Annotated in this window: 48 protein-coding genes; 29 read left to right on the top strand and 19 right to left on the bottom strand. The window is 49.5% G+C overall.

The annotated features are described in order from the left end of the window. Positions 1–82: 82 nt before the first annotated feature. From BZG82_RS09495 to nagB, 4 genes are all read right to left on the bottom strand, one after another. Positions 83–1,669, bottom strand: a complete 1,587-nt coding sequence (locus tag BZG82_RS09495; protein WP_077479117.1) for a cation:proton antiporter family protein — start codon at positions 1,667–1,669, stop codon at positions 83–85. A gap of 360 nt (positions 1,670–2,029) precedes the next feature. Beyond that, positions 2,030–3,244, bottom strand: a complete 1,215-nt coding sequence (gene nagC, locus BZG82_RS09490) for a DNA-binding transcriptional regulator NagC (protein WP_077765710.1) — start codon at positions 3,242–3,244, stop codon at positions 2,030–2,032. A 7-nt stretch (positions 3,245–3,251) separates the two neighbouring features. Next, positions 3,252–4,388 (bottom strand): N-acetylglucosamine-6-phosphate deacetylase, encoded by a 1,137-nt coding sequence (nagA, locus tag BZG82_RS09485; protein ID WP_077765709.1) that lies wholly within the window; start codon positions 4,386–4,388, stop codon positions 3,252–3,254. An 11-nt stretch (positions 4,389–4,399) separates the two neighbouring features. Beyond that, positions 4,400–5,200 (bottom strand): glucosamine-6-phosphate deaminase, encoded by an 801-nt coding sequence (gene nagB / locus BZG82_RS09480; protein ID WP_077765708.1) that lies wholly within the window; start codon positions 5,198–5,200, stop codon positions 4,400–4,402. 301 nt (positions 5,201–5,501) lie between these two features. On the opposite strand from nagB, the gene nagE reads away from it, so the two are divergent. Beyond that, positions 5,502–7,019: an N-acetylglucosamine-specific PTS transporter subunit IIBC gene (gene nagE / locus BZG82_RS09475; RefSeq protein ID WP_077479113.1), complete on the top strand. Its 1,518-nt coding sequence runs from the start codon at positions 5,502–5,504 to the stop codon at positions 7,017–7,019. A gap of 210 nt (positions 7,020–7,229) precedes the next feature. Continuing rightward, positions 7,230–8,897 (top strand): glutamine--tRNA ligase, encoded by a 1,668-nt coding sequence (glnS, locus tag BZG82_RS09470; RefSeq protein ID WP_077765707.1) that lies wholly within the window; start codon positions 7,230–7,232, stop codon positions 8,895–8,897. 133 nt (positions 8,898–9,030) lie between these two features. Here the strand turns inward: glnS and fcrX are convergent, their stop codons facing one another. Then, positions 9,031–9,477, bottom strand: coding sequence for a ferric iron uptake transcriptional regulator FcrX (gene fcrX, locus BZG82_RS09465; RefSeq protein WP_069588691.1), 447 nt, complete (start codon positions 9,475–9,477; stop codon positions 9,031–9,033). A gap of 196 nt (positions 9,478–9,673) precedes the next feature. On the opposite strand from fcrX, the gene BZG82_RS09460 reads away from it, so the two are divergent. Then, positions 9,674–10,159 (top strand): DUF4442 domain-containing protein, encoded by a 486-nt coding sequence (locus tag BZG82_RS09460; RefSeq protein WP_077765706.1) that lies wholly within the window; start codon positions 9,674–9,676, stop codon positions 10,157–10,159. 46 nt (positions 10,160–10,205) lie between these two features. Here the strand turns inward: BZG82_RS09460 and fldA are convergent, their stop codons facing one another. The 3 genes from fldA to BZG82_RS09445 all read right to left on the bottom strand — a co-directional run bounded on the left by fldA (position 10,206) and on the right by BZG82_RS09445 (position 11,914). Continuing rightward, positions 10,206–10,733 carry a flavodoxin FldA gene (fldA, locus tag BZG82_RS09455; RefSeq protein ID WP_077455221.1) on the bottom strand — a complete coding sequence of 176 codons (528 nt, stop codon included), beginning with the start codon at positions 10,731–10,733 and terminating at the stop codon, positions 10,206–10,208. 125 nt (positions 10,734–10,858) lie between these two features. Further along, positions 10,859–11,080, bottom strand: coding sequence for a DUF2788 domain-containing protein (locus tag BZG82_RS09450; RefSeq protein ID WP_077479111.1), 222 nt, complete (start codon positions 11,078–11,080; stop codon positions 10,859–10,861). A gap of 60 nt (positions 11,081–11,140) precedes the next feature. Next, entirely contained in the window at positions 11,141–11,914 is a 774-nt protein-coding gene (locus BZG82_RS09445) for an alpha/beta fold hydrolase (RefSeq protein ID WP_077765705.1), read from the bottom strand. A gap of 99 nt (positions 11,915–12,013) precedes the next feature. Here BZG82_RS09445 and seqA point away from each other — a divergent pair, with 99 nt between their 5' ends. Further along, positions 12,014–12,556 carry a replication initiation negative regulator SeqA gene (gene seqA / locus BZG82_RS09440; protein ID WP_077455219.1) on the top strand — a complete coding sequence of 181 codons (543 nt, stop codon included), beginning with the start codon at positions 12,014–12,016 and terminating at the stop codon, positions 12,554–12,556. Positions 12,557–12,584: 28 nt separating this feature from the next. After that, the gene (gene pgm, locus BZG82_RS09435) at positions 12,585–14,231 is read left to right on the top strand and encodes a phosphoglucomutase (alpha-D-glucose-1,6-bisphosphate-dependent) (protein WP_077765704.1); all 1,647 of its coding nucleotides are present in this window, start codon (positions 12,585–12,587) and stop codon (positions 14,229–14,231) included. Positions 14,232–14,307: 76 nt separating this feature from the next. Here pgm and BZG82_RS09430 read toward each other — a convergent pair whose 3' ends face one another. Then, the gene (locus BZG82_RS09430; RefSeq protein WP_077661746.1) at positions 14,308–15,105 is read right to left on the bottom strand and encodes a DUF1853 family protein; all 798 of its coding nucleotides are present in this window, start codon (positions 15,103–15,105) and stop codon (positions 14,308–14,310) included. Positions 15,106–15,232: 127 nt separating this feature from the next. On the opposite strand from BZG82_RS09430, the gene BZG82_RS09425 reads away from it, so the two are divergent. Both BZG82_RS09425 and BZG82_RS09420 read left to right on the top strand, forming a co-directional pair. Continuing rightward, positions 15,233–15,430, top strand: coding sequence for a DUF2517 family protein (locus BZG82_RS09425; RefSeq protein WP_069588700.1), 198 nt, complete (start codon positions 15,233–15,235; stop codon positions 15,428–15,430). A gap of 109 nt (positions 15,431–15,539) precedes the next feature. Further along, entirely contained in the window at positions 15,540–16,298 is a 759-nt protein-coding gene (locus BZG82_RS09420) for a Nif3-like dinuclear metal center hexameric protein (protein WP_077661744.1), read from the top strand. A gap of 60 nt (positions 16,299–16,358) precedes the next feature. Here BZG82_RS09420 and BZG82_RS09415 read toward each other — a convergent pair whose 3' ends face one another. Then, positions 16,359–17,648: a citrate synthase gene (locus BZG82_RS09415; protein ID WP_069588389.1), complete on the bottom strand. Its 1,290-nt coding sequence runs from the start codon at positions 17,646–17,648 to the stop codon at positions 16,359–16,361. A 400-nt stretch (positions 17,649–18,048) separates the two neighbouring features. On the opposite strand from BZG82_RS09415, the gene sdhC reads away from it, so the two are divergent. The 8 genes from sdhC (at position 18,049) to sucD (ending at position 27,589) form a co-directional block, all read left to right on the top strand. After that, complete coding sequence (gene sdhC / locus BZG82_RS09410) at positions 18,049–18,441, top strand: succinate dehydrogenase cytochrome b556 subunit (RefSeq protein WP_077479105.1); 393 nt, start codon at positions 18,049–18,051, stop codon at positions 18,439–18,441. Then, positions 18,435–18,785, top strand: coding sequence for a succinate dehydrogenase, hydrophobic membrane anchor protein (sdhD, locus tag BZG82_RS09405; RefSeq protein ID WP_077455214.1), 351 nt, complete (start codon positions 18,435–18,437; stop codon positions 18,783–18,785). Before sdhC ends, sdhD begins: the two co-directional genes overlap by 7 nt. Continuing rightward, positions 18,786–20,552, top strand: a complete 1,767-nt coding sequence (gene sdhA, locus BZG82_RS09400; protein ID WP_077675334.1) for a succinate dehydrogenase flavoprotein subunit — start codon at positions 18,786–18,788, stop codon at positions 20,550–20,552. Between the two features lie 14 nt (positions 20,553–20,566). Continuing rightward, a complete protein-coding gene (locus tag BZG82_RS09395; RefSeq protein WP_069588383.1) occupies positions 20,567–21,277 on the top strand; it encodes a succinate dehydrogenase iron-sulfur subunit in 711 nt (236 codons plus the stop codon). A gap of 116 nt (positions 21,278–21,393) precedes the next feature. After that, on the top strand, positions 21,394–24,204 hold the full coding sequence (gene sucA, locus BZG82_RS09390) for a 2-oxoglutarate dehydrogenase E1 component (RefSeq protein ID WP_077661743.1): 2,811 nt from the start codon (positions 21,394–21,396) through the stop codon (positions 24,202–24,204). 28 nt (positions 24,205–24,232) lie between these two features. Further along, positions 24,233–25,441: a 2-oxoglutarate dehydrogenase complex dihydrolipoyllysine-residue succinyltransferase gene (odhB, locus tag BZG82_RS09385; protein ID WP_077661742.1), complete on the top strand. Its 1,209-nt coding sequence runs from the start codon at positions 24,233–24,235 to the stop codon at positions 25,439–25,441. Between the two features lie 106 nt (positions 25,442–25,547). Beyond that, positions 25,548–26,714, top strand: coding sequence for an ADP-forming succinate--CoA ligase subunit beta (gene sucC, locus BZG82_RS09380; RefSeq protein WP_069588378.1), 1,167 nt, complete (start codon positions 25,548–25,550; stop codon positions 26,712–26,714). A gap of 2 nt (positions 26,715–26,716) precedes the next feature. Then, positions 26,717–27,589, top strand: coding sequence for a succinate--CoA ligase subunit alpha (sucD, locus tag BZG82_RS09375; protein WP_077455210.1), 873 nt, complete (start codon positions 26,717–26,719; stop codon positions 27,587–27,589). Positions 27,590–27,682: 93 nt separating this feature from the next. Here sucD and znuB read toward each other — a convergent pair whose 3' ends face one another. Next, the gene (znuB, locus tag BZG82_RS09370) at positions 27,683–28,471 is read right to left on the bottom strand and encodes a zinc ABC transporter permease subunit ZnuB (RefSeq protein ID WP_077640809.1); all 789 of its coding nucleotides are present in this window, start codon (positions 28,469–28,471) and stop codon (positions 27,683–27,685) included. Beyond that, positions 28,464–29,231 carry a zinc ABC transporter ATP-binding protein ZnuC gene (znuC, locus tag BZG82_RS09365; protein WP_077640810.1) on the bottom strand — a complete coding sequence of 256 codons (768 nt, stop codon included), beginning with the start codon at positions 29,229–29,231 and terminating at the stop codon, positions 28,464–28,466. Before znuC ends, znuB begins: the two co-directional genes overlap by 8 nt. Positions 29,232–29,312: 81 nt before the next feature. On the opposite strand from znuC, the gene znuA reads away from it, so the two are divergent. The 3 genes from znuA (at position 29,313) to BZG82_RS09350 (ending at position 34,358) form a co-directional block, all read left to right on the top strand. Further along, a complete protein-coding gene (gene znuA / locus BZG82_RS09360) occupies positions 29,313–30,212 on the top strand; it encodes a zinc ABC transporter substrate-binding protein ZnuA (RefSeq protein ID WP_077765703.1) in 900 nt (299 codons plus the stop codon). Then, on the top strand, positions 30,196–31,533 hold the full coding sequence (gene mepM, locus BZG82_RS09355; RefSeq protein WP_077661741.1) for a murein DD-endopeptidase MepM: 1,338 nt from the start codon (positions 30,196–30,198) through the stop codon (positions 31,531–31,533). Before znuA ends, mepM begins: the two co-directional genes overlap by 17 nt. Positions 31,534–31,649: 116 nt before the next feature. Further along, the gene (locus BZG82_RS09350) at positions 31,650–34,358 is read left to right on the top strand and encodes an AraC family transcriptional regulator (RefSeq protein WP_077765702.1); all 2,709 of its coding nucleotides are present in this window, start codon (positions 31,650–31,652) and stop codon (positions 34,356–34,358) included. A gap of 327 nt (positions 34,359–34,685) precedes the next feature. Here BZG82_RS09350 and BZG82_RS09345 read toward each other — a convergent pair whose 3' ends face one another. Further along, positions 34,686–35,117 (bottom strand): HIT domain-containing protein, encoded by a 432-nt coding sequence (locus tag BZG82_RS09345; RefSeq protein WP_077661739.1) that lies wholly within the window; start codon positions 35,115–35,117, stop codon positions 34,686–34,688. A gap of 180 nt (positions 35,118–35,297) precedes the next feature. Between BZG82_RS09345 and BZG82_RS09340 the strand changes: the two genes are divergently transcribed. Then, the gene (locus BZG82_RS09340; RefSeq protein WP_077481167.1) at positions 35,298–35,900 is read left to right on the top strand and encodes a DUF924 family protein; all 603 of its coding nucleotides are present in this window, start codon (positions 35,298–35,300) and stop codon (positions 35,898–35,900) included. A 63-nt stretch (positions 35,901–35,963) separates the two neighbouring features. Here BZG82_RS09340 and argS read toward each other — a convergent pair whose 3' ends face one another. Then, the gene (gene argS, locus BZG82_RS09335; RefSeq protein ID WP_077765701.1) at positions 35,964–37,694 is read right to left on the bottom strand and encodes an arginine--tRNA ligase; all 1,731 of its coding nucleotides are present in this window, start codon (positions 37,692–37,694) and stop codon (positions 35,964–35,966) included. A 281-nt stretch (positions 37,695–37,975) separates the two neighbouring features. Between argS and BZG82_RS09330 the strand changes: the two genes are divergently transcribed. Then, the gene (locus tag BZG82_RS09330; protein WP_158075995.1) at positions 37,976–38,551 is read left to right on the top strand and encodes a VOC family protein; all 576 of its coding nucleotides are present in this window, start codon (positions 37,976–37,978) and stop codon (positions 38,549–38,551) included. A 39-nt stretch (positions 38,552–38,590) separates the two neighbouring features. Here the strand turns inward: BZG82_RS09330 and purU are convergent, their stop codons facing one another. Continuing rightward, positions 38,591–39,424 (bottom strand): formyltetrahydrofolate deformylase, encoded by an 834-nt coding sequence (purU, locus tag BZG82_RS09325; protein WP_077765699.1) that lies wholly within the window; start codon positions 39,422–39,424, stop codon positions 38,591–38,593. 156 nt (positions 39,425–39,580) lie between these two features. Here purU and BZG82_RS09320 point away from each other — a divergent pair, with 156 nt between their 5' ends. The 7 genes from BZG82_RS09320 (at position 39,581) to rnd (ending at position 47,136) form a co-directional block, all read left to right on the top strand. After that, a complete protein-coding gene (locus BZG82_RS09320; RefSeq protein WP_077765698.1) occupies positions 39,581–41,545 on the top strand; it encodes an ATP-dependent DNA helicase in 1,965 nt (654 codons plus the stop codon). Beyond that, a complete protein-coding gene (gene tsaB / locus BZG82_RS09315; protein ID WP_077481177.1) occupies positions 41,546–42,241 on the top strand; it encodes a tRNA (adenosine(37)-N6)-threonylcarbamoyltransferase complex dimerization subunit type 1 TsaB in 696 nt (231 codons plus the stop codon). 40 nt (positions 42,242–42,281) lie between these two features. Next, positions 42,282–42,581 (top strand): hypothetical protein, encoded by a 300-nt coding sequence (locus BZG82_RS09310; RefSeq protein ID WP_077481179.1) that lies wholly within the window; start codon positions 42,282–42,284, stop codon positions 42,579–42,581. Between the two features lie 22 nt (positions 42,582–42,603). Further along, a complete protein-coding gene (locus BZG82_RS09305; RefSeq protein ID WP_158011478.1) occupies positions 42,604–43,152 on the top strand; it encodes a Slp family lipoprotein in 549 nt (182 codons plus the stop codon). Between the two features lie 3 nt (positions 43,153–43,155). Then, a complete protein-coding gene (locus BZG82_RS09300; protein ID WP_241825776.1) occupies positions 43,156–44,100 on the top strand; it encodes an alpha/beta fold hydrolase in 945 nt (314 codons plus the stop codon). A 121-nt stretch (positions 44,101–44,221) separates the two neighbouring features. Then, complete coding sequence (fadD, locus tag BZG82_RS09295; RefSeq protein ID WP_069588781.1) at positions 44,222–45,913, top strand: long-chain-fatty-acid--CoA ligase FadD; 1,692 nt, start codon at positions 44,222–44,224, stop codon at positions 45,911–45,913. Between the two features lie 86 nt (positions 45,914–45,999). Further along, positions 46,000–47,136 carry a ribonuclease D gene (gene rnd, locus BZG82_RS09290; RefSeq protein ID WP_077661731.1) on the top strand — a complete coding sequence of 379 codons (1,137 nt, stop codon included), beginning with the start codon at positions 46,000–46,002 and terminating at the stop codon, positions 47,134–47,136. A 52-nt stretch (positions 47,137–47,188) separates the two neighbouring features. Here the strand turns inward: rnd and minE are convergent, their stop codons facing one another. The 3 genes from minE to minC are packed head-to-tail and all read right to left on the bottom strand — an operon-like array spanning position 47,189 to position 48,952. Continuing rightward, the gene (gene minE / locus BZG82_RS09285; RefSeq protein ID WP_069588784.1) at positions 47,189–47,458 is read right to left on the bottom strand and encodes a cell division topological specificity factor MinE; all 270 of its coding nucleotides are present in this window, start codon (positions 47,456–47,458) and stop codon (positions 47,189–47,191) included. Between the two features lies 1 nt (position 47,459). Continuing rightward, positions 47,460–48,272, bottom strand: coding sequence for a septum site-determining protein MinD (gene minD / locus BZG82_RS09280; RefSeq protein WP_077481185.1), 813 nt, complete (start codon positions 48,270–48,272; stop codon positions 47,460–47,462). A 17-nt stretch (positions 48,273–48,289) separates the two neighbouring features. Then, positions 48,290–48,952 carry a septum site-determining protein MinC gene (gene minC / locus BZG82_RS09275; protein ID WP_069588789.1) on the bottom strand — a complete coding sequence of 221 codons (663 nt, stop codon included), beginning with the start codon at positions 48,950–48,952 and terminating at the stop codon, positions 48,290–48,292. Between the two features lie 274 nt (positions 48,953–49,226). Here minC and BZG82_RS09270 point away from each other — a divergent pair, with 274 nt between their 5' ends. Both BZG82_RS09270 and BZG82_RS09265 read left to right on the top strand, forming a co-directional pair. Then, a complete protein-coding gene (locus BZG82_RS09270; protein ID WP_069588792.1) occupies positions 49,227–49,502 on the top strand; it encodes a YcgL domain-containing protein in 276 nt (91 codons plus the stop codon). Positions 49,503–49,514: 12 nt separating this feature from the next. Further along, positions 49,515–50,489, top strand: coding sequence for a lytic murein transglycosylase (locus tag BZG82_RS09265; protein ID WP_077765697.1), 975 nt, complete (start codon positions 49,515–49,517; stop codon positions 50,487–50,489). A 78-nt stretch (positions 50,490–50,567) separates the two neighbouring features. Here the strand turns inward: BZG82_RS09265 and BZG82_RS09260 are convergent, their stop codons facing one another. Further along, a complete protein-coding gene (locus BZG82_RS09260; RefSeq protein WP_069588796.1) occupies positions 50,568–50,993 on the bottom strand; it encodes an H-NS family histone-like protein in 426 nt (141 codons plus the stop codon). Positions 50,994–51,049 lie beyond the last annotated feature (56 nt).

The raw sequence follows: 51,049 nt of genomic DNA, 5'->3' as shown, positions 1-51,049 counted from the left end.
AGTGCAGTGTGTGTACAAAATGACTATGCATCGATGAAAAAGCCGCTCGAAAGAGCGGCTTGAGTATTGGAATCGCGGTGGGTTAGGCGTTGTTGGATGGCGTGGTAAACTGCTCTCTCACATGTCGAGCAAATCCACTACCGGCCTCTTGGTAGATATTGAACGCTTCGTCAACACCGAGCGCTTTGAGCTGCTCAATTTCATCCTCATACTTTGCAATTGCCGCGACCTTGCCCTTAAAGTTGGTTTGCCGGATTTGCTCTAGCGCAAGCATATTGGCCTGACTGTGTGGCATTGCCAGTAAGATTAATTTGATCTGCCCATCAGAAATGGCGCGTGACCAAAAGTCAGGGTCGGTGGCATCGCCAAGAATCGCACGTCGTCCTTCCTCTTGATGGCGTGCCACTGAATCTTCTCGGTTGTCAATGCCAATAATGGGTTGGTGATGAGTGGCAGAGAGCTCGTCATACGCCCCTGAACCAATTCGACCCATTCCAAGTACCAGAATCGAGGCATCACCGAGATTGATCAGCTGATCACTGGGATGTAGCTGCTCGGGGTTTCTATCTTTCAACCACTGCGACGCCCAAGTATAGAGCTGATTACTGAATGTATTGAGCGGTGCGGAAAACGCAAAACTCAATGACACTGCAATAGCGATGGACACTAATATAGGGCCAGGCATAAGGCCAGCTTTATACGCAAATCCCCCCACGATTAAGCCAAACTCACTGAAGTTAAATAGGGTTAGTGTGGTGAATAAAGCAGTCCGCACGCGATAGCGGAAGCCACTGACAATCCAGTAATAGAGAACCCCTTTGATAGGCAAAAGCAACATGAGGAGCAATGCAAAGCCAAAGCTTTGCCAAGTAGGCTGCTCGGATAAGCCAATGTTGAGGAAAAAGCACACGAGGAAAAGCTCTTTCATATTAAAGAGCGATTTGGCCATTTCCGAGGCGCGAGGATGGCTTGCCAGCAGCATCCCTAAAATTAACGCCCCTAAGTCTGGTTTAACGCCAACAAGCTCAAACAAGCCCGCTCCCGCTACTAACGCCAAGAAAATGCCATAAAGCACCAGCATTTCGCCGTGCCCCGCGTTATCTAGTATCTTATTGAGTACTGGCTTAAGCAGAGGTAACGCAAAGAGCAGTAGTGCACTGAGCTCAGGCGTTTTTCCGGACGTAGCGGTGATAAAGACCACCGCAAAGATATCTTGCATGATCAGAATGCCAATCGCCAAAGTACCATAGGTGGCGTTAAGCTCCCCTTTCTCTTGGAGTGCCTTAATGGCAAAGACGGTACTGGAGAAGGATAGGGCAAAACCCAACAGGGCCAACTCTGACAAGCTCAAACCGGCAAGCATAGGCACGCTTAGGGCTTTCAAGCCGAGCAAGGACAGCGTGAACAACCCCGTAGTCAGCAGGTTATGGGCGGTCGCGCCAAACCAAATTTCCTTGGCAAGTAGGGTTTTGACATCCAACTTCAATCCAATCGAGAAAAGCAGCAAGGTGACACCCAAATCGGCCAGATCAGAGATCACCGGGGTGGATTCGTAGCCAAACGCATGTAGCGCAAAGCCAGCAATCAAAAAGCCAACGAGAGGTGGCAAGTGACAACGCATCAGAATATAGCCGCTGATGAAGGCTGCTGAGATGTAAACCAGTTCCATATCGTATGCTTATTATGTGAGTTAGCGAGCAAACAGAATCCGTGTTTTTGTGCAAAAGCCAATAAACACAGCATCGACACTTATCTTAAAGTTTTGAATCAACTAAAGATATGAATTTGAGACATTGATGGGTCTCCTTAGTAATAGCTTGTTTGAGCTTAGTTCCTCTGAGGTTAAGCGATAAGGAACAAGGCGCTTTGATGCCTACGCGACTTTGAGAAAAGAGATAGGCCCGAGACGCGTTGCCAACTTATAGCGCACCATAGCTTGGGTATATAATGTACACGCTAGATAGGGAAAGTGTGAGATTTTTGCGGAAAAAACGGGTTTGCGTAGCAAGACGTCAAACCCGTTAAACGATCACTCTTCGAGCAGTTTTTGTAACAGTTCGCCGTTGAGCATGGCGCGTTTAACTAACGAGAAAGCGGCCATGGTAGGTTTTTCTGCTAGCTTCGCGCTTACAATCTCTAGCTTTTGATGAAAGCTAGGCAGTGACTGGTTTTCAACACAGCGCTGAATGGCGGGGAAGACGACACTTTTTGCTGCCGTGATCTTACCAGCAATGACCACAAGTTGAGGATTGAATAGGTTAACGGTCATAGCAATGGCTTTGCCAAGATGATTGCCAACCTTTACCAATACCTGTCTTGCCAGTTCATCGCCTTGCTCGGCGGCCTCACAAATGGCTTCGATCGTTAAACTGTCATCGTGTTTGAGCGTGCTCGGGTGTCCTTGAGCTAGTAGCTGTTGTGCATGTTCGATAATGGCTTCGTTAGAGGCAACGGTCTCTAAACAGCCAAAATTGCCGCATTGGCACTTCTTACCCAAAGGGTCAATTTGAACATGGCCCAATTCACCTACATTGCGGTTATGGCCCAAGAAAATTTGCCCGTTTACGATAATCCCAGCGCCAGTGCCATGGTGAACACTGACTAGCATCGAATCGTAATAGGCTTGACTGGCACCAAAGTAGTGCTCCGCCAATGCTTGCCCGCGAATATCGTTACCAATAAACGCTTGCACACCAAACTCCTCACGGAGTGTGTCGGCAAGGGCTAGCTGTTGAATCGTGATGTTAGGCATGTATTCGACGACCCCAGATTCAGGATCAATCAGGCCGGGCATCACGACCGATATGGCAATCAGCTCTTTGATGGATTGTTGGTGGGTGTCAATAAACTGACTCAGAATCTGAATCAGGCCGTTCACTAACTCGGTTTGATCGTGATAGTGAAAAGCTTCCCCGTGTTCAGCAAGCGATGTCCCACTCAAATCATAGAGTGAAAGCTCGATAAAATGACGCCCCAGTCTTACCGCAAGGGTATGGAATGGGGCGCATTCTGTGGTCAAAGAAATAGCTCGGCGACCGCCGGTTGACGCTTGCTGAGCCACTTCCTTGATCAAGCCACGTTCGAGCAATTGGCGGGTTATTTTTGTCACACTTGCGGGTGCTAGACGGCTCACGTCTGCAATTTGTATGCGAGAGATGGGTCCTTGTTGATCGATCAACCGATAAACGGCAGCCCCGTTGAGCTGCTTTACCAAGTCGACATTCCCGATTTGTCCGCCAGTCATAAATGTCCTAGCTATTTGTATATTGTCCGTTAACCACCGTCGCTCGGATGTTGAGTGTGCGATCAAAAATAGCAAGATTCGCAATTTTCCCCGGGCGAATACTGCCATAAAGCTGATCGACACCAATAGCGCGCGCAGGATACAGCGTTGCCATGCGCAGAGCCTCATCCAAGGCGATACCTATATGCTCAACACTATTACGAACTGCTTCGTTCATCGTCAGTGCAGAGCCGCCAAGTGTACCGTTCTCATCAACACACTTGCCGTCACGGTAATATACTTTCTTGCCTACAAAAATAAAGTGATCCATGTCGGCTCCTGCTGGTGCCACAGCATCAGTAACTAGCACTAATTTCTCACCTTTTACTTTATGTGCAAGACGAATGTTGGCGTAAGACACATGGAAACCGTCAGCAATGACGCCGGTGTAAACCTCGGGCGTATCATAAATCGCGCCAACCATGCCGGGCTCGCGACCGGTAGTCGCCGTCATAGCATTGAACAGGTGGGTCGCAAACCCAATCCCATTAGCAAAGCCTTCCCGTGCTTGCTCATAGGTTGCGTTAGTGTGACCAGCGGAGACGATGATGCCTGCTTTGGTAAGGGCCTGAATGTGCGCTTTGGGCGCGAGTTCGGGCGCCAGCGTCAATTTGGTAATCACGTCTGCGTTGTCGCACAAGTACGCAATCATCTTGTCGTTACTAGGGCGAATATAGTCGAGACTGTGGATGCCTTTTTTTGCGCTGTTTAAGTAAGGCCCTTCTAAGTGTAAGCCTAAAGCTTGATGCGGATGGTGGGCTTTGTACTCGCGCATCGCCTTGATCGCCGCACGCATGTCATCATCTGAACTCGTGATCAGAGTTGGTAAGAAGTTGGTACACCCAGACTTCAAGTTTGCTTGGTGCATGGTTTCGATAGTGTCTGTGGTGATCGCATCGTTAAACATGACACCACCACAACCATTAAGCTGCAGATCAATGAAGCCCGGGCTGACATAAGCTCCGTCGAGTGAGCGTTTTTCTATCTCTGTCGGCAGCGCATGTTGCGGGCAAACGTCCTCAATCACGCCGTCACGTATGACAATAGCGTGGTCATCAAGCACTTCATGACCAGTAAAAATCCGGCAGTGGGTTAACGCATACATGCTGTTATTCCTTATAAATTATGAATGTTCTGGGCTTCAAGCTCCTGAAAATACTTCACTGTTTTTACTTTTAGTTCGGCAGTTGAAGGCGCATCGCACACAATCATGGCTTTAGGGTGCAGCTGCAGTGCGGAAACAGTCCACAAGTGATTGACCGACCCCTCCACGGCTGCTTGAAGTGCCTGTGCCTTATTGTGGCCAGTGACCAAAATCATGATCTCTTCAGCATCGAGTAGCGTCCCGACGCCAATGGTAAGCGCGTGCTTAGGTACTTGATTGATATCGTTATCAAAGAAGCGAGAGTTTGCCATACGGGTATCTTCGGTCAAGGTTTTGATCCGTGTCCGAGAAGCTAGTGACGACGCAGGCTCGTTAAACGCAATGTGACCGTCGTTACCTACACCGCCCATAAAGAGATGGATCTTGCCGTAGGATTTGATCTTGTCTTCATAACGTTTGCATTCCGCATCAACATCGCTCGCATTTCCGTTCAGTAAGTTGATGTTTTCTTTTTTAATATCAATGTGCTTAAAGAAGTTTTCATACATGAAGGTACGATATGACTGGTCATGATCGGCTGGGATATTGCAGTACTCGTCCATGTTGAAGGTCACCACATGCTCAAAGCTCACTTCGCCCTGATTGAACAGGGTGATCAGTTGCTTGTAAGTATTCAGTGGCGTACCGCCTGTTGGCAGTCCGAGCACAAATGGGCGTTCGGCGCTTGGAGCGAATTTATTAATAGTATCAACAATATATCTAGCCGACCATAGGCCGACTTGATGGCTGGTTTGTAATGGAATGAGTCGCACAGGAGACCTCGATAAATCAGTGGGCTTACGGGTACAGCATAACGAATATGTTCATTTATTTTCATCATAAAATAAGTTTTATGATCTGGCTAACATATTTCTCTGTTTTTGGTGTGGATCGGTGATAAAACTCACAAAAAAGGTGGTTTTAATTTGCGAGGCGAATTTATTGACATAAACTGCAATTGACTAACATTGTTTGACAAAAAAAGTGCTTTGGTCATTATCTCACGCGATACGCCAGACGCAGAAAACAACAAATACTGCGGCATGGCTCTGAGAACACATAGGGGGAACGAAGGTGAATATTCTTGGATACGCGCAACGTATAGGTCGTGCGCTGATGGTACCGGTAGCGGTACTGCCAGCCGCAGCGATCTTGATGGGGGTCGGCTACTGGCTTGATCCAACAGGTTGGGGTGGTAACAGCGCATTGGCTGCTTTCTTGATTAAGTCAGGGGCGGCGATCATTGATATGGAAAATATGTCTTTACTGTTCGCCATTGGCGTGGCTTACGGCATGTCAAAAGATAAAGATGGTGCGGCTGCCTTGGCAGGTTTCGTCGGCTTTATGGTGATCACCACGCTTTGTGCGCCTGGTACTGTAAGCCAAATTGGTCTCGTGGATGTTGCACTAGACAACAATGAGCTGGCGTTTAGCAAAATCAACAACCAATTTATCGGTATTTTAATTGGTGTGGTATCGGCAGAGCTTTACAACCGTTACAGCGGTGTAGAGCTGCCAAAAGCACTGGCGTTCTTCAGTGGCAAACGTCTGGTTCCCATTCTTGTCTCAGTCGTCGCTATTGCGATTTCGTTCGTGCTGATGTTTGTATGGCCGGTCGTATTTGGTGGTTTGGTTCACTTCGGTGAAAGTATCACTAACTTAGGCGCCGCGGGTGCAGGTATCTACGGATTCTTCAACCGTCTGTTGATTCCTGTCGGTCTTCACCATGCGCTTAACGCGGTATTCTGGTTCGACACTGTGGGTATCAATGACTTGGGCCGTTTCTGGATGGGCGCACAAGGTCTTGCTTCTGGAGAAGCAATTAAGGGAACCACAGGCATGTACATGGCCGGCTTCTTCCCTGTGATGATGTTTGGTCTACCGGGGGCGGCACTGGCTATTTACCACACTGCACGTCCAGAGAACAAAGCACGTGTGGCATCGATCATGATTGCAGCCGGTTTTGCTTCGTTCTTTACCGGTGTCACTGAACCACTCGAGTTCGCCTTCCTGTTCGTAGCACCTGTGCTGTTTGTGTTGCATGCGTTCTTGACAGGCATCTCTTTGTTCATCGCGGCCACCTTTAACTGGACTGCCGGTTTTGGCTTCTCTGCAGGTCTTGTCGACTTGGTGTTGTCGTCAAAAAACCCCGTAGCCAACGAGTGGTACATGCTACCTGTGATGGGCTTGGTATTCTTCGTGCTTTATTACGCGACATTCCGTGCGGCTATCATGGCCATGAACTTGAAAACCCCGGGTCGTGAAGATGACAGCATTGAAGGCGCATCTGCCGGAAACGCGAATACGAATGAAACCAGCGACAACCGTGAGCTTGCACGTAAGTACCTCAAAGCGTTGGGCGGACACCAAAACCTGACATCTATCGACGCTTGTATCACACGCTTGCGCCTATCGGTAGCAAACCGTGAAATCGTCGATGAAGCGAAACTCAAAGCCATTGGCGCGATGGGTGTCGTGAAGTTAGGGGATAATAACTTGCAAGTCATTCTTGGCCCATTGGCCGAAATCATTGCCGGTGAGATGAAGCAAATCCCGGATAATGAAGATTTGTCTGCAGTGAAATTGCCATAAGCGACCACTATAAAGACAATCTAAACCCGATAACGCCCAGCTAACGCTGGGCGTTTTTTATGTACGGGAAGTGGGGTGAACAAAAAAAGCGCATTTAGGGGCATGCGAGGGCGAGTTTAACAACAACTGGTTGAGTAAAGTGCCGGAATAAGAGATCATAGTATCCATGTAGCTGTAAAATTCGCACTGTTTTGATACGAGGTAACCTTGATGAGTGATGCTGAAGCTCGTCCAACCAATTTTATTCGTCAAATCATTGATAAAGATTTGGCGGAGGGAAAACACACATCAGTCGTGACCCGTTTCCCGCCGGAGCCTAATGGCTATCTGCATATCGGTCACGCTAAGTCTATTTGCCTGAACTTCGGTATTGCGCAGGATTATCAAGGTGAGTGCAATTTGCGCTTTGATGATACCAACCCAGAAAAAGAAAACGTTGAGTACGTTGACTCGATCAAACGCGACGTCCAATGGCTTGGCTTTGAGTGGGCAGGTAAAGAGCGCTATTCATCAGACTATTTTGATAAGTTGTACGGCTTTGCGGTTGAACTGATTGAAAAAGGTTTGGCGTATGTCGACGAATTAAGCCCAGATCAAATCCGCGAGTACCGAGGTACGTTGACAGAGCCGGGCAAGCCGAGCCCTTATCGTGATCGTGCGGTGGAAGAAAACCTCACGTTATTTGAAAAAATGCGCGCGGGCGAATTTGCCGAGGGCACTGCGTGTCTTCGCGCTAAAATCGATATGGCGTCACCTTTCATGGTGATGCGCGACCCAGTTATCTATCGCGTACGTTTTGCACATCACCACCAGACGGGTGATAAGTGGTGTATTTATCCGATGTATGATTTTACCCACTGTATCTCGGATGCATTGGAAGGGATCACTCACTCGTTATGTACGCTGGAGTTCCAAGACAACCGCCGCTTATATGACTGGGTGTTGCAAAACATCACCATCGATTGCACCCCGCATCAGTACGAGTTTAGTCGCCTAAACTTGGAATACACCGTGATGTCCAAGCGTAAGCTCAACCAACTGGTGTCAGAGCAGCTCGTCAATGGCTGGGATGATCCACGTATGTTGACGATTTCTGGTCTACGTCGTCGTGGTTACACGCCTGCGTCTATTCGTGAGTTCTGCAAACGAATTGGTGTCACCAAGCAAGATAACATCATCGAAATGAGTGCACTGGAGTCGTGTATTCGTGATGATCTGAATGAACGCGCACCGCGAGCGATGGCCGTTTTGGATCCGATCAAGCTGGTGATTGAAAACAAAGCGGATGACGTTGAGTGGCTAAGTGCCCCGAATCATCCAAACAAACCAGAGATGGGACAGCGTCAGGTGCCTTTCTCTCGCGAGATCTGGATTGAGCGCGAAGACTTCCGTGAATCGGCTAACAAAAAATATAAGCGTTTGGTGTTGGATAAAGAAGTACGCCTGCGTAATGCTTATGTAGTCAAAGCCGAGCGTTGTGAGAAAGATGAGCACGGAAACATCACTACGGTGTACTGTAGTTACGATCCTGAGACGCTAGGAAAAGACCCTGCAGATGGCCGTAAAGTAAAAGGGGTAATCCATTGGGTATCCGCGGCAGAAGCTGTTCCGGCTGAGTTCCGCTTGTACGATCGCCTCTTTACTGTGCCAAATCCTGCAAGTGCAGAAAACTTCGTAGAGACGATTAACCCAGACTCTTTGCAAGTGATGCACGGGTACGTTGAGCCTAGCTTGAAAGACGCGCAGCCTGAAGCTGGCTATCAATTTGAGCGCACGGGCTACTTCTGTGCGGATAACAAAGACAGTCGTGCGGAGGCATTAGTCTTTAACCGTACCGTAGGCTTACGTGACACATGGGCGAAGATTGAAGGTAAGTAACCTTTGTCTTTACTCGATCAAAAAAGCCGGCATACACTGCCGGCTTTTTTATAGGTTTATGTCCCGTTCTGAAATACGTTGACATAAAGAGGACTTCTTTATGACAACATCAAGTCACTCAAGCCTTGATCATTCAGTCATCATTGTGAATCGATGGATCTGCTTTGCAGTCGCCTTCTTGGCAGTGACCATAGAGATACAAGCTATGGTTGGTAAGACGAACATTAAAACGACCGGCAATTTCCTTTTGACGCTCTTCAATCAAATCATCCGAAAACTCAATGACTTTACCGCAGTCAAGACAGACGAGGTGATCATGGTGGTGCTGAGTCGCTAACTCAAACACCGATTTTCCACCTTCAAAGTGGTGACGGGTGACAATGCCGGCATCATCAAACTGGTTGAGGACACGGTATACCGTCGCTAGGCCAATTTCTTCGCCTAGATCAATCAACTTCTTATACAGGTCTTCGGCACTGATATGCTGGCAATCGGGCTGTTGCAGCACTTCTAGGATCTTGAGCCGTGGCAGCGTGACTTTTAGCCCAGCTTGCTTCAACGCCTGGTTATTGTCTGACATGTGTATCTACCTGTTTTCTGCCTGCGAGAGACAGTTTGATTAGCAAGGAAAATATTTATTAAGACTATCAAAATTGCTCGGCGCTCGCTACAGCAAGGAACGTTTAGACGAACGAATTTTGATCATTCTTGGTTGCAACAATGTTTTCTAGATGTAAATATTGTCTGGTAAGACCAGATAAGGACGTCAATCAGTTATGTATCGGTTCTATAAAACAAGAATTGTGAAGTGGGCATTAAATAGTTGGCCTCCCTTCTGGGGAGCGGGGATCCATATTGAGTCTATCAGTGACGACTTTAAGTGCGTCAATATGCGGTTAAAACTGCGCTGGTGGAACAAAAACGCGAATCGAACACAATATGGTGGCAGTATTTTTTCACTGACCGATCCTGTTTATGCCTTGATGTTAATGGGCATACTCGGACCACAGTATCATGTGTGGGATAAACAAGCGGATATTAATTTCATCAAACCGGGCACCACCGACTTATTTGCCGATTTTGTGATTAGCGATGCGGTGTTGCAAGACATTCAGCAACAGGCTGGAAGAGGGGAGAAAGTGTTACCCGAGTTTGTTGTGCATGTCAAAGACGCGAAGGGGGAGGTGGTGGCTGAAGTGAAGCGCACCTTATATGTGAGAAAAAAACGTCAATACCGTGACCTAACCCAAGACGCCGCATAGAAAAAACGCCAAGAGAGTCTTGGCGTTTTGGTGGTTCATTGACGAGTTAGTCTTCTAATTCCGCCAAACACATTTCTTCGTAGACTTGCTTCACCCATTTGCTGACACGCTCATCGGTCAGTTCAGGTTGACGGTCTTCATCGACGCACAAGCCGACAAAGTGATTGTCGTCTACCAAGGCTTTAGAGGCTTCAAACTCATAGCCTTCGGTTGGCCAATGGCCAATGATGGTCGCGCCTTTTGCTTCAACAATGTCACGTACCGTGCCCATTGCGTCACAGAAATATTCTGCATAATCTTCCTGATCACCACAGCCAAAGATGGCGACCAATTTGGTTGAGAAGTCAATTTGCTCAAGTTCTGGGAAGAAGTCATCCCAATCACACTGTGCTTCGCCATAGTACCAAGTTGGGATACCCAGCAGGAGAAGATCGAAGTTATCGATATCTTCTTTACTGCTTTTCGCAATATCCTGCACATGGACCATCTGTTTGCCCAGTTGCTTTTGAATGCTCTTTGCAATTGCTTCAGTGTTACCTGTGTCACTACCAAAGAAGAGACCTACACTCGCCATATAAAAAATACCCGTTTTTTTCAGTGGGTTGCTGTTTGCAACTAACTCGAATTAAAGAAAAAGCGGTGCTTTTTCACACTCCTATACGCTAGAGCGTACGTGGGATCATTCTCCGTTTAGGGATGTTAGCCGATGCCAACACCTTCCCAGAACAGTTGAATAACCCCTTTTGTAATAAAACCAACACAGCCTAGTGTGAGAACAAACCAGACAATACGTCGACCAAAAACTGGCACATTGCCTTCTTTTAGTACGTCTTTGATTGCCATTCCGATAAAAAAGAAAATGGCAGCAAAAACGAGGTCTAGGCCAATTTTTTCGAGCAATTGAAAGTGCTCGTAAAGCATGCGTGCCTCCATTGAGCACCGACATATGCGGCGCAATATACCACAAGGGTCACAGACCTGTTAACGCTCTCCCGGCATTAAAAAGCGCTCAATAACGTTGGCAACCACAGCAGGTTTTTCAGCATGTAGCCAATGGCCTGTGCCTGCCACCATGTGCGCTTTCGAATGCGGGAACTGTTCTATAATCGCATCACGATGCTCGGGCAAAATGTATTCAGATTGTTGACCTTTTACAAACAGAGTCGGGCCTGAATACTGTCCGAATGCCTGCCAGCCCATAATATCGCGATAACCGTGATAAAGATTATCAATATTGAAGCGCCAGGCGTAGTGACCTTGATCGGTTTTATAGAGTGATTTCAATAAAAATTGTGTCACGCCTGGGTTTTCAATTGTCTCATCCATGATGGATTGTGCTTGTTGACGACTGGTCAAGGGAATGTTTTGGGTGCGTTTTAGCGCCGTAAACACCGCGTCATGCCGATTAACTTGATAGTCTACGGGGGCAATATCCATGACCACCAACTGTGTCACGCGCTCAGGAAAGCGCTGTGCGATAGCCATAGCAACTTTCCCGCCCATTGAGTGACCGACTAATGTCACCTTGTCGAGTTGATGGTGATCCATCCATGCGACAACCGCGTCCGACTGTGCCTGATAATCGACCTGCTTAGTATGATAGGACTGGCCGTGATTAGGTAGATCAATTTGATAAACACAAAAGTGATCAGCCAAGGTTTTTGCTAATCCGCCTAGATTGTCGAGATTGCCAAATAAACCGTGGATCAATACGAGCGGTGAGCCTTCACCGCGAGACTTTTCGTTTAATAACACGTTGCTTTTCTCTCAGATTACTGGCTTTGGCGTAGAGTATACCTATCTATCTCTGTATAATCGCCCCGTTAAACGACAAACAGGACTCGATGAAAAACAATGAAGACGATTGAGGTTGACGAGGAGCTATACCGGTACATTGCCAGCCAAACGCAGCATATTGGTGAGAGCGCATCAGATATTTTGCGCCGCTTATTGCTGTCGGATTCGGCGCAGCAGTCAACACAGCCTGCACCGACACCCTCTCGTTCTAGCGGCATCGTAGTGAGTAAAGATGCAGGACGCAGTGCGTCTGTTGATCGTGTGAAAGCGATGCGATCGCTATTGATCTCGGATGAGTTTGCAGCGCAAGAGCGTGCAATCGGGCGCTTTATGCTCGTTTTGACCACCCTATATCGTGTGGACCAGCAAGGTTTTGCCGATGGGATGGCTCTAAAAGGACGCACTCGTCTGTATTTTGCTGACAATCAGCAAACGTTGTTAGAAAGCGGCAAAACCACCAAGCCGAAACAAATTCCAGAGACACCTTTTTGGGTAATCACCAACACTAATACCGGCCGTAAGCGCCAAATGGTGGAGCAGCTGATGGAAAAAATGCAGTTCCCCAGCGATTTGATCGAAAAGGTTGTCAACGCGATTTAATCTATGCCACTCATGGGAGACGAGATTTATGGCAGTGCATCCCCAAGCAGGGCAGCGCGCAGACGCCGCTGATTTATGCGATATTCCAGCGCTAGTCACGCGCTTTTTTCAGGCCCAGCCAACCCCCGGCAATCCGGCGCAGCGCGTTGCGTTTGGAACATCAGGCCACCGTGGCAGTGCACTCAATACAACATTCAACCGTGATCACATTCACGCGATCGCTCAGGCCATCTGTGATGAGCGCCGTGCGCTTGGCATCACGGGACCTGTCTTTGTGGGCAAAGATACGCATGCGCTGTCCGAACCCGCTTTCGGTGCCGTGGTTGAAGTATTGACGGCCAATCAGGTAGAGGTTGTTGCGCAAGCAGATCAGGGCTATACGCCAACGCCGGGTATTTCCCAACAAATTCTGGCTTATAACCGTGATCATGCTGAGCAAGCGGACGGGATTGTGATCACCCCCTCACATAATCCACCGCAAGATGGGGGGATTAAGTACAACCCTCCGCATGGTGGACCAGCAGAAGGGGCCATCACAAAATCAATTGAAGCACGTGCCAACGATTATATAGATGCCGGCTTAGAAGGCGTGAAACGGTTAGCTATTGACGAAGCACGGGCAAGCGCTTACTACCAAGAGCAAGACTTAGTGACCCCTTATGTCGCTGGGCTCGAGCGTGTCGTGGATATTAAAGCCATTCAAGCGGCAGGATTAAAACTGGCTGTTGATCCTCTGGGTGGGGCTGGGATTCGCTATTGGCAAAAAATCGCTGAACATTATCAGCTCGATATTACCCTCGTGAATGAGAAAGTCGATCCGACTTTTGGCTTCATGCCTCTCGACAGCGACGGTGTGATCCGCATGGATTGTTCCTCACCCTATGCGATGGCGGGATTGTTAGCACACAAAGACCACTATGATCTTGCTTTTGGGAATGACCCTGATTTTGACCGCCACGGCATTGTGTCACCAGATGGCTTGATGAACCCTAATCATTATTTAGCGGTTTGTATTGATTATCTTTTCCGCCATCGTCAGCAATGGCCGAGTAGCTTAGGTGTGGGTAAAACACTCGTGTCGAGTGCCATTATTGACAAAGTGGTTGCGGATCTTGATAGAAAGCTGGTGGAAGTCCCGGTTGGCTTTAAATGGTTTGTCGATGGTCTGCATCACTGCCAGCTTGGCTTTGGTGGCGAAGAAAGTGCGGGTGCCTCTTTCTTAACCTTGGATGGACAGCCTTGGTCGACCGACAAAGACGGCATTATTCTGTGTTTACTGGCCGCTGAGATCCTCGCGGTGACCGGCATGACACCTCACGCTTACTATCAAACACTAGTTAATAAGCATGGTGATCCCGCCTATAACCGTTTACAAGCGGTGGCGAACAAGCAGCAAAAACAAGTGCTCAGTCAGTTAAGCCCTGAAATGGTGACTGCTGAGACGTTAGCTGGCGATATCATTACTGCAAAGCTGACTCACGCGCCAGGCAATGGTGAAGCGATCGGTGGCTTAAAAGTCGTCACTGAGTCTGGATGGTTCGCTGCTCGTCCCTCTGGTACAGAAGAAATCTACAAAATCTATTGCGAAAGCTTTAAAGGTGAGGCGCACCTGCGCATGATTGAAAAAGAAGCGCAACAGATCGTGGATAACGTTTTTGCCGAGCAAGGGGTATAAAACGCCAAATATTCCCTCGTGCGTTGTAAAGGCCGTACCGTTAAGGTGCGGCTTTTTTATGTGCGTCTGGCGGCCACTATACTTTAGGTGGATGAGTTTGAGGCCAGTCTGGGGTGACGACAAACCAGGGTGTGAGATACTCATCAACTAAATGACAAGTGCGTGTCAGCGAAGCCAGCGCCGCTGTATCAAAGCGGGGTAAAGTATGAAAATCAGGGATGCTCAACCACTGATCGCGTGATAAAGACGCATAACGACGGTCTTGGGGTAAGGCATCGGGCCAGCACCACCAACCAGTAATACAATCGAGATTGACGCTGGGTGCATCTGGGAGTGGTGCGTTTTGGTGAAACGGCTGGTACAAACGGCCGTGGATACAAAGTCGCTTCTTTTGCGGTCGCCATTGTGGGTGGTCGGCTAAAAAGCGGGGATGATCGGACATAGCAAGCTGATGGTTCATCATACGCTCAGCTTTGATGTCTAATGCATCTTTAGCATTTGGACCCAGCCAGCGACCTTGATGGGCAAGATAAAACTTTACAGCGACTTCCCAGTGTTCGAGTTGCTCACCATTTTCAATCAAGAAATCCACGGCGCCAACCGTTTTACCTGCATCATTAATCTGTATCTCTTCAGCAACCACATTAAGGTGAGGTTGCTGTGCAATTAGGTTTGCTAATAGCCATTGGTAGTAAAAGCCAATGCGGTGTGGTCCGCGATAAGACATCTCTGCCAAGGTGTTATCAGCGACTTGCCACGTCGAGGTATTGACCATGGGAAAATCCGCTGAGGATAACAAAGGCGGTTGGGAGCGAATCCAAGCCATATCCTTTGCGATTTGCTGCCGACGGGCAAACAGTGGTGATGTCGTCATTGTAATTTTATTACCTTGTTAATCGATTGTATCGTCGTATCTGAACGATTTTTGCGCTATTATGTAGTAAACATACTAAACGAATGATATACTCTCCTCATAACTGGTCAGATGAGTGAGGTTAGTCATGTATAAACCGTTCGATAAAACCCAAGTCGTTTTGCGTCGCAGCGCTGTTGTGGTTGCAGGTATTGTATGTGCGCCTACATTAGTGGTGCCACCTTTGGCATCGCGTATTTATAGTCATCTTCATCAAGTCTGGTTAAAAGATAGTACTAAGCCGGTCTGGCTGGCTGAGTCTGAAAAAGCGGGCGGTTTTTTATAAACATCACGCCTTACTGGTTGAGCGGCTAACGGAAACGTTAGCCGCTTTTTTATGTCGATTCCGCACGTTACACTAACATACAACATCTCAAAGCGACGAAAGAGACATCATGAATAACCTCGAACTCGAAGCAATCCTAAACGCAGAGCTAAAGCCCGACCAAATCAAAGATTATAGCCCGAATGGGTTACAAGTTGAGGGGCGTGAGCAAGTACAGAAAGTGATTACCGGTGTCACGGCTTGCCAAGATCTTATTGATGCGGCGATTGAGCAGAATGCGGATGCCATCTTGGTACACCACGGTTACTTCTGGCGCGGTGAAGCACAGCAAATTCGTGGTATGAAGTATCAACGGATCAAAGCGTTAATTGAAAATGGCATTAATTTATATGGCTACCATTTGCCGTTGGATATTCACCCTACCATGGGAAATAACGCACAACTGGCTAAGCGATTGGGGATTGAGTTGATCGGCGGGTTAGAGCCCGGAAATCCCGTATCGATTCCTGTCTACGGAAAGCTCTCGACGCCGATGACCTTAGCCCAGTTTGAACATCAAGTGGCGGCGGTTCTAGGCCGAGCCCCTTTGATTATTGACGGCGGCCACACCCGTCGTATTGAAACGGTCGGTTTATGCACGGGCGGTGCGCAAGACTTTATCGACTTAGCGGCAAGCCAGAATATGGATGCCTATCTGTCGGGTGAGGTGTCTGAACGGACGACGTTCTCAGCGCGCGAACAGGGTGTCCACTATATTGCTGCAGGCCATCATGCGACAGAGCGTTATGGTGTGAAAGCGCTCGGTGAATGGTTGGCTGAACAATATGGCCTAACGGTGGATTTTATTGATATCGACAACCCGGTATAAGTGATTGACGAAAACAAAAACGCCGCCTCGTTTAGGCGGCGTTTTTCTGCAAGCAAGGTGTTAGTCTCGCTGTTTCATTGGCGTGAATTCACGTTGCGTGTAGCCGGTATAGAGCTGACGCGGACGACCAATGCGATTGTTGGGATCCGAGTGCATTTCATTCCAATGCGCAATCCAACCAATCGTTCGTGACATTGCGAAAATCACAGTAAACATCGACGTTGGAATACCAATCGCTTTGAGAATGATGCCCGAGTAGAAATCTACATTTGGGTACAGTTTCTTGTCGATAAAGTAATCATCAGACAGTGCAATACGCTCGAGCTCCATCGCCACATCGAGCAGCGGGTCTTGGATACTCAGTTCTTCCAATACTTCATGACAAGCTTCGCGCATCACAGTGGCGCGAGGATCGTAGTTTTTGTAAACCCGGTGTCCGAAGCCCATCAGACGGAAAGGATCATCCTTGTCTTTTGCTCGGCCAATAAACTCAGGAATATTATCGACATGACCGATTTCTTCGAGCATGCGCAAGCAGGCCTCATTGGCACCACCGTGAGCGGGCCCCCAAAGTGACGCGATCCCCGCGGCAATACACGCGAATGGGTTAGCGCCTGAAGAGCCGGCTAGACGGACCGTCGAGGTGGATGCGTTCTGCTCATGATCGGCATGCAGCGTAAAGATTTTGTCCATCGCACGCGCGACCACTGGGTTAACTTCATATTCTTCACAAGGCGTGGCAAACATCATGTGGAGGAAGTTCTCTGCGTAATCTAGGTCGTTGCGCGGATAGATAAATGGCTGGCCAATCGAGTACTTGTAACACATTGCCGCGAGTGTCGGCATTTTAGAGAGCAATCGGAAGGCGGTAATTTCGCGGTGCTGGTCGTTATTGATATCCAGTGAGTCGTGATAGAAAGCAGCCAGTGCACCGACGACACCGACCATGACGGCCATAGGGTGAGCGTCACGACGGAACCCGTGGAAGAAACTCGCGATTTGCTCATGTACCATGGTGTGGCGCACGATTAACGAGCGGAATTCTTCATATTGCTTTTTCGTAGGGACTTCACCGTAAAGAAGGATATAACAGACTTCTAAGTAATCAGCGTTATTGGCGAGTTGATCAATAGGGTAACCGCGATGCAGCAAAACGCCTGCAGCGCCATCAATGTAGGTGATTTGCGATTCACATGATGCCGTGGCGACAAAGCCCGGATCAAAGGTGAAATATCCGTTTGCACCTAATGCACGTACGTCCAAGACCTCTGGCCCGACAGTGCCCCCCATGATCGGCAGTTCGATTGGTGCTTGCCCTTCAATATGTAGGGTAGCTTTCTTCTCTGCCATAACAATCTCCTTTGTTATTTTATAATCCCATCCAGGATACGGACCCGACCGTTTTACCGATCGGCCTAGGTGATGTCAATTTTTAACCTAACGATGTGTGCGCGAGTTAATAACTTATTTGCAATGCGGGTTAAATATCTGTTGTGAGATTCCTGTCAATTTTGAGCGTTTGTAATTGCTTGTTACGCCGCGTATACTTTTGCGAGGTCTCTGGGCATATCAGTATCCTAGGGCGTTTAGGGGCTCAAACACCTTTCTAAATTGACGTGATCCATTTGCTCAAAGTTGCAGTTAATAGCAATAAGGTACGCAAAGCACGTTACACAGATGTTGCAGGTCTTACGCTTTGAGTACTGAGGTTCAGAGAGTGTAAATAACTATAAATGCTCAATGGAGCTGAGTGGGCAATATCGTGAAAGAAAGAAAGCCAAGACCCGTAAACCTCGACATTAAGACCATTCGTTTTCCCATCACAGCGATTGCGTCTATCATGCATCGAGTAGCAGGTGTCATCACCTTCGTCTCGATCGCCATCCTATTGTGGCTACTTAGCCTGTCTCTCTCTTCACCTAGCGGTTTTGAAACTGCGTCTGCCATCGTCGATAGCTTCTTCGTCAAGTTTGTCCTTTGGGGCATCCTCACGGCGCTTGCCTATCACATTGTAGGTGGTATCCGCCACCTTATGCAGGATATCGGTTATTTTGAAGAGTTAGAAACGGGTGCGAAAAGCGCTCAGGTGGCATTTGCATTGACCGGCGTGTTGTCTGTACTGGCGGGGATTTTGGTATGGTAACGAAAAACATTTCATCGGTGGGGCGTAATGGTGTACATGATTTTGTACTCATTCGGGCCACTGCGATTATCATCACACTTTACACACTCTATATGGTCGGATTTGCTGCATTTGGGCCGGACATTACGTACGCCTCATGGACAGCTTTTTTTGGCCAAACCAGCACCAAGGTTTTTACCATGCTGGCACTGGTGTCGATTCTCATTCACGGATGGATCGGTATGTGGCAAGTGTTAACTGACTACATCAAGCCCGCTTTGTTGCGTGGTCTTCTTCAATTGGGTGTAGTTGCCTTGCTGCTGATCTATGTGTTTGCCGGTTTCTTTGTACTGTGGGGTGTGTAAGTGAGTATTCCAGTTCGCGAATTTGACGCAATCGTTATTGGCGCAGGTGGTGCAGGTATGCGCGCCGCCCTGCAAATTTCTGAACAAGGCCTGTCTTGTGCGTTGTTATCAAAAGTCTTTCCGACTCGTTCTCACACTGTATCTGCGCAGGGTGGTATTACGGTAGCACTGGGTAACTCACACAAGGATAATTGGCAATGGCACATGTATGACACAGTGAAAGGGTCGGATTATATCGGAGACCAAAACGCCATCGAGTACATGTGTAAAACCGGCCCACAATCGGTCATTGAACTCGAAAAAATGGGCCTACCGTTTTCGCGCTTTGAAAATGGATCCATCTATCAGCGTCCGTTTGGTGGCCAATCGAAAGAGTTTGGCGGTGAACAGGCGGCGCGTACAGCCGCAGCGGCAGACCGAACCGGTCATGCATTGCTTCACACGCTGTACCAGCAAAACATCAAGAACAAAACCACTATCTTCTCTGAATGGTATGCCCTCGACTTGGTGAAAAACCAAGACGGAGCTGTGGTTGGTGCCACCGCGATGTGCATGGAAACTGGTGAGATTTGCTATTTCAAATCGAAAGCTACCGTGCTTGCAACGGGCGGTGCGGGGCGTATTTATCAATCCACCACCAATGCGCACATCAACACGGGTGACGGTGTCGGTATGGCGTTGCGCGCAGGTGTTCCGATGCAAGACATGGAAATGTGGCAGTTCCACCCAACAGGGATTGCTGGCGCCGGTGTCTTGGTGACTGAAGGCTGCCGTGGTGAAGGGGGCTATCTGCTTAATAAAGATGGCGAACGCTTTATGGAGCGGTATGCGCCTAACGCAAAAGACCTAGCTGGTCGTGACGTGGTCGCACGCTCTATGATGATCGAAATCCGAGAAGGTCGAGGTTGTGATGGCCCTTGGGGTCCACACATCAAGCTTAAGCTAGACCACTTGGGTAAAGATGTCCTTGAGTCACGCTTGCCAGGCATTTTGGATCTCTCTCGTACCTTTGCGCACGTGGATCCGATCAAAGAGCCAATTCCGGTCATTCCAACCTGCCACTACATGATGGGCGGTATTCCAACGCAAGTGTCTGGTCAAGCGATCAAACAAGATCCAATGGGACACGACGTTGAAGTACAAGGCCTGTTTGCCTGTGGGGAGATCGCTAGTGTGTCTGTCCATGGTGCAAACCGTTTGGGCGGTAACTCATTGCTTGATTTGGTGGTCTTTGGCCGTGCAACTGGTCTACACCTTGGTGAAACCTTGGCCGCGCAAGTTGAAGCGCGTGATGCAAGCGAATCTGATATTGAAGCCTCTTTAGCGCGCTTGAACCGCTGGAATAGCACGCAAAAAGGCGAAGACCCTGTAGAAATCCGTAAAGATCTCCAAGCGTGTATGCAAGAAAACTTCTCGGTATTCCGCGAAGGTGAGGCGATGGAAAAAGGCCTCAAAGAACTGCAAGAAATCCGTGAACGTTTGAAAGTAGCACGATTGGACGATACGTCGACTGAGTTCAACACCCAACGTATCGAGTGTTTGGAGCTGGAGAACCTGATGGAAACCGCTTATTCAACGGCGGTAGCGGCAAACTATCGTACCGAAAGCCGTGGCGCTCATGCACGCTTTGATTATCAAGAGCGTGATGATGAGAACTGGCTATGCCACTCCATCTACAATCCAGAAACGGAATCTATGTCGAAGCGCGACGTCAACATGGCGCCAGTGCATCGTGACGCTTTCCCACCGAAAGCGCGTACTTACTAAGGGGGTCGAAAACGATGAACGTTAAGTTTTCAGTCTATCGCTACAATCCAGATGTGGACGATGCGCCATATATGAAGGATTACACGCTCGACGTGCCTGAAGGGTCGGACATGATGCTATTGGACGCGCTCATTCAACTAAAAGAGCAAGATCCGACGTTAGCATTCCGCCGCTCATGCCGCGAAGGTGTGTGCGGATCGGACGGTGTAAACATGAATGGTAAGAATGGATTAGCGTGTATCACGCCACTCTCATCATTGATGGATAAATCAGAAATTGTGATCCGCCCATTGCCAGGTTTGCCGGTTGTGCGTGACCTTATCATCGATATGAGTCAGTTCTATGAGAACTACGAGCGGGTTAAACCTTACTTAATCAACGATGACACACCGCCATCACGGGAGAATTTACAAGCCCCTGAAGACCGCGCGGAGTTGGACGGCTTGTATGAGTGCATCATGTGTGCGTGTTGCAGCACCTCTTGCCCTTCTTTCTGGTGGAACCCAGACAAATTTGTGGGGCCGGCAGGGCTGCTCGCCGCGTATCGTTGGTTAGCGGATAGCCGTGATACCGCGACCGAAGAGCGCTTATCTGATCTGGACGACGCTTTTAGTGTCTTCCGTTGCCACGGTATCATGAACTGTGTCAGTGTGTGTCCTAAGGGCTTGAACCCAACGAAAGCAATTGGACACATCAAGTCGATGCTGATTCAGCGTGGCGTTTAAAACGCTTTCGTACATTAACGTGAACTATAAAGCCCCGTCCACGGACGGGGCTAAATAACAGGTAACCCGGCTTAGAACCGGTGTTTGGATAAATAACTAGTGGTTAAGGGATAACAATGCAAAATGGCGTGATGAAGGCTTGGATGGAGTCTTCTCATTTGGCTGGCGCCAATGCAACTTACGTAGAAGACCTCTACGAACTGTACCTCAGTGACCCGGAGTTAGTTGATCAAGAATGGAGAGCGGTCTTTGACCAACTACCAGCGGTGAATGAAACCGCGGTAGAACAACCCCACTCTCGCGTTCGTGATTACTTTCGACGCTTAGCTACCGAGACAGCGCGTGCAAATGCCTCAGTCAATGACCCCGACGTAGACGCGAAACAAGTCAAAGTCCTTCAACTTATTAACGCATTTCGTTTCCGCGGCCATCAGCAGGCCAATCTTGACCCGCTGGGTTTATGGAAGCGTAATCAAGTACCCGATCTATCACCTGCTTTCCACTCGCTTACCGAGCAGGATTTCAACGAAAACTTCAATGTCGGCTCATTTGCAATTGGTAAAGACAATATGCAGCTGGGCGAGCTTTATGAAGCACTGCAGAAGACCTATTGTGGGTCTATCGGTGCTGAATATATGCATATTACTGACACAGAAGAGAAACGTTGGATCCAAAGCCGATTAGAGTCTGTGGTTGGGCAGCCGCAATTCAACGAACAAGAAAAGCTGACCTTCCTAGAAGAACTGACCGCGGCTGAAGGACTAGAGCGCTATTTGGGCGCGAAGTTCCCAGGCGCAAAGCGCTTCTCTCTCGAAGGGGGGGATGCACTGATCCCGATGCTTAAAGAGCTCATCCGCCACGCTGGTGGTAAAGGTGCTCGTGAAGTGGTGGTCGGTATGGCTCACCGCGGCCGCTTGAACGTGTTGGTGAATGTGCTGGGTAAAAAGCCGTCAGAACTGTTTGACGAGTTTGCGGGTAAACAAGACGAAACCTGGGGCACCGGTGATGTGAAATATCACCAAGGCTTCTCGTCTGATTTTGCCACGCCAGGTGGTGATGTGCATTTAGCGCTTGCCTTCAACCCATCTCACCTTGAGATCGTCAACCCTGTGGTTATGGGCTCAGTTAGAGCACGTCAAGATCGTCTCGAAGATGCCACCGGTTCGAGTGTCTTACCGATCACGATTCATGGTGATGCGGCGATTGCTGGCCAAGGGGTCGTGCAAGAGACCTTTAACATGTCTCAAGCGCGTGGTTTCCAAGTTGGTGGCACGGTACGTATCGTCATCAATAACCAGATTGGTTTTACCACCTCGAACCCAGCCGATTCTCGTTCTACGCAATACTGTACTGATATTGCCAAAATGGTGCAGGCGCCAATCTTCCACGTAAACGCGGATGATCCTGAAGCTGTTGCCTTCGTTTCTCGCTTAGCGCTTGATTTCCGTAACGAATTCCGGCGTGATGTGGTCATTGACTTGGTGTGTTATCGCCGTCACGGTCACAACGAAGCGGATGAGCCCAACGCGACACAGCCTATGATGTACCAAAAGATCAAGAAGCATCCGACACCGCGTAAGCTTTATGCGGACGTTCTTGATCAGCAGGGTGTTGCGAATCTTGAGAAAGCGACCGAGCTTATCAACGAGTATCGCGATGCGCTTGACCGTGGTGAATGTGTGGTCAAAGAATGGCGCCCGATGGCGTTGCACTCGGTCGATTGGACCCCTTATCTTGGGCACGATTGGACCGTAGAGTGGGCGAGTAAGTTTGACGCTAAGCGTCTGAAAGAGCTCGGCCATCGGATTTGCCAATTGCCAGAAAGCCACAAGCTTCATAGCCGTGTCGCCAAGCTTTATAACGATCGTAAAGCCATGGTGGAAGGTGAGAAAAAGCTAGATTGGGGTATGGCGGAAACCTTGGCGTATGCGACGCTGGTGGATGATGGCAAACGTATCCGTATTACCGGCCAAGACTCCGGACGAGGTACCTTCTTCCACCGTCATGCGGTCTTGCACAATCAAACTGACGGCAGTACCTATTTGCCACTGGCGAATATTCACGACAAACAAGGGCCATTCCAAGTGTTTGACTCTGTGTTGTCTGAAGAGGCGGTTCTCGCGTTCGAATATGGCTATGCAACGGCAGAGCCTGGTGGTCTCACCGTTTGGGAAGCACAGTTCGGTGACTTTGCCAATGGCGCGCAAGTGGTGATTGATCAGTTCATCAGCTCTGGGGAACAAAAATGGCGCCGTATGTGCGGATTAACCATGCTGTTGCCTCACGGCTATGAAGGACAAGGCCCAGAGCACTCATCGGCGCGTCTTGAACGCTATCTACAGCTGTGTGCCGAACAAAACATGCAAGTGGTGGTACCCTCAACGCCTGCACAGGTCTATCACATGCTGCGTCGCCAAGTGGTTCGTCCCATGCGTCGTCCATTGATTGTAATGTCGCCTAAGTCGCTGTTGCGCCACCCGCTGTGTGTGTCGAGCCTTGAAGACTTATCTGATGGTGATTTCCTCCCCGCAATTGGCGAGATGGATGAGCTTGATGCGAACAAGGTTGAACGCGTCGTCATGTGCGCAGGCAAGGTGTATTACGACCTACTGGAAACGCGTCGCAAGTCGGAAATCGATAATGTGGCGATTATCCGTATTGAGCAGCTTTATCCGTTCCCATTGGATGCGGTTAAAGACGCTATCGCCCCTTACACCAATGCGAAAGACTTTGTGTGGTGCCAAGAAGAGCCTCAAAACCAAGGGGCTTGGTATAGCAGCCAACACAATTTCCGTGCGGCGATTCCAGATGATGCTACCTTAACCTACGCAGGACGAGAGGCATCAGCATCGCCAGCGGTAGGCTATATGTCCGTACACCAGAAACAACAAAAAGCGTTAGTCGAAGACGCTCTGACCCTCAAGTAAGAACTAGAACATTAAGGATAACTACGATATGACAATCGAAATTCTGGTTCCCGATTTACCCGAATCTGTGGCTGACGCAACGATTGCCACATGGCACAAACAGCCAGGTGACTCGGTAACCCGTGACGAAGTACTGGTTGATATTGAAACGGATAAAGTGGTACTGGAAGTGCCCGCGCCTGCTGATGGCGTGTTGGAGTCAATCATTGAAGATGAAGGGTCAACCGTGTTGGCGAAACAAGCCATCGCTAAGTTGAAAGAAGGCGCTGTGGCAGGAGAGCCGACCAAAGACGTGCCTGCTGAATCAGAAGCGTCACCGGATAAGCGCCATACAGCATCACTGGAAGAAGAGTCTAATGATGCATTGAGCCCAGCCGTGCGTCGCTTGCTGGCTGAGCATGATATCTCTCCTGATGCGGTGAAAGGCACAGGCGTGGGTGGACGAATTACCCGAGAAGATGTTGATGCTTACCTGAAGAACAAGCCAAAAGGTGGCGAGCAAGGCAAACCTGCCCAAGACGTTCCTGCAGTGGCTGAGCGCGGTGAAAAACGTGTGCCAATGACACGTTTACGTAAGCGTGTTGCTGAGCGCTTGTTAGAAGCGAAAAACAGCACCGCGATGTTGACCACGTTCAACGAAGTCAACATGAAGCCGATTATGGAACTGCGTAAGCAGTACCGTGATAGCTTCGAAAAACGCCACGATATCCGCCTCGGCTTTATGTCCTTCTACGTGAAGGCAGTGGTTGAAGCGCTCAAGCGTTATCCTGAAGTGAATGCGTCTATCGACGGTGATGACATCGTTTATCACAACTACTTCGATGTGAGCATGGCGGTATCAACACCACGCGGTTTGGTCACACCAGTGCTGCGTGATTGCGACAAGCTAGGCTTTGCGGATATCGAAAAAGGGATCCGTGATCTCGCGGTCAAAGGCCGAGACGGTAAGCTAACCGTTGATGAGCTAACCGGGGGTAACTTTACGATCACTAACGGCGGGGTATTTGGTTCGCTGATGTCGACGCCAATTATTAACCCACCTCAGGCAGCCATTCTTGGCATGCACAAAATTCAAGACCGCCCAATGGCGGTAGATGGCAAGGTAGAGATCCTACCAATGATGTACTTGGCGCTTTCCTACGATCACCGTCTGATTGACGGCCGTGAATCGGTTGGCTTCCTGGTTACCATCAAAGAGCTTCTTGAAGACCCAACACGTCTGCTATTGGACGTTTAACTGATGGGCCGGTACGTGATGTGCTGGCTATCAGTCGAGGAGACGGAGTCCCCTCATTTGGAAAGCACAAAGACACAATAATGGACATTAACACGGATAGAACATCATGAATCTGCACGAATATCAGTCAAAGCAGCTGTTCGCTGAATATGGTCTACCAGTTTCAGAGGGCTATGCTTGCGACACACCACAAGAAGCTGCCGAAGCAGCCGACAAAATTGGTGGCGACAAATGGGTCGTCAAATGTCAGGTCCACGCGGGCGGTCGCGGTAAAGCGGGCGGCGTAAAACTGGCTTCCTCTAAAGAACAAATTCGCGAGTTCGCACAACAATGGCTAGGTAAAAACCTCGTTACTTACCAAACAGATGCGAATGGCCAACCGGTTAGTAAAATTCTCGTTGAATCCTGCACTGATATCGCCAAAGAGCTATATCTCGGTGCGGTCGTTGACCGTGGCTCACGTCGCGTGGTTTTCATGGCGTCAACAGAAGGCGGTGTGGAAATTGAGAAAGTGGCGGAAGAAACGCCTGAATTAATTCACAAAGCATCGATTGATCCTTTAGTTGGTCCTCAGCCTTATCAAGGCCGTCAACTAGCATTTAAATTGGGCCTTGAAGGTGAGCAAATCAAGCAGTTCACCAAGATCTTCATGGGGATTGCACAGCTGTTTCTTGACAAAGACGTCGCATTGGTTGAAGTGAACCCATTGGTGATCACTGATCAGGGCAACCTGCACTGCTTGGATGCAAAACTGTCGATTGATAGCAATGCGGTCTATCGCCAGCCACAGGTTCGCGCGATGCACGATCCAAGCCAAGAAGACGCCCGTGAGGCGCATGCGGCGCAGTGGGAACTGAACTACGTTGCCCTCGATGGAAACATTGGCTGCATGGTCAATGGTGCAGGTCTTGCGATGGGCACCATGGATATTGTTAATCTGCACGGCGGTAGCCCTGCTAACTTCTTGGATGTCGGCGGTGGCGCGACGAAAGAGCGTGTGACTGAAGCATTCAAGATTATCCTGTCTGACAGCAATGTGAAGGCAGTATTGGTGAATATCTTCGGCGGCATCGTTCGCTGTGACTTGATTGCCGACGGCATCATTGGCGCAGTGGAAGAAGTGGGCGTGAAAGTGCCTGTTGTCGTTCGCCTAGAAGGCAATAATGCCGAAGTAGGTGCGAAGAAACTAGCCGATAGCGGCTTGAACATCATCGCGGCCACCTCACTCACAGAAGCCGCACAGAAAGTCGTTGCTGCAGCGGAGGGTAAATAACAATGTCAGTGCTGATTAATAAAGACACCAAAGTCATCTGTCAGGGCTTTACGGGTGGACAGGGTACCTTCCACTCTGAGCAGGCGATCGAATATGGAACGCAAATGGTTGGTGGGGTATCACCGGGTAAAGGGGGAACTACCCATCTCGGTTTGCCGGTGTTTAACACAGTGGCAGAAGCCGTGGAATCGACGGGTGCAACAGCGTCTGTGATCTACGTGCCAGCACCATTCTGTAAAGATGCGATTCTCGAAGCAGTTGATGCGGGTATCGAGCTGATTGTGTGTATCACCGAAGGGATCCCAACGCTGGATATGCTGGAAGTGAAAGTGAAGCTTGATGAAGCTGGCGTTCGCATGATTGGTCCGAACTGCCCAGGTGTGATCACTCCAGGTGAATGTAAGATTGGCATCATGCCAGGTCACATCCATAAACCGGGTAAAGTCGGTATCGTGTCACGTTCAGGTACCTTGACCTATGAAGCGGTGAAGCAGACTACGGATGAAGGCTTTGGCCAGTCAACCTGTGTCGGGATTGGTGGTGATCCTATTCCAGGTTCTAACTTTATCGACATTCTCGAAATGTTCGAAAAGGATCCAGCGACTGAAGCGATTGTAATGATTGGTGAAATCGGTGGTACGGCTGAAGAAGAAGCGGCGGCTTACATCAAAGAGAATGTCACCAAACCTGTTGTTTCTTATATTGCCGGAGTAACCGCACCTCCGGGTAAACGCATGGGCCATGCGGGTGCGATCATCTCTGGTGGTAAAGGAACCGCCGATGACAAGTTTGCAGCACTTGAAGCTGCAGGCGTCACCACAGTAAAAAGCTTGGCAGAAATTGGTCAAGCACTGCGCGATAAAACCGGATGGTAAAAACGCAGTCGTAGCATGATTCAAAGCCGCTCACTGTGAGCGGCTTTTTTGTCTTGTTTTGTATGAGCACAAGCTAACCGTATGGATGAGTCGCTAGCGGCGCCGAATCGGGATCAGTTGGCTCAGCATAAATACGCCTGCCGCCGCAACTACGACCGATGGACCGGCTGGAGTATCGTAAAACCAAGAGCCCGCCATACCGAGAAAAACGGCGCCCATACCAATTAAACTCGCCAATGATGCCATTTGCTCGGGCGTGGCAGAGAGACGTCGCGCTGTCGCTGCGGGAATGATTAGCATCGACGTAATGATCAAGGCGCCGACAAATTTCATCGCCAGTGCAATCACAAGCCCGATAAGTAACATGAGCAGCAGCCGTAAGCGTTCCACATCAATGCCCTCAACTTGAGCCAACTCTTCGCTGACGGTCATTGAGAGTAAGGGCTCCCAGTAATAAGCCAACACAGCAAATGTGAAGCAAGCGCCAATTGCTAACCAAGTTAAATCGGTATAGGTCACGGCCAATAAGTCCCCAAACAGATACGCCATTAAATCCACACGTACTGTATCAAGAAAACTGACCGCGACGAGCCCTAACGATAAAGCACTGTGCGCCAAAATACCGAGCAGAGTATCAGTGGCGACTAAGTGCTGGCGCTGTAAACCAACCAGAACAATGGCAAGTAAAAGACAGGTTGCGATAAGCGCAAGATTAAGGTCAATTTGCAACAAAAAACCGACGGCGAGCCCAAGCAACGACGCATGGGCGAGGGTATCACCAAAATAGGCCATTCGACGCCATACCACAAAAGAGCCCAGTGGACCTGCAATGGCGGCAATCAGCACCCCTCCTAGAATAGGTGCCATTAAAAACTCAATCATGCTGGTGTTCCTGATGTTGGCAGCCATTAACAGGCTGTCCAGATAAATCGTGATCGTGATTATGATGGTGGTGATACAAAGCAAGCTGTTCGCTGGTTTGGCGACCGAACATCGCGACATAAGAGGGATGCTGAGAAATCGCATCTGGCGCCCCTGAGCAACACACATGGTGCTGCAAACAGATCACCTCATCGGTTTTCGCCATCACTAAATGCAGGTCGTGTGAGACCATCAAAACGGCGCAGCTGAGTGTGTCGCGTAGCGTCGCGATAAGGCTATACATTTCAAGCTGGCCGCTGACATCCACGCCTTGTACGGGTTCGTCCAGAACCAAAAGATCGGGAGATTTCAGGATCGCACGGGCAAGCAACACCCGCTGGGTTTCTCCGCCGGACAAGGTATGCATGTTAGAAAATTGCAGTGCGGCCGCATTGACGGTGCTTAGCGCTTGCGTAATTTGCGCGTTGGTGTAGCGCGTCCCCAAGCGGATAAACCGGTCGACCGTCAAGGGTAGTGTTTGGTTAAGCTGAAGCTTTTGTGGCACATAACCGATCTTTAATCCTTTTTTAAGCCTCACAGCGCCTTGGCTGGGTTTAACCAAGCCAATCAGTGTTTTTACAAGGGTGGATTTTCCCGCGCCATTAGGGCCAATCAATGTGGTGATATTGCCGCGTTTTAAGTCTAGCGACACATTATCCAGAACCTGGCGGCCGTTATAGGTCACCGTCACCGCATCGAGGGTGACTAGCGAGTCAGTCATAGTGAAAAAAGCATTGTGAATTGGAATTGTTATATTATAACATTTCGCATCGCTGATGAAACTGATTAATTGGGGTAAACCATGGGTGTGCGTGTTATTGGACTATTTTTTGCGCTGTTACTGGCCTTGCCAGCGCAGGCTGTCACTGTGATGACCACGATTAAGCCGGTGCAGCTGATTGCACAAGGGCTAGTGGCAGACGACGATACGGTCGAGGTGTTACTTCCGCCCGGCGCTTCACCACACGGCTACGCGCTAAAACCTTCTGATATTCGCAATTTGAAAGCGGCTGATTTGACAGTTTGGGTGGGACCGGAGCTTGAATTATTCTTGAGTAAACTGTTGCAAGAGCAGCCCAATGTATTAACCCTCACTCAAGTAGAGGGGATCCCGCTTCGTCATTATGACGGGGAAGCAGAGACCCATCATCATGGCCACGACCATGACCACCATGGTATTGACCCTCATATTTGGCTGGGCCCCGAGTCGGCACGTGTCGCAGCGCGGGCGATTACTCAAGCCTTGATAACAACTGCGCCCGAAAAGGCTGACCAATACCGCGCTAAATTAGCCATTTTTAACGCCCAGCTGGATGAGACAGTAACCGATATTCATGCGGCATTGGCGCAACGCCAGCAAAGTGGATATTTCGTATTTCATGATGCGTACGGTTACTTTGAACAAGCATTTGGTTTGAAGAAAACGGGCCACTTTACCGTTGATCCTAGCCAAAAACCGGGCGCAAAGACCCTAGTAACTATCCGGAGAGGATTGCTAAATCATGACGCGACCTGTATCTTCACCGAGCCGCAGTTTAATCCCTCACTGGTCGATGCTGTGACCCGAAACGATGACGTTACTGTGATTGCTTTGGATCCGTTGGCAACTGCTATTCGAGTTGCGCCTGATGGTTATCAGGTTTTTTTGAAAGATATGGGAAACCGCTTCGCACGTTGTTTAAAGCATGAAACTACTCACTAACTGGTTAGCCGCGACCGCTCGGCTACCTCGCCAGCACAAGCTGGCGCTCGCCTCATTATCGTTACTCGTTGCTGCCGCACTCATGTGGCAGCCACATCCTTTTAAACATCACGATGAACGTCGCTCATTGCCGCTAATCGATGAGCAACAGGCATCGATGCCGCTAGAAAACAGTGAGCCGATTGAAGTTGGTTTAGACGCTGATGATCCAGCACTGACAGTGCCTGAAGATGCTCTCGAGCAAGATATCACTTCAGAAGCGGCCCGCATTCACACCCACACGGTTGCCTCTGGTGATACCTTGGGCGCGATTTTTTCACAGTACGGCCTACCGCTACGTCAGATGTACCAGATCCTCGATGTGAATCAGAAAGCGGGCGATATTCGGCTTGGGCAAAAAATTGATTGGCAAGTTGATGATGAGGGGCAGCTATCCTCACTCACCGTCTATCAATCGATTAAATATCGGGATCAGTATGTCTTCGGTGCGGATGGGGTGAGCTACGAGCAACTTGAAACGACCGGAGTCTACGAGCAAGTCACTCTGTCGGGCCGCGTCACAAGTAGCTTTTACCAGCAAGCTCGACAAGCAGGATTGACGCCCAACCAAATTCAGAACTTAGTCTCAGCCTTACAATGGCGTTTTGACTTTGGCGCAGAATCCCATCGTGGGGATCGCTTTTCAGTATTGGTCAACAAAGAGTTTATCGATAATAAAGCGGTATCGTCTGGCGACGTGATGGCGATGCTTTATCAAGCGGGCGATCGAGATATCTTTGTCTACCGCCACACCGATGGTCGCTTTTACGATGAGCAGGGCCATAGTCTGGATCGTGCTTTGCGCCGTTTCCCAACCGCTAAGCGTTACCGTATCAGCTCGCCATTTGACCCACATCGTAAGCATCCGATCACCGGTCGCATTTCACCGCATAATGGCACCGATTTTGCCACCCCGGTGGGTACGCCCGTCTTGGCGGCAGGCGATGGGGTAGTGGTCAAAGCACGCAAGCACCCACTAGCCGGCAACTATGTCGTGATCAAACACGGTCGCGAATACTCGACCCGCTATTTGCATCTTCACCGTATTTTAGTGAAACCGGGTGATCACGTCTCTATGGGGCAAAAAATCGCATTGAGTGGCAACACTGGGCGCTCGACCGGACCTCATTTGCATTTTGAGCTGATTAAATATGGCCATCCAGTGAATGCGATGAAGGTTCCTTTACCTGAAGCGCATCCTGTACCGCGTAGCGAGCAGGACGACTTCAAGCGTCAAGCAAGACGCGCTCACCAGCAGCTGTCTCAAGTTCTGAACAGCTAATAAATCTCAAGAATGTGAGGCCTAGCTCACATTGAGGGTCGCAGGGTTCCATTTTGTTTGGTTACACAGGATGATACCCGTCTTAATTTTGCGACCCTTATTCCTCTCTTAGTTGCATGAAACGCCTTTTGCTCTGCCTGATTTGGGTAATTAGCACCTTTCTCTGTCTGCCTTTGCAGGCACATCATGGATTGGAAACCTCGTTCCAAGCCTATCCGGGCTTGCAGGCGGTCGCGAACGTGCGTGATATTGCCTACCAGCCGGGTGGAGGAGTGTGGCTGCTTAATCATCAAGGCGCGGTTGTCTTTTTTGACGGCCACCAAACCCACCCACTCAGTGATGTTCTCAGTCTGCCCGAAGAAAAAGTAACGGCGATTGCCTTTGCGCATGATGCCCTTTGGATGGCAGGGCAAAACTTTATTTATCGCTACCAATCGGGGCAGCATATTGTCACTCGTTATCGTCTGCCACAGACGGTGTTGGCGCGCCAAGCGGATGCACAATCCCGTCTTGCGACGATAGACGGTGAGCTTTGGCATATTAGTGACGGTCAACTCAGCCGTTATGTGGTGGAAGACAACAGCTTTTCTATTTGGCGCGCAGGACAATGGCAAGCCGAGTTAACTTGGATGACGAACGAGCATCGCTTGATTGCTATTGGTCAGGGGCTCTACCAAGTGGATGAACAAGGTATTCGCCAGATACATCGCTTCAATTCAGCGATAACTGCGGTCACAGGGCAAGACTCGAGGGCTTGGGTCAGCACCCAAAATGCGGTCTATTTACTTGCCCTCGATGAACACTCTGTGACGGGGCAACACATATTAACTCAGCAGGGTGGATTTAGTTTTCTCGCATCAGGCGCGGGAGGCGTTTGGGCCGCCAATGATCAAGGACTGTTTCTACTGTCACTCGATGGGAGTGCATCGCCGGTATGGACGCCGAGTCAGAGTGCAATTGATGGTTCAAGGGTGACATTTTTACGTGCCGACGTCGAAGGAGGGATTTGGTTTTCCACCGACCGATCTCTGCGTTATCGTGCTGCCGGGCAGCGCTGGATTGCGCATCATCATGGTCCCTTTCCACAAGCGATCACTCATGGTTTTTCTGAGGCGAGTGACCCGTGGCTGTTAAGAGGTCGTCATTGGCGCGATCTGAGTGGTCGTTGGTTGGCGCGTATGCCCGATCAAAACGGCGATAAGATCAAGAGTGCCGCACGAAAAGCGACCCAGTTGTGGTGGTCGACAGAAAATGGTGTGGCGGGCTTAGATACTCAAACAGGGGCGCGTTTAATACTCCCTGAACCTGTCGCTAACTTCGCCGCTGACCACTTGTATACTGATGCGGCAAGGACACTTTGGTTGGCAAAAGGGGCTCAGTTAATCCGCTACTGGCCGGATTCAGAGACGGTTGTGGACTACGGAACCGGATGGCAAGTGGACGAGGGTGACGTTGAAGGTTTTTATGATGATGGTCGCGGTAGTGTTTGGATCCGGCAGCAGCAAGGTTTGACGCGTTATCGAGATGGACAGTTTCAGGCGATTCGATTACCTGTTTCTCTCCTGCCACTGTCTGATTTGTATACCGATGAACGGGGCCGCCTTTGGCTAGCCAGTGCGCAAGGCATTTATCAGTATGACCATACCACGCCGGATACAGTGTCGGCGGCCTACCTGTCGTTAAACAATGAGCAGTTTCATTGTATTACCGGGAACAAAGACGGTGTTTGGGCATACAGCAACCAAGCCATCGTCCATATCGCGCCAAGAGGTGTCGTACGGACATTCAGATTACCCTCGCCAATGGGACAGGTGGAGTGTCGAGTATCCAACCCGCATCAGCTGACCATTTTTTCCGGCGCTGAACGCTTTGTGATTAATACCGATCAACTTGCGTTCTCACTACGAAAACCGCCGAAGGTTGTGATTGGCGCGGTATGGCAACAGGATAGGCGTTGGCGTATTGCACCTCGCCAGCAAACGTCCATGACATTGCTGGAAAATAATCCGACCCAACTTGAGTGGGGAAGTTGGCCACCCGAGCGACAGGTCAGTCGTGTCCACTACCAGTTGATTGCTAAGCGTCATCCGGGGAACCCAATGGCCGGCCAGCTTGCCGCATGGCAACAAACCAGCAGCGATACGATTACGCTGGCGAATATGGCAGGGGGAGAGTATCAGCTGCGCATTGCCATTCCTCGCGATGGTGCCTCGCATACCGTATTAAATCTTGATATCTCTCTTCCCATGTTGCCACACATGATGAGTGGGGCCGTTCTTGCTGTTTTCGTGAGTATTGTGTTGTTAGCGGTTGGATTAGCGTTTAAACAGCGCTATCAGGCTAAGCAACAAAGCAAGCGTCTTCAACAAATTCACACAACACAGCCAGTTTTTGATCCCATCGCGGCTCAGCCTGAAGCGGTTGTCGTCACTATGAAGGGGCATCACGCTAAACGCCGTGCTCAGTGTCAACAGCTGCGCTCAGCATGGATCTCGCGTTTTATGCAAGCGGTAGAAAGCGGCTTTACCCATCCTGACTTTTCTACTCATGAGCTGGCTGCTGCGTTGGCCATGTCGGAGCGGAACTTACAACGCAAATGCCGCCAGTATTTTCACATCACGGTCACCAGCTATATCACTCAAAAGCGATTGACCCATGCGAGCGGGCTGTTAAAACAAGGGATGAGTATTACTGAGACCGCCGAAGCGTGTGGCTATCGTGATCCAGCGTACTTCAGTCAGCGGTTTAAAGGATACTTTGGTGTGAGCCCCTCACAGTATCGTGATCGCATCCTCCCTCAAGCACTCACTAGCCCAGCCGATTAAATCTGCTACGCCAGTAAGGAATATGCATGCCTGCACATATCTGGCAGCGACTGGTATTGGAATTTATATAAAGGAAAAAGGAACGTGGTATGACCGGGGAGACCATACCACGGGTGTCAACGACACCTTCGCTTGCTGCCGGGGGCGGAGCGGACACTCCACCCGGTTGAAAAGGTTATGAAAGAGTCACTAATGTAGCCTGTGTGGGTCAGGAAGAGTTAGGAGAATTCCGCCATCTTTCGTTAAAAGTGCAATCACTCTTAAGTGTCTGAAATTTATGTTTTTTATTGCTACGCTTTTCCATTTTGACGAAAATAACGAAGCGTTTTATGCCGGATTGACATCCAATCCATCTGGCATCAACGTGGTTCGTAGGGTTTGAATCAGAGCAGTTTGTTTATCATTAGCGCGAGGGCCCACATTAAGATGTCCCCAGATAGGATTCGGCCACACACTATCGGTTTGGAAGCGTGCGACATGATGGACATGAAGTTGTGGCACGAGGTTGCCGATCGCCGCGATGTTGAGCTTATCGGGGCGGAAACAGTGTTCCAAACATTGCGAGACAGCAGCCGACTCTCGCCATAGCTGTTGCTGATCCTCATCACTGAGGTGATGCACTTCGTGGATATGGTTTTTGCGTGGGATGAGGATTAGCCAAGGGCCAAAATCTGCATGGGCAAGACGTAATTGGCATAAATCAAAGTCGCCCACGTAGGCACTATCTGCAGCGAGGCGATCATGAAGAGAAAAAGACATGGTGGCTCCTTAATGAAATGTATTGCTCTAGCTTACATCACAACTTGCTGACGGGTCACAAAGTACCGATGAGATTGTTTGATTTGAACCGGGGACAACCAAAACCAAGTACGCTTGAATAGAGAAGAATATTGAATGACTTGATCGTGAGAGCGGTTAAGGTTGCGGGTAGGAGGCAAGATGCACTATCAAGAAGTCCTTTCGTTTTGGTTTGGTCAAAGCGCTGAGCAAGTGCCGGCGCCAGAGTGCAATGCGTTGTGGTTTGGTGGCAATCCAGAAACCGATGAACAGATTCGAGCAATGTTTCAAACATGGGTTAGCGCGGCGGGAGCGGGAGAATTAAATGCGTGGGCGCAGACCCCACAAGGCCGCCTTGCATTGATTATCTTGCTGGACCAATTCCCACGCAATTTATACCGAGGGTTAGCGGCGGCGTATCGTTATGATGCATTAGCATTAGCCATTTGTAAGGCTGGGTTAGCGAAAGGGGATGATCAGGCACTGACGCCTTTACAGCGTGTTTTCTTTTACATGCCGCTCGAGCACGCAGAGGGAGAAGACGATCAGCAAGAAGCTCTGTTTCGCTTCAATCAACTTCGGCAAGCGGTTGAACCAGAGAATCAAGCTTGGTTTGAACAATGCTACGATTATGCGCGTCAGCATTATGACATTATCGAGGCCTTTGGCCGTTTTCCACATCGCAATGCCGTTATGGGACGCTTATCCACCCCTGAGGAGCGGCTTTGGCTAAGCGAAACCGAACAGCGTTTCGGGCAAGGCTAACCATTAAAAAGCCCACCGGTTAAGGTGGGCTTGCATATCAGCTATCGGTCGAATAAGGCCACGTTACATGCGCTCAAGGGTATTGATACCCAGTAGCGCAAGACCTTGTTTGATCGTTTTTGCTGTCAGTGCTGCCATACGCAGACGACTTTGACGGGTTTGACCTTCAGCCAATAGAATTGGGCACGCTTCATAGAAGCTAGAGAAAAGTCCCGCCAAATCGAACAAGTAGCTACACATCAGGTGTGGTTGGCCTTCGCGAGCAACAGACTTAACCGCTTCTTCGAATTGCAATAGCTTGGCAACCAATGCTTTTTCTTTCTCATGCTCAATGACCATTTCACCCCCTAGTGCATCACGGTCAACGCCTGACTTTGCAAACACAGAAGCAACACGGGTGTAGGCGTACTGCATATAAGGCGCTGTATTGCCCTCAAATGCCAGCATATGATCCCAGTCGAAGATGTAGTCCGTGGTGCGGTGCTTAGACAGGTCCGCATATTTCACCGCCGCCATTGCGACTGTGGTAGAGATTTCACGCTGCTCAGCTTCATCCATGTCTGGATTTTTCTTGGCGATCAGTGCCTTGGCACGGGTTTCAGCTTCGTCGAGTAAGTCAGCAAGACGAACGGTGCCACCAGCACGCGTTTTAAATGGCTTGCCATCTTTGCCAAGCATCATACCAAACGCATGGTGCTCGAGGCTGACAGAATCAGGCACGTAACCAGCTTTACGCACAATGGTCCAAGCTTGCATCAGGTGCTGATGCTGGCGTGAGTCAATAAAATACAAGACGCGATCGGCATTGAAATGCTCGTAGCGGTATTTGGCACAGGCAATGTCGGTGGTGGTGTACAAAAAGCCACCATCACGCTTTTGAATGATCACACCCATAGGCTCACCGTCTTTGTTCTTGTATTCATCCAAGAACACGACTTGTGCACCGTCATCTTCAACAGCAATGCCTTTCGCTTTTAAGTCTTCGACGATGCCCGGCAGCATGTCGTTATAAAGGCTTTCACCCATGACGTCTTTGTCAGTCAATGACACATTAAGACGGTCGTAGTTACGTTGGTTTTGTTCCAACGTCACTTTCACTAATTTTTCCCATTTTTCTTTGCAGTACGCATCACCACGCTGAAGACGCACTACATACTGACGTGCGGTGGCAGCAAACTCTTCGTCTTCGTCGTAACGGCGCTTGGACTCACGATAGAAGTTTTCAATATCGCCAAGTTCCATCGAGATGTCATCACCGCGAGATTCATGCAGTTCCAAGTTGGCAATCAACATACCAAATTGCGTGCCCCAGTCGCCGAGATGGTTGGCGCGGGTGACCTTATGGCCTAGAAATTCCAAGGTGCGAACAACGGCATCACCAATGATGGTTGAACGCAGGTGGCCCACGTGCATTTCTTTGGCAACGTTTGGTGCCGAGTAATCGACCACAATGTTTTGCGCCGCTTCCGTAGCGACACCTAATCGCGCATCCGCGAGCGCTTGGTCTGCTTGCTTCGCCAGCCATTGGTCATTTAAGAAAATGTTGATAAAACCAGGGCCAGCGATTTCGGTTTTACTGACCATATCGCCAAGGTCGAGGGCATCCAGTACTTTTTGTGCGAACTCGCGAGGGTTACATCCTAATTTTTTTGCTGCGCCCATCACGCCGTTGGCCTGATAATCACCAAATTGAGGTTTAGCAGACTGACGTACCGCCGCCGGTGTGCCTTCAGGCGCACCAGCCGCAACCATGGCGGCAGAAACTTTCTCGTTAAGAAGACTTTGAATATTCACTTGCTTACCTTTACTACTAACCGGGCCGATTGTTAACTGCCCGTTGTGTGGGCTTCCAGCTTACAGATACAAGAATCCGCCAACACTGCACTGAGCCTTGGGCGTACAAGCACAGTGTTGGCGGGATGCTGTATTGTTGCGAACCGTGGCGTCAACTGACGCGGGTAAACCCTAATGATACCCATAAACTAGCAGGGGTTGGCAATAGTTATTCACCGTCAACACTGATATCTTTACGCGCTGAAATGAAACGGGCGACGTTTAACCTTAAAGAGGTCACTATGCATGATGCCACGAACCTAACTACCCTGATGCGAGATAAAGCAGCTTTTGCAGATAAAATCAATCAGTTGCTTGACTTGCTAGCGATCGATTGCTCGGGGCTGACACTGGATCACGTCGCGATACGCACCCACGAGGTTGCGGTAACCGCATCTTTGGCCAGTGAGCTCGCGTCGCAAGGTAAGTTGTGCTCTGAGGCGATCGTCAATGGTCGGCCAATCCACATTTATGCACTCGACCAAGCATTAACCATTGGTCAATGGCAAACGCATTGGGTTGAGCTTCCGTTTCCTAGCCACAAACGCTATCCGCGGCAAAGCTGGGAGCATGTTGAGTTTGTGCTGCCCTGCGCTAACCCTGATATGGTAGGACTTGAGCAAGCATTGCAGCGAGCGTTTCCAGGCATATTTGAACGCGCGGAACAGCAACATGCCATCACGGTGAAGAGCAGCGAACCTTGTGTTAAAGGCGAGCGGTTACCTAATCCGACCATCGCCTTTAAGTATCAAGATGTTTGCGTGAAGTTTCACCCTTTTCCGCTGGCTGAGATTATTGCAAGCGAGGCCAGTGACTAAGCACTGGCGTCGTAAGGCTGTCTAGGGGGCGATAAGTGATTATAGGATCACGGTTTTATTGCCGTGAACAAATACCTTGTCATCCACTACTCGGGCGATCGCTTTGCTCAGCACGCTTTTTTCCACATCACGTCCGGCTTTGGCCATATCTTGTGCACTAAAACTGTGATCAACATGAATCACATCTTGACCAATAATAGGGCCTTCATCCAAGTCGTTGGTAACAAAGTGAGCGGTCGCACCAATGATTTTGACACCACGCTCAAAAGCCTGATGATAGGGGCGTGCGCCAATAAATGCTGGCAAGAAGCTATGGTGAATATTAATGATTCTGTGTGGATATTGCGCGACAAAGTCTGGCGTGAGCACGCGCATATACTTGGCCAGTATGATGTAGTCGGGTTGGTACGGCTGGATTGCCTTTAACATTGCCTGCTCGTGTGCTTCACGCGATAAATCTTGATGGCAAATATGGTGGAACGGAATATCGAAGCGCTCAGTCAGCGTCTGTAGCTTGTCATAGTTTCCCACCACGGCAGCAATCTCGATATCCAAAGAGCCATCGTAGGCTTTCATTAAAATGTCGCCTAAACAGTGCGATTCTTTGGTCACCATGATCACAACGCGCTTTCGTCGTGAGCTGATAAGCTGACGGTGACTTCCAGCAGGAAGCGCTTGGTCGAGATCTAACAACAGCGTGTGGTCATTAAAAATCCCTTCCAATTCGGTGCGCATGTAAAATCGACCCGTGGCATTGTCGACATATTCGCGATTATGGACGATGTTGAGTTGGTGCTTGTAACAAATATTGGTGATCTTGGCGATCAGGCCTTGGGCATCGGGACAATCCGTGAGTAATGTTTTTCGTTCCATGTTGATGTTATGTTGCTTAATAGTCCTTCGGTTTTACCCTGTCTACACCCCAAGGTCAAAGTGAATTTATCCTGTTAGCCGAACATCCGAGGGGAAGTGGTTTCATCCTCTTGGGGGCTTTGGCATAATGCCCGCTTTCCCCTGTGTATTTATCCAATGATCCGAAAGGTTTTCTCTGATGCCGGTGCGCTGGCAAAAGCAATTGATGGCTTTGTGCCTCGACAGCCGCAAACCGATATGGCGATGGCGGTCGATGCCGCGATCCGCGAGCAAGGACAGTTGGTGGTCGAGGCCGGTACAGGAACAGGGAAAACGTATGCCTATCTTGCCCCTGTATTGTTGAGTGGTAAAAAAGCCATCATCAGCACGGGCTCAAAGAACCTGCAAGAGCAGCTTTATCATCGCGATTTACCCTTGATGAAATCGGCGTTGGGGTTCACTGGTACCACGGCGCTGTTGAAAGGGCGAGTAAACTATTTATGCCCCGAGCGTTTGAGTCGTCAAATCAGTGAGTGTCATCGTCCAGATAGCGATCCGAGCCAACTAAGCCAACTGGTCAAAATCCGCGAATGGTCTTCGTATACAGAATCGGGGGATTTGAGTGAATGTGACGCGTTGGCGGAAGACAGTCCGCTCATTCCTGTGATCACGTCGACCAACGACAATTGTCTTGGCAAAGACTGTCCAAGCTATGAAGACTGCTATGTGGTCAAGGCGCGCCGTCGTGCGATGGAGGCGGATGTAGTGGTCGTGAACCACCATTTGTTCTTGGCTGATGTGGCGATCAAAGAAACTGGGTTTGGGGAATTGATCCCAGATGCGGATATCATGGTGTTCGATGAAGCGCATCAATTACCTGATATTGCCAGCCAATATTTCGGTCAGTCGCTGTCTAGTCGCCAGTTACAAGACGCTGCGAAAGACATCCACATTGCTTATCGTACGGAATTGCGTGATACCCGACAGTTGGAAAAAGTCGCCGATCGTTTATCGCAAGCGGCGATGGATATGCGTTTAGTGATGGGAGAGCCCGGCTTTCGTGGCAATTGGCGAGAGCTTCAAGCCTCACCGGCTGTCGAGAAAGAATTAGTACGCTTAACCGATGCACTGGAGTTGGCCCATGACGTGGTCAAACTGTCACTGGGTCGCAGCCAACTATTGGATGCGGCGTTTGATCGCATCACCTTGTTTAAGGCACGTTTATCGCGACTGCGTGATACGTCGATCACAGGCTATTCGTACTGGTATGAGTGTACGCGCCATCACTTCAGCCTCAATATTACGCCGCTCTCGGTGGCCGATCGTTTCCGCGAACAAATGAATGAACAAGGTGGGGCATGGATTTTTACCTCGGCGACACTCGCCGTGGAAGGTGACTTTAGCCACTTTAGTCATCGACTTGGCATTTCAGCACAACAGCAGATGACATTAGAAAGCCCCTTTGACTACCCCTCACAAGCGCGACTGTGTGTGCCACGCCATGTGCCTGAAACCAATAGCTATCGGCGAGCCGATAAGCTGGCAACCTTGTTGGGGCCTGTGATTGAGCGCAACCAAGGGCGCTGCTTCTTTTTATGTACGTCGCATCAAATGGTGCGAGATCTAACGGCGTTGTTTCGCGGCCAGCTCGAGATCCCGGTACTGATGCAAGGCGAAATGCCTAAACAGCGCCTGTTGGCAGAATATTTATCACTGGGGAACGCGTTGCTGGTGGCAACCGGCGCGTTTTGGGAAGGGATAGATGTGCGTGGGCAGGCACTCAGTTGCGTGATCATCGACAAATTGCCGTTTGCCTCACCCGATGATCCTTTACTTAAAGCGCGTATTGAAGATTGTAAGTTGCAAGGCGGTGACCCTTTCTCGCAAGTGCAGATACCAGAAGCGGTAATTACGCTCAAGCAAGGGGTCGGGCGTTTGATTCGTGACAAGCGCGATCAAGGCGCGTTGATCATTTGTGATAACCGCTTAGTGACGCGCCCTTATGGCGCCACCTTTTTGCGCAGCTTACCGCCCATACCGCGCACGCGCGATCTAAATAATATTGACGACTTTTTGTCAGCCATTAATGCTGACCATACCGATGCAGATGTGACTGCATTGCAATCACCGATTGAGGGTTAAATGACGCTAAAAATGCTTGCCGTGGATACGGCCACGGAAAACTGCTCTGTTGCGCTGTCTATCGGCGATCAGATGATGGTGCGCAGTGACATTGCGCCGCGTGAACACACCAATAAAATCTTACCCATGGTCGATGAGGTACTCGCGGAGGCGGGCGTATCACTCACGCAACTCGATGCTCTCGCCTTTGGTCGCGGTCCAGGTAGCTTCACTGGCGTGCGAATTGGCATTGGGATTGCACAAGGTTTAGCGTTTGGTGCTGATTTACCCGTGCTGGGCGTATCGACGCTAGCGGCGATGGCAGAGCAAGCGCACCGCACTCATGGCACGACGCAAGTACTCACGGCGATTGATGCGCGAATGGGAGAGCTATACTTTGCCCAGTATCAACGTCAAGAAAATGGCGATTGGCTTGCGTTGGCTGATGAAGCGGTTGTCGCGCCTGACGCATTACGTCTTGAATCGACCGATGGTACGTGGGCACTGGCGGGAACCGGCTGGCCTGCCTATCCTGAATTAGCGAAAGGGTTGGATCTGACCACCACGGAATCGGGCGTGTTGTATCCACAAGCACAAGACATGCTGGCTATCGCTAAACACGCCTACCAGCGTGGTGAGGCTGTCGCCGCTGAGCTCGCGACGCCCACCTACTTGCGTGACAAGGTCACGTGGAAGAAGCTCCCCGGACGCGAGTAAGAGTCTGTTTGGGTCGGTTTGCCTCGCATAGGAAGCAAGTATGGTATCGATTAACGGAATTCCTTCTTCACCGCCTAACCGGCCGAATCAAACGCGGCGCCCTTCATCCTCGGAGAAAGCGTCGCGTAAACAAACCCCGCAAACGAGCCAAGTTGCCAAGGCAGTGCGGCAAAAGGTGCAACACGTCTCTGTCTCAGAGGCAGAGCAAGCTAAACAACATATTCAGTATGATTTACCCGATGGCCGCGGTCGTCAGGCGATGTCGTCTTACTTAGCGGTGCTTAACCATGCGCGGCGAGAGGAACTGCTGAACCTCGTCGGGGTCGATATCTATGTATGACGTCGAGAGAGGAGTACGTGTGATGAAGTTAATACCAATCGGATTGCTGATGATCGGGGCGCTACTGTTAACCGGTTGCAGCACCTTGCCTGACAGTTTAAAAGGTCGTATGGATCAGCCGGTAACTGAGTACTCGGTCGTAGCCAGTATGACCGCAGCCAATCAGGGTGAAGAAGTGCGCATGGGCGGTATGATTGCCAGTGTTGAAAACCGCGAAGCGGACTCGGTGGTCGAAATCGTCGCGTTGCCTACCTCGAGTGCTGGACGTCCCGATATAGGTGCGTCATCACTGGGTCGATTTAAGGCGGTTTTTAGCGGCTTTGTCGATCCTGCAGACTATGCGAAAGGGCGTCCTATTACGGTATTGGGTGAGTTTGTTGAGCAGCAAATGGGTAAAGTCGGGGACTATGAGTATGCCTACCCTGTGTTGTCAGTCAAAGGGCACCAGCTGTGGAACATTGAGCAAAAGGTTATCGATGACGATCGCCCCTATTGTTATGGGCTATATTGCTCGCGCGTTCGGGTAGGTGTCGGGACTGGTCGAGTTCAAAGCGTGATCACTTTACCCTAACCAATGATGCATACCCCACTGTCGGCGCAACTTGATGAGGCACTTCAAGCAAATCCAGCGATGATCGGCTTGTCGAGTGGATTAGAACCACTCATACTCTCACTGGCCTCAACGCGTGTCGCGGGAGCTGCCCGTCCGGCGGCAAGCGGTGCGCCTACTTTGGTCATGCTTCACGGTTGGCAAGATAACCTAGCCAGTTTTCATGCTCTGGTGCCTTATTTACCCAGCGAGTGGGGATTATTATTGTTTGATTGGCCCGGACACGGTCTGTCAGAACATAAACCGGGCGATTACTATTACCCCTTCTACGATTACTTGGATGATTTACACCAAGTGCTTCATCAACAGCGCTTCTCCGGCCCATTGATCTTGGTCGGTCACTCACTCGGTGGGCTGGTGGCGAGTTGCTATGCCGCTGCTTTTCCAGACCGCATTGCTGCACTGGTAATGATAGAAGCACTCGGCCCGATGGCTGAACCTGCTCAACAGATAACCAACCGATTGGCGAAAAGTCTTGATCAACGCTTAAAGCAGCGTCAAAAGCGCCAACGCTACTTTGATTCTGCATTTCAGGCGCTACAATTACGCGCGTCCATCAATAAAGTGGCGGCTGAACCGCTTTTGCCATTAGTCGCTCGCGGGTTGATGGAGACTCCTCAAGGTATCACTTGGCGACACGATCCTCATTTGCGCGGGGATGCGCTTTACCGGATGTCGCCCGCGCATTGTGAATCGATTATCCGGGCAATTCACTGTCCTGCTCTCGCCATTCGAGGAACGGATGGCTATCCTGCATTGCGTTCGCAGGATGCTCAGCAACGGATGCATGGGTTTCGCCAATTACAGGTGGTGGACCTGCCAGGTACGCATCACTGTCACCTTCAACAACCGCAACAGGCTGCATCGTGGGTAACAGATTTTGTGACCAAAATTCAAACGCGCACTTAAAATGCTCGTGTAAAAATAATGTTAACGCTATGGTGGACGGGTTAAACACCTGTTTGAATAGAATCTCGCGTCGATCGAAGCGGGCAGTATAGCCTGCAAGCTAACACATAGGAGAAAGCCAGTGGAAAAGGTTTGGCTTAATCGTTACCCGTCGGATGTGCCGGCGGAAATAGATCCAGATGCCCATCGCTCTTTGATTGAGATGTTTGAACACTCAGTGCAAAAGTTCGCTGACCAAACAGCCTTTATTAACATGGGCCAGGTCATGACCTTCCGAAAGCTCGAAGAGCGTAGCCGTGCATTTGCGGCGTATCTGCAAAACGAGCTGAAATTACAAAAAGGCGATCGTGTGGCGATCATGATGCCGAATTTGCTGCAGTATCCGATTGCGTTGTTCGGTATTTTGCGAGCGGGCTGTGTGGCGGTTAACGTCAACCCTTTATATACGCCGCGAGAGTTAGAGCATCAGTTGACTGACTCAGGTGCGAAAGCGATTGTGATTGTCAGCAACTTTGCTCACACCTTGGAAAAGGTGGTAGAGAATACACCCGTTAAGCACGTGATCCTTACGAGTTTGGGAGACCAGCTCCCTCGTGCGAAAGGCACGTTAGTGAACTTTGTGGTCAAGTACGTCAAGAAAATGGTACCGAAATACCATTTGCCGGACGCAACGTCGATGCGTAATGCGCTCCGCCGTGGCCGCCGTATGCAGTATGTAAAGCCTTTCTTAAAAGGTGATGATGTCGCTTTCCTCCAGTACACGGGTGGTACCACTGGATTGGCGAAAGGCGCTATCTTGACGCACCGCAACATGTTGGCCAACGTCTACCAAGCGAAAGGCACTTATCAACCGGTGCTAAATGTGGGCGAAGAGTTGGTAGTGACCGCGCTACCGCTTTATCACGTGTTTGCCCTAACCGTAAACTGCCTGCTGTTTATTGAAATGGGTGGACAGAACCTGTTGATCACCAACCCGCGTGATATTCCGGGCTTTATCAAAGAGCTACAAAAATATCCATTTACAGCGATTACAGGGGTGAACACCCTCTTTAACGCTTTGCTACACAACGAAGATTTTCATGAGTTAGATTTCTCCAACCTGCGCCTCACCGTCGGTGGCGGCATGGCAGTACAACGTGCTGTCGCAGAAAGCTGGAAAAAACTGACCGGTAAGCACCTCCTAGAAGGCTATGGCTTAACCGAGTGCTCACCGCTTGTGGCGGCGTATCCTTATGACTTGCGTGATTACAACGGGTCGATCGGTTTGCCCGTCCCATCTACGGAAGTCCGTATTGTGGATGAAAATCGTGAAGATGTCGCCGATAACCAACCGGGCGAATTGTTGGTGCGTGGTCCGCAAGTGATGCAAGGTTATTGGAACCGACCAGAGGCGACGCGTGAAAGTATCGATGAAGACGGTTGGTTGGCAACCGGTGATGTGGTGCAGTTTGATGATGACGGCTTCTTACACATTGTCGATCGTAAAAAAGACATGATCCTTGTATCAGGCTTTAACGTCTATCCCAATGAAGTGGAAGATGTGGTCGCCCTGCATGATAAGGTATTGGAAGTCGCCGCGATTGGTCAGCCAGACGAAAACTCAGGCGAAGTCGTTAAGATTTGTGTGGTGAAAAAGGATCCGTCGCTGACCCGTGATGATCTTATAGCGCACTGCCGTAAGCATTTGACCGGTTATAAAGTGCCTCGCGTGGTTGAATTCCGCGATGAGCTACCGAAAACCAATGTAGGTAAAATCTTGCGCCGTGAGTTACGCGATGAAGCCCCTAAGGCGCCGCAAAAAGCGTCTGCTTGATGCGCGCTGCCCGCGAAAAGGGTAAACTGGAGCGTAACGAATCACGAAATGCCGGCATTGCCGGCATTTTCTTTATAGGCTAACTTGTGAATTATCAACAAATCACATCACATCAACAACTTGTCGACGTATGCGCAAAAATGCGCCAGAAACCCGCTGTGATGGTCGATACCGAATTTGTGCGTACCCGTACGTTTTACGCGCAACTTGGGTTGGTGCAATTGTATGATGGTGAGCAACTTGTACTCATCGATCCGATTGAAATCGAGGATCTTTCCCCGTTGTGGGCATTGCTGGTTGACACCAATGTCACCAAAGTATTGCATGCCAGTAGTGAAGACTTAGATGTGTTCCAACACTATGCTGGTACCTTACCCACCCCTATGGTTGATACCCAGCTGATGGCTGCTTTTTTAGGGCACGGTGTATCAGAAGGGTTTGCGAGTTTGGTAAATACCTATGTGGGAGTGGCGCTTGATAAAGGCGAATCACGCACTGATTGGTGTGCGCGCCCACTAACCGATAAGCAAAAGCATTATGCGGCGGCGGATGTGTATTATTTGATGCCTCTGTACCAAGCGCTTGAGAAAGCCTTGGCAAAAACACAGTGGCAAGCGGCGTTGCAAGAAGAATGTACCCGCTTATGTGACAAAAAGCGCCAACCCAAAGAGGATTCGCTGGCATATCTTGATATTAAATACGCGTGGCAGCTGCAGCCGAATCAATTGGCGGTGCTCCAATCGCTTGCAAAGTGGCGCGCGAAAGAAGCACGACGTCGCGATATCGCGCTTAATTTCATAGTGAAAGAGCTTCACCTTTGGAAAATGGCGCGATTTGGAATTCGTAGCGTTGAGCAAATGCAAGCGCATGATTTTGATAAATTTGAGATTCGCTATCATGCCCAAACTTTGATCACGCTGGCGAAGCAAGCTGAGAAGCTTCCTAAAGCGAAGTGGCCACAACCCATCACGCGTTTAGTCGATGAGCCGGGTTACAAAGCCGTGATTAAGACGCTCAAAGAAAGCGTTCAACAGTGTGCGGATGAGCTGGGTTTTGTACCGGAGTTTATTGGCTCAAAGAAGCAATTGAATCAGCTGATCAGTTGGGTATGGCGAGAGCATAAAGCGGAAGACAAACGCCCAGACCTCGCACAAGGGTGGCGATATACTCTGATTGGCAAGCGCCTGATAGAGATGATTCCCAGTGCGCCAGTGACGCATTAAAAAAGCGGTGCTCAGCACCGCTTTTCTACAATCAGCGAACGAGGCTCACGCTTTAGCTCTCTTTCCCTTCTTCGGGCAAAGTCACATTTAACTCTAACACGGAAAGATCGTCGTCCCCTTGCTCGAGGCTCACGGAGACTTGCTCGGGACCGATATCCACATATTTACGGATCACATCTAAGATATCCTGCTTGAGCTGTGGCAAATAGGTTGGGGCAGGGCTATCTGCACTGCGTCGCTCCGCAACAATGATTTGCAGGCGCTCTTTTGCAATGTTGGCGGATTTTTTCTTGGCTGGCCGAAAGAACTCTAGCAATGCCACATTAGCCTCCAAATAAGCGTTTTAGAAAACCTTTGCGCTCTTCCTCAATAAAGCGGAATGGGCGCTCTTCGCCAAGCAATCTTGCAATGGCATCTTCATACGCTTGTCCCGCATCCGATTCTTGATCGAGAACCACGGGCTCGCCTTTGTTTGAGGCATGCAGTACTGACTGGCTTTCTGGGATGACCCCTAACAGTGGAATACGTAAGATTTCCTCAACATCCGACACACTGAGCATCTCGCCGTTGGTCACGCGGCTTGGGTTATAACGGGTGAGGAGCAAGTGGTGCTTAACCGGTTCCTCACCGTTTTCGGCGCGGCGAGATTTTGAATCGAGAATGCCCAGAATCCGATCAGAATCGCGCACCGAAGAGACTTCAGGATTGGTCGTGACGATGGCTTCGTCGGCAAAATAAAGAGCCATGAGGGCGCCAGCTTCGATACCCGCAGGCGAATCGCAGATGATGTATTCAAACCCAATCTCATCCATCTCTTTTAACACCCGTTCGACGCCCTCTTTGGTGAGTGCATCTTTATCACGAGTTTGTGAGGCTGGAAGAATAAATAGATTTTCAACCCGTTTGTCTTTGATCAGCGCCTGATTGAGGTTGGCTTCACCGTTGATCACGTTGACAAAGTCATACACCACGCGGCGCTCACATCCCATAATTAAATCGAGATTACGAAGACCAATATCAAAATCAATCACTGCGGTTTTTTTGCCAGCCATGGCAAGTCCCGTCGCGAGTGCTGCACTCGACGTGGTTTTACCAACACCGCCTTTACCGGAGGTAATTACAATAATTCGTGCCATTCCTCGTCCTTATTCTGTTATAGCGTGAGGGGGTCTATTTGTAAGCTTTCTTGATTGAGCGAGACCATGACGGGTCGCTCAATAAATTCAGATGGAATTTTGTCGCTTAGCCAGTAGCTACCGGCTACTGACAATAATTCTGATTGTAAATTCTGGCAATAAATACGCGCTTGTTGCTGGCCGCTGGCGCCGGCAATGGCTCTGCCGCGCAGCACGCCATAGATATGAATACTGCCATCAGCAATGACTTCCGCCCCGGCACTGACATGATTCAATACCACCAAGTCAGCATTTTTGGCATAGATTTGCTGTCCCGATCGTACCGGGTTCGTGACTACTTTAGTGGGGGTTTGAATCGGATCGGCAACACGAGATTGCTTGCTCGATTTGAGTACAGCAAGCCCCACCGATTTGGCTTGCTGGCGGGTATCGTTATGCGTGACGCCAGTAAGGCCGACTAAAATCATCCCAGTTTCACTTAAGCAGTGCTTTAAAGCGGTGAGATCTGGGCATAGCTTTAAACGGCTGACATCCGCCACCACAGGCGCGCCTTCAAAAAATGCGGGGGCTTGAGAAACCTTATCAGCCAAAATGGCGGCCGCTTCAGTAAAATTGTCATCCACAAGATGAAGAACAGACAAAGTAAAAGTTGAGCCTTTCAACTCCGGGTGTTTGTGCATGTTGTTTGATTCCGGTTATATCGTTGAAACGCGAGTCAGACGCGCATTATCAGACGTTGGATAGCATGGTATATTCACAGCATCGATGCGGCAAGCAGGGTTTGATATTCGGCGGACATTGCCCCCTAATTTTGGCGATTTCTTGTCATGGTGCGCGATGTGAGCCGCGTTTAGTGAGCATTGTGTGACACATTTTGCGGCAAAGCCTAACAAACCTTAACTCGTCGATGACACTATTTCGCCATCGTTATGGCATGCTGATGAGGACATTGAGATGTATTGCGCAATTTATCGTAGCAAAAAGAAAGAAGGCACCTATCTTTATGTACCGGGGAGAGATAAATTCGATGATGTGCCAGAAGCATTAATGAACAGTTTTGGACAACCAGAGTTTGCCATGATGATTGATCTCGGTAAGCGAGAAAAACTTGCGGTTGTTGATATTGAGAAAGTGAAACAAAGTCTGCAAAACGAAGGGTTCTTTCTACAATTACCACCGCCACCGGATGCGGCGTTGCAGGCTATCCGAAACAAGAATGAAAAATTGTAATTAGGGAAGCGTATGCGCAAAGGTTTGATTTCAGCATTGGTTGCAGCCTCAGTTTTTACCTCGGGGCCGCTATTTGCAAAAGAAGGGTTTGATCAGTACGTCGAATCATTGAAAGAGGAAGCGCGTCAAGCAGGGATTGATGACGATATACTGGCACGCGCGTTTGCTGGCATTGAGTATCATGAACGGGCGGTCAGTGCCGATCGAAATCAACCTGAGCGGCGTTTAACCTTGGATGAATACATTCCCCGCGCCGTACCGGATTGGAAAGTCGATCAGGCGAAAGCGCTGTATAAAAAACATTATGCGGCGCTAAAAAAAGTCGGTGAGGAATATCAGGTTCAGCCTCGTTTCATTGTAGCCTTGTGGGGCGTGGAAAGTAATTTTGGCAAACTGCAAGGCAACTACAATGTTATCGAAGCACTGGCCACATTGGCTTATGATGGGCGTCGAGAAACCTTTTTCCGCCAACAAACAATGGCAGCACTGACCATATTGCAAGAAGGGCATATTGCGCCTGAAAACATGAAAGGTTCATGGGCCGGTGCAATGGGGCAAAGCCAGTTTATGCCGACGTCTTTCCTTCATTATGCGGTTGATGGGAACCAAGATGGTAAAAAAGATATTTGGCAAACGGAAGCTGATGTCTTTGCTTCTGCGGCGAACTATCTAAAACAAGCTGGCTGGGACGATACGTACACATGGGGACGCCAAGTTAAATTACCAAAGCATATAGATAGGAATAAACTTGGTGTCGAAAGTAATAAGGCGCTGTCATTGAATCAATGGCAAGCATTAGGTGTAACGCGTCTTAATGGCCAAGCGTTGCCGAATGTCGATATTCAAGCTTGGTTGATTCAGCCTGATGATGAACTTGGACGAGCTTATTTGGTTTATAACAATTATCAAAGCTTGTTGAAATGGAACCGTTCGCACTACTTTGCGTTAGCAGTCAGTCATTTGGCAGACCGGATAAAGTTTGGTTAATGGATGATGACAGAGTTTTACGAATCAGATAAAAAAAAGAGGCCGTCCGGCCTCTTTTTTTATCTTTATGTGCAACACTTAGGCTTGTTGGCCAGGGATCAAGAAGTCTTCTAATTTCGCGCTACCATTTTCGGTTGCTTCACGGATCACTTTCGGCATACGACCTTGACCGGTCCATGTTTTTACCGAGCCGTCGCTATCAGTGTATTGATATTTAGCAGGGCGTGCCGCGCGCTTGCCTGTTGATTTAGACTTGCTTGCACCACCTAATAATTTCATGAGTTCATCAGGTTCAATACCATCGGCGATTAACATCTCACGGTATTTTTCTAGTTTCGCTAGGCGTGCTTTTTCTTCTTCTTGCGCTTGACGCTCAATCTCTTCACGTTCTTCAACGACGGTTTGCAGCTTTTCTAACGCTTCTTTAAGTTGCTCGGCGGTCATTTCTTTCGCGACAGCACGTAAGCTGCGTAGGTTAAGTAACGCTTTCATTGCATCAGACATTATTGGGTTCCTATTTGATTTATATGTTAATTGAACGGATGGTAACAGTATAAGTG

Source organism: Salinivibrio sp. PR5, from assembly GCF_001996085.1.
Taxonomy (GTDB): Bacteria; Pseudomonadota; Gammaproteobacteria; order Enterobacterales; family Vibrionaceae; genus Salinivibrio; species Salinivibrio proteolyticus.
Note: the sequence above shows the minus strand (reverse complement) of the source record. Positions and strands in the feature narration are given on the sequence as shown.

Coding starts and splice junctions, on each gene's coding strand:
- BZG82_RS09495 (WP_077479117.1), bottom strand. CDS start 1,669: ATGGAACTGGTTTACATCTCAGCAGCCTTCATCAGCGGCTATATTCTG.
- nagC (WP_077765710.1), bottom strand. CDS start 3,244: ATGACTGGCGGACAAATCGGGAATGTCGACTTGGTAAAGCAGCTCAAC.
- nagA (WP_077765709.1), bottom strand. CDS start 4,388: ATGTATGCGTTAACCCACTGCCGGATTTTTACTGGTCATGAAGTGCTT.
- glnS (WP_077765707.1), top strand. CDS start 7,230: ATGAGTGATGCTGAAGCTCGTCCAACCAATTTTATTCGTCAAATCATT.
- fcrX (WP_069588691.1), bottom strand. CDS start 9,477: ATGTCAGACAATAACCAGGCGTTGAAGCAAGCTGGGCTAAAAGTCACG.
- BZG82_RS09460 (WP_077765706.1), top strand. CDS start 9,674: ATGTATCGGTTCTATAAAACAAGAATTGTGAAGTGGGCATTAAATAGT.
- fldA (WP_077455221.1), bottom strand. CDS start 10,733: ATGGCGAGTGTAGGTCTCTTCTTTGGTAGTGACACAGGTAACACTGAA.
- BZG82_RS09450 (WP_077479111.1), bottom strand. CDS start 11,080: ATGCTTTACGAGCACTTTCAATTGCTCGAAAAAATTGGCCTAGACCTC.
- seqA (WP_077455219.1), top strand. CDS start 12,014: ATGAAGACGATTGAGGTTGACGAGGAGCTATACCGGTACATTGCCAGC.
- pgm (WP_077765704.1), top strand. CDS start 12,585: ATGGCAGTGCATCCCCAAGCAGGGCAGCGCGCAGACGCCGCTGATTTA.
- BZG82_RS09430 (WP_077661746.1), bottom strand. CDS start 15,105: ATGACGACATCACCACTGTTTGCCCGTCGGCAGCAAATCGCAAAGGAT.
- BZG82_RS09425 (WP_069588700.1), top strand. CDS start 15,233: ATGTATAAACCGTTCGATAAAACCCAAGTCGTTTTGCGTCGCAGCGCT.
- BZG82_RS09420 (WP_077661744.1), top strand. CDS start 15,540: ATGAATAACCTCGAACTCGAAGCAATCCTAAACGCAGAGCTAAAGCCC.
- BZG82_RS09415 (WP_069588389.1), bottom strand. CDS start 17,648: ATGGCAGAGAAGAAAGCTACCCTACATATTGAAGGGCAAGCACCAATC.
- sdhD (WP_077455214.1), top strand. CDS start 18,435: ATGGTAACGAAAAACATTTCATCGGTGGGGCGTAATGGTGTACATGAT.
- BZG82_RS09395 (WP_069588383.1), top strand. CDS start 20,567: ATGAACGTTAAGTTTTCAGTCTATCGCTACAATCCAGATGTGGACGAT.
- sucA (WP_077661743.1), top strand. CDS start 21,394: ATGCAAAATGGCGTGATGAAGGCTTGGATGGAGTCTTCTCATTTGGCT.
- odhB (WP_077661742.1), top strand. CDS start 24,233: ATGACAATCGAAATTCTGGTTCCCGATTTACCCGAATCTGTGGCTGAC.
- sucC (WP_069588378.1), top strand. CDS start 25,548: ATGAATCTGCACGAATATCAGTCAAAGCAGCTGTTCGCTGAATATGGT.
- sucD (WP_077455210.1), top strand. CDS start 26,717: ATGTCAGTGCTGATTAATAAAGACACCAAAGTCATCTGTCAGGGCTTT.
- znuB (WP_077640809.1), bottom strand. CDS start 28,471: ATGATTGAGTTTTTAATGGCACCTATTCTAGGAGGGGTGCTGATTGCC.
- znuC (WP_077640810.1), bottom strand. CDS start 29,231: ATGACTGACTCGCTAGTCACCCTCGATGCGGTGACGGTGACCTATAAC.
- znuA (WP_077765703.1), top strand. CDS start 29,313: ATGGGTGTGCGTGTTATTGGACTATTTTTTGCGCTGTTACTGGCCTTG.
- mepM (WP_077661741.1), top strand. CDS start 30,196: ATGAAACTACTCACTAACTGGTTAGCCGCGACCGCTCGGCTACCTCGC.
- BZG82_RS09350 (WP_077765702.1), top strand. CDS start 31,650: ATGAAACGCCTTTTGCTCTGCCTGATTTGGGTAATTAGCACCTTTCTC.
- BZG82_RS09345 (WP_077661739.1), bottom strand. CDS start 35,117: ATGTCTTTTTCTCTTCATGATCGCCTCGCTGCAGATAGTGCCTACGTG.
- BZG82_RS09340 (WP_077481167.1), top strand. CDS start 35,298: ATGCACTATCAAGAAGTCCTTTCGTTTTGGTTTGGTCAAAGCGCTGAG.
- BZG82_RS09330 (WP_158075995.1), top strand. CDS start 37,976: ATGCATGATGCCACGAACCTAACTACCCTGATGCGAGATAAAGCAGCT.
- purU (WP_077765699.1), bottom strand. CDS start 39,424: ATGGAACGAAAAACATTACTCACGGATTGTCCCGATGCCCAAGGCCTG.
- BZG82_RS09320 (WP_077765698.1), top strand. CDS start 39,581: ATGATCCGAAAGGTTTTCTCTGATGCCGGTGCGCTGGCAAAAGCAATT.
- tsaB (WP_077481177.1), top strand. CDS start 41,546: ATGACGCTAAAAATGCTTGCCGTGGATACGGCCACGGAAAACTGCTCT.
- BZG82_RS09310 (WP_077481179.1), top strand. CDS start 42,282: ATGGTATCGATTAACGGAATTCCTTCTTCACCGCCTAACCGGCCGAAT.
- BZG82_RS09305 (WP_158011478.1), top strand. CDS start 42,604: ATGAAGTTAATACCAATCGGATTGCTGATGATCGGGGCGCTACTGTTA.
- BZG82_RS09300 (WP_241825776.1), top strand. CDS start 43,156: ATGATGCATACCCCACTGTCGGCGCAACTTGATGAGGCACTTCAAGCA.
- minD (WP_077481185.1), bottom strand. CDS start 48,272: ATGGCACGAATTATTGTAATTACCTCCGGTAAAGGCGGTGTTGGTAAA.
- minC (WP_069588789.1), bottom strand. CDS start 48,952: ATGCACAAACACCCGGAGTTGAAAGGCTCAACTTTTACTTTGTCTGTT.
- BZG82_RS09270 (WP_069588792.1), top strand. CDS start 49,227: ATGTATTGCGCAATTTATCGTAGCAAAAAGAAAGAAGGCACCTATCTT.
- BZG82_RS09265 (WP_077765697.1), top strand. CDS start 49,515: ATGCGCAAAGGTTTGATTTCAGCATTGGTTGCAGCCTCAGTTTTTACC.
- BZG82_RS09260 (WP_069588796.1), bottom strand. CDS start 50,993: ATGTCTGATGCAATGAAAGCGTTACTTAACCTACGCAGCTTACGTGCT.